The following is a 41,497-nucleotide window of genomic DNA, read 5'->3' on the forward strand; positions in this document are numbered from 1 at the left end:
GGCCGCGGGCACCGAACTGCCGCCCGGCAAGGTGCCCGTCACCCGCGGCGATCTGGTGAATTACGCGGGCGTCTCGGGCGATCCGAACCCGATCCACTTCAGCGATGCCGCCGCCCAGCTGGTCGGCCTGCCGACCGTGGTCGCGCACGGCATGCTCACCATGGGCCTGACCGCCAGCTACCTGGTGAACTGGCTCGGCGATCCGGCCGCGCTGAGCAAGTTCAGCGTGCGCTTCTCCGGCTTCGTCCCGGTGGAGCCGACCGCCCCGACCTTCGTCGATTTCACCGGCAAGGTGAAGTCGGTGGACGCCGAAACCGGTTCCGCCACCATCGTTCTCGGCGCGACCTCGGAGGGCAAGAAGCTCTTCGGCCGCGCGGTGGCCGAGGTCCGGCTCTCCTGACGCACTGAAACCGCTTGGGCGGCATCGCGATCCGATCGCGGTGCCGCCTTTCGCGTCAGTTCAGGGTGGCGTGCATCAGGTAGACGTTGTAGTCGCTCCAGGTCGACATGGTGAAGTAGAGCTCGTTGCCGGTCGACCAAGGGTGGATGAAACCGCCGTAGAGTTCCGGGAATTGCATCGCGCTCACCGTCGCCGCGCCCGGGGACCAGACGCCCTGCGGTGAATCCGATTCACGCACAACGAGAGCCGCCTTCGCGGTGTCCAGGTAGCTCATCTGCCAGATCTTGCGCACGGCGTCGTAGCGCACGGACAACTCCGCCACCGGAGCGTCGACAATCGGTGTGGCGGAGGTGTATCCGCCGACCGGGGTCCATTCACCATCGCGCCAGTACTGGTACGCGGTGGTGTTGAGCACCTGATCCTTCGGCACCCGCGCCAGGCCCACCGAGGCCAGGCGGGTGTTGGGCGTGCCGAACATGTAAACGTAGTCGCCCGCCGGGACCATGGCCGAGACCTGGAAGTTGGAGACGCCGAAGATGTTGTCCCACTTGGCGTGTGCGTCCTTGGTCCAGGTGCGGCCGTGATCGTCGGAGTAGGCGATGCCGCCGTAGTTGGTGTACCAGGTGCCCGGGATGCTGTTCCAGGTGCGAATGGACATGTAGCTCATGTACTGCCGGTCACCGAGCGCGAAACCGGAGGTCGGGATGGTGGTGATCTCGATATTGTCGAGCTTCTTGCTGGACAGCAGTTCGGTGGCGTGACAGCGCGAGTCGGTGACCATGCTGTCGAAGGTGACGCCGTCCGCGAGGTTCTTGTCGGTGCTGAAGGCGAGCAGATTGCTGCGCCAGTCCTCGCCCATACCGCCGGGCGGATGGAAGTCGTGGCCGACGGTGTCACCGAAGGCGATGGCGATCTCGCCGGGTGCGCTCTCCCACATGATGCCCAGGTCGGTGCCCTGCACCTGCCAGCGCTTATCGGTGCGGTTGATGGAATTGGCCCCGGTCAGCTTGGCGACCTCGCGGACGTCGGTGACCTGCGGCATGGCCCGGGCGGGCGTCAGCGGCGCGGCTTCGACGCCGGGGTGCGCGGGTTCTGGACCGGGCGGCACGGCGGGCGGATTCGGGTTGGGGAAGGCGAAATTGAACGGCTGCGGATGCAGGATGAGGCGCGGAATGCCCAGCTGCTCATTGAGACTCGGCGGCGGGGCGGGCAGATCGGTGAGATCCGGGCAGGGGTTGACGCACGGATCGCCGGGCAGCTCCATATCGATCCGCTTGGTGTTCTCCACCGGCGGTCCGGGGTCGACGGTGACGACCGGATAGGTGATCGGCACCTCGATGGTTTTCGGCACCAGCGATTCGTGGACCGGGGCGGGATCGGTGTGACAGGGTCCGATGCCCGGAATCCCTTCCACCGCACCGTGTTCCGCGGGGGCCGCCAGGGCGGTCGCGGGGTGCGCGCCGACCAGCGCGCCGGCCCCGAACACCATTGCTCCCACCGCGGCGAGCAGCCGTTCGGCCATGCACCAACCTCTCGCCATTCGGGCTCATCGGACACATCCGGCAGGAGACCCTACCCGCGGCGGGCGGCGAACAGCGGGCACTCGCCCAAGATCAACCGAAATCGATATCCGGCGTGCCGCGGCCCGGATCTCCGCGAACCGAAACCAACTGGGCAGCAGGGTAATACAGTGGAGAGGTGTACGTGCAGGACGTGACCCTGACCGGGACCATCAGCGCCGAACTGGCCGAGGAGCTGGCCTACCTCACCAGCAGGCATACCTCGCACATCATCCTGACCTGCAAGGAACACCGGCTCTTCGTCGGCCTGCTACCCATGTGCCTGGACGATCTACAGCTACGCGCGGGCGATATCGTCACCGTCACGGTGAGCGGCGGCTACAAACCACCCGACACCGAGGACCGGCAGGCGCTGCGCGAGGCGGTGGAACTGCTGGCCAAGGCCGGAGCCTGACCTCGAGCCAGGCTCAGCGCACCGCCTGGAACACGAACACCGTCGCCCCGATCCGGATGGCGTCACCGTCGGCGAGCACCGCGGCGCTCTCGATGGCCTGCTCGTTGATGTAGACCCCGTTCGCCGATCCGAGGTCCTTGATCAGCAGTCCGGCCCGGCTGGGCGTGATCTGCGCGTGGTACCGGCTGGCCTTGGGATCGTCGAGCACCAGATCGTTATCGGTCATGCGGCCGATCTTCATTCCGCCCACCGCGATCGGAATCATCCGGCCCTCGGCGGTCAGCAATTGCCCGGCCCGCACCGCGCGCGGCATTTCGGTGACGGTCTCGGTCATGGCCTTGGCCATCCGCTCGACCTCGGCGATCTGCCCGGTCTGCAATGGTTCCTGGCGCAGCACCTGCTGTTCCAGCGCGATGATCGCCGGTCCCGGATCGATGCCGAGTTCATCGGACAGCACCCCGCGCACCCGGCGGCACGCCTCGAGCGCGTCGGCCTGCCGCCCGGACAGGTACAGCGCCGTGATCAGCTGCGCCCACAGCGGTTCGCGCAGCGGATGCGCGTTGGTCATCGCGACCAGTTCACCGACCACGGCGGACGCACGCCCGCAGGCGATTTCGGCGTCCACGCGTGCGGAGGCGACCAGCAGTCGCTCCTCATCCATTGCGGTGGCGAAACTTTCGGCGAACGACAGCCCGGACAGATCGTCCAGGGCGCGACCGGTCCACTGCGCCAGCGCATCCGCGTACAGCCGCGCCGCGCGCTCATGATCGCCCTGGTTCGCGGCCTCGGTGCCCGAACGCCGAATGCTCTCGAACCGTCCGAGATCGCAATGCTCATCGGAGATTTCGAGCCGGTACCCGGACGATTCGGTGCGCAGCACCGTGCCCGGATCGACGCCCGCGTTGCGCAGCGTCTTGCGAATATTGGAGACGAACACCTGCAGGCTGGCCTGATAGGAGTCCGGCGGCTCGTCATTCCAGACGATGTCCGCCAGCGCCTGCGACGACACCGCACGCCGCCGGTTCACCGTCAACGCGGCCAGCAGTGCACGTGGCTTGGGGCCGCCGACCAGCACTGGACGGCCGCCGACCAGCACTTGCACAGGCCCGAGGACCCGCACATCGAGAGTCATTGCGCTGCACCTCGTATAGAAAAGCGAACCGCCGCGGCAGCACCTGGCCACCACGGCGGGCTCTGCTCACTGGGCCGGAGTTTTCCGGCCTCGGAGCTACCTTACTTGGCGCTGATGGAGCGACCAGCCGACTTCAGGTCGTTGCACGCCTCTTGCACGCGCGCGGCCATGGAGGTTTCGGCCTTCTTCAGGTAGCTGCGCGGGTCGTACACCTTCTTGTTGCCGACCTCGCCGTCGATCTTCAGCACGCCGTCGTAGTTGGCGAACATATGACCGGCGACCGGGCGGGTGAACGCGTACTGGGTGTCGGTGTCGACGTTCATCTTCACCACGCCGTAGCGCAGCGAATCCTCGATCTCGGACTTGAGCGAACCGGAACCGCCGTGGAAGACGAAGTCGAACGGCTGCGCGTCCGCGCCCAGGCCCAGCTTGGCGGCCGCGACGCGCTGGCCCTCGGCGAGCACCTCGGGCTTGAGCACGACATTGCCCGGCTTGTACACACCGTGCACATTGCCGAAGGTGGCGGCGAGCAGGTACTTGCCGTTCTCGCCCGCGCCGAGCGCGTCGATGGTCTTCTGGAAGTCCTCGGGGGAGGTGTAGAGCTTGTCGTTGATCTCCGCCTCGACACCGTCCTCTTCACCGCCGACGACGCCGATCTCGACCTCGAGAATGATGTTCGCGGCATGGCACTGCTTGAGCAGTTCCTTGGCGATCTCCAGGTTCTCGTCGATCGGAATCGCGGAGCCGTCCCACATGTGCGACTGGAACAGCGGGTTCAGACCCGACTTCACACGCTCCGCCGAAATCGCGATCAGCGGGCGAACGAACCCGTCCAGCTTGTCTTTCGGGCAGTGGTCGGTGTGCAGCGCGATGGTGATGTCGTACTGGGCGGCCACCACGTGCGCGAATTCGGCGAGCGCGACCGAGCCGGTCACCATGCTCTTCACGCCCAGGCCCGAGCCGAATTCGGCTCCGCCGGTGGAGAACTGGATGATGCCGTCACTGCCCGCGTCGGCGAAGCCCTTGATCGCGGCGTTGATCGTCTCGGACGACGTGCAATTGATCGCGGGGAACGCGAAGGAGTTCTCCTTGGCCCGAGCAATCATCTCGGCGTAGATCTCCGGAGTCGCGATGGGCACAATGACCTCCGTAGTGGTGTGCTGTGTACAACAAATTCTGTCAGGCGACACCCTAAGGCAGTGTGGTTTCGACACAGTCGGTGGCCTCGGACCGAACATCCTGAGCGGACGCTGTGAGACATTCTGTGATGGACCGCATTCACCGGTAGGGTGGTGCCCGTGACCTTGCTGGCCGTGTCCGATGCCGTGACGACCAACGTCGCGCTCCCCGCGATTCTCGATCCCATGCATCTCCTTACGGAGACCTGGCTGAAGAACGCGGTGCTCCCGGCGATCTTGGTGATCGTCTTCATCGAGACGGGCCTGCTGTTCCCGATTCTCCCGGGCGATTCGCTGCTGTTCACTGGCGGTCTGCTGAGCGCCCAGGCGAATCCGCCGGTCTCCATCTGGGTGCTGCTGCCCGCGGTCGTGCTGATCGCGTTCCTCGGCGACCAGTCCGGATATTGGATAGGCCGGGCCATCGGGCCCGCGCTGTTCCAGAAGGAGGACAGCCGCTTCTTCAAGAAGAAGTACGTCACCGAGACGCACGAATTCTTCGAGAAGCACGGTCCCAAGACCATCATCCTGGCTCGCTTCGTCCCCATCGTGCGCACCTTCATGCCGGTGCTGGCGGGCGTATCGAAGATGGACTACCGCAAGTTCGTCACCTTCGACATCGTCGGCGCGATCCTGTGGGGCGGCGGCGTCACCGTGCTCGGCTACTTCCTCGGCAATGTCGAATTCATTCGTAAGAATGTCGAGGCGATCTTCCTGCTCATCGTGTTCGTCTCGATCCTGCCGGGCATCGTCACCGTGGTGAAGAACGTCCGCAATCGCGGCGCCGAGGCGGAGCTGGCCGCCACGTCGAACGAGCCGAACCGCTAGAGCCATCGGTGTCGACCACCCCGCTAACCCACGCTCTGAGCGCCTTCGGGCCGCTCGAGACAGCTGGGCCGGTGCTCGTGTGGACCGTCGTCCTCACGTTTGTCTTCCTGGAATGCGCGCTGATCATCGGGCTGTTCCTGCCCGGTGATTCGATGCTCATCACCGCCGGTGTCGTGCTGGCCTCGCAGGCCACCGGTGAGATGCACGTGTGGGCGCTGGCGGTCGGCACCATGATCTCGGCCATCGCCGGTAATCAGGTCGGCTATGTGATCGGGCAGCGCACCGGGCATCACCTGGTGGCGCGCAAGAACGGCAAATACATCAACACCCGGAATCTGGCCCGGGTGGCCGAGCTACTACACCGCCACGGATTCCTGGCGGTGCTGGTGGCACGCTGGATTCCGTGGGTGCGCACGCTGTGCCCGCTGGTCGCGGGTGCGGCCGGAATGGACCATCGCAAGTACACGATCGCCTCGACGGTGGGCGCCATCATCTGGGCCCCGGTGTTGCTGCTGGTCGGTTATTACGCGGGCAGTTTCCTGGAGAACGTGTCCTGGCTGATGCCCGCGGTGATCGGCACGCTGGTGGTCGGGCTGATCCTGGGCACGATCGTGGGCGTGCGCCAGTACCGTGCGGAAATGTCGCGGCCCGCAGAGGATTTCGAACTCGACGCGGAGTGCGAGACGGTCCCGATGCATGTCATCGGCCGCAACGACTGAGACCTCAGAGTCCCGCGGCGGTGACCGTGTGCGCGGCCTCCATGAGTTTCCAGCCCGAAAGCTGTACGGACAGATCACGTTCCGGAGTGCGCGAAGCCGAGACCGAACCGCCCTCGAAGCGGCCCGCACCCGAAACGCCGGGTAGTCGCGCGGGTAATCGCCAATCCGGGCCGAAGAGCGGTTCGCCCTCCACTTCCAGACGGTTCTCCCAGGCCGCGGTGGCCGATTTGCGGACGATCGCGGCCGCGGTGCGGCGCGCGTTCACCTGTTCGGTCTCATCGCCGGGCAGCATGACCGCGGCCAGCGCCAGATAGCGGATGAGAATGCCGTTGAACAGCCCGCCGTCGCCGCCACCACCGCCGATGACGATGCCGCCGCCGACCATATGTTCCTCGATGGCGGCGATCAGGCGGACCGCGCGATCCACGTGCCGGGGTTCGCCGGTGTGCACGGCCAGTTCGGTTTCCAGGCCGAGCACCACGCCCTGGCAGTAGCTGTAGGTGGGGCGTTCGACCTCACCGGAGGGCAGGTGGATGCCGTCGAAGATGAGCCCGGAGTCCTTGTCGCGCAGGTTGTCGTCGAGCCAGTCGGAGATTTCCTGGGCGCGCGGGTAGCGGCCGAGCCGGGCCATCGCGATGCCGACCGGACCGTTCGCGGGGGCATTGAAGAAATCCGAACCCTTACGCCAGGGCACCGCGCCGAACTGCGGTTCGAATCCGGTGTACAGCTCATTGCTCAACTGCAGCAGCGCGCCGCGCACCTCCTCGACGCCCTGGGTGCGCTCGGCCCGCTCCAAAGAGATTGTCAGCCAGGCCATATCGTCGTAGTAGTTATTGGTCCACCCGCTGATATTGCGTAACCGCATGGCGTGCGCGATCGACCAGATCCGCTTCTGCCGCACCGGCGTCGGCGCGCGATTGGCGGCATCCACCGCACAGTCGATCAGATGCGCCTGCCACCAGTAATGCCAGTTCGCGAACCCGCGTTCCCGCTTGGTCGCGGGCCAGCCGACCACGCCCAGGGCCGTACCCGGCATACCCCACAGCGTCCGCAGGTGCCGAGACACGATCGCGGACTCCGCCAGATCGGCGCGCTCCGCCCAGAGCGCGGCCGTCGGCTCGATATTGCGCCCGGTCCGCGAAGTCATAGGACATATCGTGCCAGGGCCACACCCCACCCCGTGGCTGATTTGTTACCAACCTTGTCCAATTGCCGTGGCGGTAGTCACTTCCACGCCGTTCGCAGGTCGGCGTGTTGCCGAACCCAGGCGTGCATCGCGATACCGGCTGCGACCCCCGCATTGATACTGCGGGTGGAACCGAATTGCGCGATCGAAACGGTCAGCAGGGCGGCGTCTTTGGCGGCCTCGGTGACACCCGGGCCCTCCTGGCCGAAGAGCAGCAGGCAATCGCGGGGCAGGTCGGCGGTTTCCAGCGGAACCGAACCCGGGACGTTGTCCACGGCCACCACCGTCAGGTCATGGGCGATCGCGAATTTCAGCAGTTCGGCGGTATCGGCGTGATGGTGAATGTGCTGATAGCGGTCGGTGACCATGGCCCCGCGCCGATTCCAGCGTTTGCGCCCGACAATGTGCACGGCCGCCGCGCCGAAGGCGTTCGCGGTGCGCACCACCGTGCCGATATTCGCGTCGTGCCCGAAGTTCTCGATGGCCACGTGGAAGGAATGCCTGCGGCTGTCGATATCGGCGACGATCGCCTCGCGGGTCCAATAGCGGTACGCGTCCACCACATTGCGGCGGTCGCCGTGTGCGAGCAGTTCCGGGTCCAGGCGCGGATCGTCCGGGGGTTCGGTGCCGTATTCGTCCCGCCACGGGCCGACGCCGTGCGGATGCTCACCCCATTCGGTGGGACCGGCCGGATCGCCCTCGGGGCCGTCGGCTTCGGGGGCGAGTGGATCGTCGGTACTGGCGGAACTCACTCGCGCCATCGTAATGGCAGGTCAGCACTGCCCTGCCCGCGCTGTCCGGAGGTCGCGCCTAATTCGTCGTACTGCCGACGACGCCGATCACGATGCTCAGGACCACGATCAGGACGACGAACACCAGCAGACCCGTGGCGATGATGCCGCAGATGTATCCGGCGTTCACCATGCCGCGACCGCCGATGGTGCCCCGGGAGGCGTCGATCTCATCGCGGACGCGACGGCCCATGACCCAGGCGACGGGTCCGATGACCTGGCACAGCACCAAGCTGAGAATGCCGAGCACCAGCACGGTGACGGCCTGCGGATGGTCCGGCGGCGGTGCGCCGTAATAGCCGGGCGGGGGCTGATACCCCGGCGGCGGCGGTTGATAGCTCATGCACATGATGCTAGGTCTTCGTGCTGGCCACACCCCGGATTTACGGGCCTGCTCCCTCGTTCCGAATCGGCCGCCCGGCCACGATGAGAGGTATGAACGAGACGGCCGCACTCCCCACTATCGTGCTCGGCATGCCCGACCCGGAACCCGCACCGCCACCCGCGAGCCCGGGCGACATGCTGCGCGCCTTTCTGCTGGCCCCGTTCCAGGCGCGGGCGTGGAAGGAATTCGCGTACCTGATCATCGCCTTCGTACTCGGATGTATCGCGGCCGCATACCTTTTCGTCGGCTTCGCCGGCGGCGTGTATTCGATCATCGTATTGATCGGGATTCCCGTGCTGGCCTGCGTGATTCTCGGCGGCCGGGTCTGGGGCCGGATCTATCGCGTGCTGAACGCGGTGCTGTTGAACAATCCGATGCCGGAACCGCAGCCGTTCACCTACCGGCCGGGGGTGCTGGGCTGGTTCCGCAGCGCCTACACCGATCGGACCTCGTGGCGCGCACTGCTTTTCCTTCTCATCCAGTGCCTGTTCGGCATGGTGCTGGGGTACGGGCTGCTGGTCGTGGTGGCGGTGGTCGGGTTCACCGCTCTCTCCCCCATTCCGTGGGCCCTGCTCAATCCCACCAATGTGGATGAGAACGGCGTCGAGCATCACTCGATGATCCAGTTCAACGAGTACTTCCTCGATACCTGGCCGCGCGTACTCGGTTTCGCCGCACTGGGTGTGCTCGGCTGTTTCCTGCTGCCGTGGCTGTTCCGATTCGTCTGCTGGCTGCACGGCTTGTTCGCGCTCTGGCTGCTCGCACCGACGGCCGGGGATCGCCGGGTGCTCGAATTGCAGGAGAGCCGCCGGGCCGCCGTGGACGATTCCACCGCCACGCTGCGCCGCCTGGAGCGGGATCTGCACGATGGCACCCAGGCACGCCTGGTCAGTATCGCCATGATGCTGGGCCGCGCCGAGGAACGCCTCGCGAGCGGCGGCGACGCCACCGAACTCATCGCGCAGGCCCGCACCGGATCCAAGGAAGCCCTGACCGAACTGCGCGAACTCGTGCGCGGTATCCATCCGCCCGCTTTGGATCTGGGTCTGGAAGCGGCGCTGGAGACCTTGGCCGCGCGCTGCGCCATTCCGGTGGAACTGCGGGTGCTGCTGCCGATCCGGCCGAGTCCTGCGATCGAGGCCATCGCCTATTTCTCGGTCGCGGAAATGCTCACGAATGTGGTGAAACACGCTGGCGCGAACCGTATCTGGGTGGCGGTGCTGCCGCAGGGCGCGGACGCGCTTGCGGTGAGCGTGCGGGACAACGGACAGGGCGGTGCGTTGCAACCGGTGGAGCGCCCGGGTGAAACCGCTGTGGCGGGCGGGCTTTCGGGGTTGGCGGCGCGTGCCCGCTCGGTCGACGGGTCGCTGCTGGTGGACAGTCCGGTCGGCGGACCCACGGTGGTCACCATGGTGTTGCCGGTGGCGGGACCGTAGTGCCCGTCGAAAACCGGCCGCCCCGTACGACAATCGAGAGGACAGCATGAGCACCCCCGATCGACTGCGCGTGGTGATCGCCGAGGACAACGCGATCCTGCGGGACGGGCTGACCGCGCTGCTCACCGATCGCGGTCACGAGGTGGTGGCCACGGTCGGCGAGGCGGACGGCCTGTCCGCCGCGGTGGCCGAGCACCGGCCCGATGTGGCGGTGGTGGATGTGCGCATGCCGCCCAGCTTCACCGATGAGGGCCTGCTGGCGGCGCTGGCATTGCGCCGCAGTCATCCCGAGACGGGGGTGCTGGTGTTCTCGCAGTGGATCGAAACCCGTTATGCCACCGAACTTCTCGCCTCCGGCGCGGGTGGCGTCGGCTATCTGCTCAAGGATCGGGTTGCCGATATCGGCGATTTCGTCGACGCGTTGCAGCGGGTCGCGACCGGCGGCACCGCCCTCGATCCGGAAGTGGTGAGTCAGCTCATGGGTGCGGCCCGGCAACAGGATTCGCTCGCCCGGCTCACCCCGCGCGAGCGCGAGGTGCTGGAGTTGATGGCGCAGGGGCTGTCGAATTCGGCGCTGGCGCAGGCGCTCACGGTGACCGAGCGAGCGGTGGAGAAACATATCGGCAATATCTTCACCAAGCTGGAGTTGCCGCCGTCGGATCTGCATCATCGGCGGGTGCTGGCGGTGCTGCGGCTCAAGGGTTAGCCGGCGGTGTTGAAACGTCGCTGTACGGTTGCCGAGCGTGGAACACTGGTTCCATGGTTCGGTCGAGTTCCGCGGAGACGGTGAAAGTCGTTGTGTCCTGGCCCGATCACCTATTGACGCTGGCGGAGTGGTCGGCGCTACCCAATGAGCGCGGTTCCTGCCGCGAACTGGTGGACGGGGTGCTGCTGGTGGCGCCGCAGCCGCCGCGGCATCAACTCGCGGTGTGGCGCTTGGCCGCTCAGCTGGAACCGGCGCTGCCGCGGCGGGTGGCGGCGCTGGCGCGGGTGGAATTGGTGATCGAGGAGACCCATCCGCCGACGGTGCGGGTGCCGGATGTGCTGGTGGTGGGCGGCGCGGCCGGGGCGGCGCACGCGACCCGGGTGTATCCCCCGGATGTGTTGGCGGCCATCGAGATCGTATCGCCCGGATCGCGGCGCACCGATCGGATCATGAAGTTCACCGAGTACGCCGAGGCCGGTATCGAGCACTACTGGTTGCTGGAGACCGACGGGTCGGTGCGGTTGACCACCTTCGGCTTGCGCGACGGGCGCTACGAGACGACCGGCACCTACACCGGGCAGGTAACCCTCGAACTGGACGGCATGGTGCTGCCCCTCGATCTCGACGCGCTCACCGCGCTGCGCACCACCGCCTGAGTCCGCACAACAGCCTGACCTCGCCCGATCCCCCACCCATACGGAATATTCGGACTATCCTGGAGTTCCGCAAGCCGTGGTTGGAGGGTCTCGATGGACCACGCGCGTATTTCTCGCACCGTACTCGGCGTCACCGTCGCGTACCTCGTCACGCTCTGCGTCTGGCTGGCCTGGCTGGTGCCGCTCACCCCGCCCGGCACGCTGCCGCTCCAGATCATCGTGCTGGTCGGCATGTTCGGCACCTTCCTCGGCATCGGAATGCTGCTGGCACAGCGCCCCTCGCACAGCGACCGCCAACTCCGGCGACACGGCCTGGAGGGCTGGGCCACCATCGAGGGCGTGCACCGGCTCATGCGCACCGACCACTGCACCGAGATCACCGAACTCGATCTGGAACTGGTGGTGCCCGGATCCGAGACCTATCGCGGCAGCATCGTCTTCGACGTGGAACCGGTCATCCGCCCGAGAATCACTGTGGGCGGCATACTTTCGATTCGCGTCGACCCGCGTAACCGCGACCGGATAGTGGTCTGCCTGTAGCAGCCGCGCGGGCCGGGGCAATCCGTCGCCGCAGGCAGCCGCCCGATTTGCCCGGGATGACCCGTAGCATCACTGGTCATGACCACCGCTATACCCGCTGTACCGCCCGACCGCCGAGAAGCGCCGCTGCTGCTCGATACCGAGCCGCCGCGCACGCTGAGCTTCAGCGACCAGGCGGCCTTCTGGCTGAATCTCGGCGTCAGCCTGATCGGGTTCAGCGGTGCGGCCTATGTCCTTTTCCCCACCGGACATCCGCCGCTGCCGATCGCGGGCGCGTTGCTGGCCACGCTGGTCGGCACCGTCGCGGGTATCGCGATGGTCGCCGGGGCCGGGGCCGTCGGGACACGCACGGGCGCGCCCGCCATGGCGGTGCTGCGCGGACTCTTCGGCACCAGGCTCTCCTATCTGCCCACCGCCGCCAATATCGTGCAGTGCATCGGCTGGGGCGTGTACGAACTCACCGTCATCACCCTCGGCGTCTCCGCGCTCACCCATGACCGGGTGCCGCACGCGCTGGTGATCATCGCGGCGGGCGTGCTGTCCACCACCATGGCGATCTGGCCGCTGCGGGTGCTGCACATCCTGCGCAAGTACGTCTCGGTCGCGGTGGGCATCGCGCTCATCTACTTCACGATTCAGCTACTGCGGCAACCGGTTCCGGAGCTCCCGGACACCAGTTGGAGCGGATTCTTCCCGGCCGTGGATACCACCCTCGCGGTATCGGTGTCGTTCGTGCCGCTGGCGGCCGACTACACCCGGCATTCGCGCTCGGCGCGCGGTGCGGCGGGCGCGGCGACGCTCGGCTATTCCATCGGGCAGTTCTGGTGCTATCTGCTCGGCATCCTCGCGATACTCCAGGCGGGCGGCGATGTCGACCACATCTTCGACACCCTGCTGGGCGTGACGGCGGGCTGGGCGTTCTTCGCGGTGCTGGTGCTGCGTGAATCCGATCAGTCGTTCGCGAACATCTACTCCACCGCCATGTCCATCCAGAACCTGCTGCCGCGCGTGGATCGCCGACTGCTGGCCTTGGGCGTCGGTGTGATCGTCACGGTGCTGGCGCTGCCCGTGCACGATTTCAGCGGCTACGCGAACTTCCTCTATCTGATCGGTTCGGTATTCGTGCCGTTGAGCGCGGTGCTGATCGTCAATTTCTTCTTCGGCAGCGGCAGGGACGGCTGGAACCTCACCCAGAACGCGCCCACCCGGCCACTCATGCTGCTGCCGTGGATCATCGGCTTCGTGGTGTACCAGCTGTGCAATCCGGGCTCGCTCACCTGGTGGGTGAACCTCTGGACCAAGGTGCAGGACGCCATCGGCTTCCACCCCGGCTGGTGGTCCTCGGCCTCCCTGTTCTCCTGGCTCGCAGCTGCTTTCGTCACCGCCATCCTGGTGGCCGTCCAGCGCCGGAGGTCCTGACCCGATGACCCGGGACCGCGTCTTCGGCATGGGTCAGGAACAGCTGGTCGCCCCCGACTGGCCGCCCCTGACCCCGCCGGAGATCGCGGCCCTGCTCGGCCCCGACGCCGTCATCGAATGGCGCAGTCCCCGGCCGCTTTCCGCGACCGCCCGGGTCCGCACCGCCGACGGCACACCGGTGATCGTCAAACGCCTCCCCCGCACCCTGCGCGATGCGACGGCCCTCGCGGAGGAGCACGCGTTCATGGATCACCTGCGCGACAGGGGAATTCCCATTCCTGCCATCGCGCTCACCCGAGAAATCGGCGAATTCGCCTACGAGGTACAGGAACTCGGCATCGGCGAGGATCTCTACCGCGGCGCGTTCTCCTGGTCCCCCTACCTCTCCACCGACCAGGCCCGCACCTCCGGCCGCATGCTGGCCCGATTGCATCTCGCCGCAAGGGATTACGACGCCCCATCCCGTCCACCCCGCCCTCTACTGGCGAGCTTCTCGATCTTCTCCGCACCCGACCCGATCGCCGCCATCGAGGCCCGCGCCGCCGTTCGACCGGCCCTGGCGGCCTTCCTCGCCACGCGAGACTGGCGCACCGAGGTGCAACGCCTGCACCTGCCCTTCCACACCCGCCTGCACCGCCTGCTCCCCCACCTGGACCCCCAGTGGACACACAATGACTGGCACGGCACCAACCTGCTCTGGCAGTCCACCGGACCCGGAGTCGAATCCCCTTCCACGGTCATAGATTTCGGCCTCTGCGACCGCACCGTCGCCATCCACGACCTGGCCGTAGCCATCGAACGCTGCGCCGTCGACTGGATCTCCCTGCGCGACGGCGGACCGGCCCACATCCAATTCGAGCAGGTCGAAGCCCTGCTTAACGGTTACCGATCGATCCGCCCGCTCGGTCCCACCGAGACTGCGGCCCTTCCCGAACTGCTACCGCTGGTGCACGCCGAATACGAGCTGTCCGAGATCGACTACTTCCTCGGCGTGATACCCGGCGGCAACCCCGAGAACGCCGAAATCGCCTACCGCCATTACTTTCTCGGCCACACCGCATGGTGGGCAGCCGAAGGCCGCGCCCTACTGTCCCGGCTCCCCTGACCTCGTACGGTCGGTCAGGGGCGGTGGGCGCGGGGGTCTGCCAGCAGGTACTGGGCGGCGGCGTAGGTGGTGAGGATGACGCCCTCGGTGATGCGCTGGGAGCGGGGAGTGCGGGCGAAGATCTTGCGCAGCACGATGAGTCCGTCGGAGACCGTGAAGAGCAGGGCTCCCACGCCGAGGCGGGTACGCGGGTCGGAACCCGGGATATTCAGGCCCGCAATGGCTTTCGCGCCGGGGGCGATGCCCGGATCGGAGGCCAGGGTGGCGGCTGTGCCGAGGGTCGCGCCGTAGGCGGTGAGGGGCAGGGCCACCGCCGGGGCCTTGGCCCGCATCAGGGCTGCCGCGCCCAGCCAGGCCACCAGTCGCTGGGCGGCGATCTGAGGTTGCGGGCGGCCGCCGCGCCGCCACCAAAGGCGGGAGTAGCCCGTCTGCATGAGGGCGAAAGATGAAGCGCCCGCGATCAATCGGCGATCGTCGTCCGGGTCGATGAGCAGGATATCGCCGACCGTGGCGGCCGCCAGGGAGCCGAGCAGCACTGTGCGGTCGGCGGATTCGAGGCCGTCGTCATTGGTGGCGATATCGGCGGCGAGCAGCGGCATGAGCAAAGGCTTTGCGGCCCACTGCAATGTGTGGCGGCCGGTGACAGCGCCGAACACTGTCACGACCGCCGCGCCGACGAAGGCGGCGCGGAACGGCCGGGGCATCAGAAGGAGGGCTCGGCGGGGACCGGGGGCAGCACCGCGACCTGGCCGGCGTAGGACAGGCCCGCGCCGAAGCCGAGCAGCAGCGCGAGCTGACCGCCCTTGGCCTTACCGGTCACCAGCATTTCCTCGATGGCCAGCGGGATCGAGGCGGCGGAGGTGTTGCCGGTGTTCTCGATGTCATTGGCCATGGGGAGATCGTCGGCGAGGCCGAGGTTCTTCTTCATGAGCTCGTTGATGCGGGCGTTGGCCTGATGCGGCACGAACACCTCGATGTCTTCCTTGGCCACACCGGAGAGTTCGATGGCGCTGGAGAGCGCGCGCGGCAGCGTGACCGCGGCCCAGCGGAAAACCTTGGGGCCCTCCATATGCAGCGACATCCGGCCGACGGGCTCGACCGCGGGATCGGTGCCCTGCAGCTCCTGCGCGCGGTTCATGAAGGCCAGGAAGTCGATGTCCTGGGCGATGGCTTCGGCGTTCTCGCCGTCGCTGCCCCACACCGTCGGCGAGATGCCGTTCTCCTCGGCGGGTCCGATGACGACCGCGCCCGCACCGTCGCCGAAGATCATGGCGGTGCCGCGATCGGTCGGATCCAGACCGACGGTCATGGTCTCCGCGCCGATGACCAGGATGTATTCGGCGGAGCCGGAACGAATCATGTCGGTGGCGACGCCCAGGCCGTAGCAGAAGCCGCCGCAGCCGGATACCAGATCGAACGCCGGGATGCCGTTCATGCCGAGGTCCGCGGCAATGGTGGGCGCACCGTGCGGGGTGAGCTTGAGCCAGCTGGAGGTGCACAGCACCAGCGCGCCGATCTTTGAGCGATCGATGCCGGTGTTCTTCAGCGCGCGTTCGCCCGCCGCCACCGACATCGATCGGATCGTCTCGTCGCCGCTGATCCACCGCCGGTTGTGGATACCGGTGCGGTCGAAGATCCACTCGGGGGTGGAGTCGAGCGTTTCGCACACCTCGGCGTTACTGACGATGCGCTCGGGCCGGTAAGCACCGATGCCGAGCATCGCAACATTCTGGGGACCCTTGTTGATTGCAATGCTCACCACAGGTGACTCACACGACCCTTCACAACAGCAGTTCGACAACGTTGTCGGACATAAGACCAACAACAGGCTAACTCAGGGCGACAGTTCAGCCCAGCGCCAGATCCTTCAGCCCGAGAATCGAGCGGTACTCCAAACCTTCGGCCGCGATGATGTTGTCGGCGCCGGTTTCGCGATCCACCACGGTGGCCACGCCGACCACGATGGCTCCGGCGTCACGCAATGCTCGCACGGCGGTGACCGGCGAGTTTCCGGTCGTGGTGGTGTCCTCCACCACCAGAACGCGCTTGCCGACGATGTCCGGGCCCTCGATCTGCCGCTGCATGCCGTGCGTCTTGGCGGCCTTGCGGACCACGAAGGCGTTGATGGGACGGCCGGGCGCGTGCATGACCGCGGCCGCGACCGGGTCCGCGCCCATGGTGAGCCCGCCGACGGATTCGAAATCCCAGTCCGCCACGAGTTCCCGCAGCAGTTTGCCGATGAGCGGCGCCGCCTCGTGCTGCAGGGTGGCCCGGCGCAGGTCCACGTAGTAGTCGGCTTCCTTGCCCGAGGACAGGGTGACCTTGCCGTGTACGACGGCGAGTTCACGTACCAGTTCGGCCAGTCTGTCCCGGTCGGTCGTCGTTACCTGCATTGCTGTGTCTATGTCCTTCCGCGTGCGTTGAAAAAGGCCCGATTCAGGCGGGTCACCAGGGACCGCGGGATCAGTCCGGCGACCGCGGCGATCGCTTTGTACTGCATGCCGGGCACACTGATCACCCGGTTCTTCTCCAGATCCGCCAGTGAGCAGGCGACCACCTGATCCACATCCAGCCAGAGCGGCCGGGGAAACGATTCGGTCGGCAGACCGGCACGTTCATGGAATTCGGTGTGGACCAATCCCGGGCATAGAGCCTGCACCCGGACGCCGGTCCCGGCCAGCCCGCTCGCCAGCCCTTGCGAGAAGGATACGACGTACGCCTTGGAGGCCGAATAGGTCGAGCCCCTCCCGGGTATCAGCCCGGCCATGCTGGCGACATTCACCACGGTTCCGTTGGCGGCGTGCAGCATGGGCGGCACGGCCGCGCGGGTGAGTTCGACCACCGCGGTGACGTTCACATCGAGTTGCGATCGCAGTGTCTCCGGCGTGGCTTCCCAGAACTCACCGGAGAGCCCGAATCCCGCGTTGTTGACCAGGAATTCGACGCCTTCGGCCAGCCGGGCGGCCACCCGGTCCCGGTCGGCGGCCACGGCCAGATCGGCGGGCAGTACCTGCGCCCGCGCCCCGAAACGCACCTCGCAGTCGTGCGCCAGCGCGGCGAGCCGCTGCTCATCGCGCGCCACCAGCACCAGGTCGTAGCCGAGCGCGGCCAGCCGGGTGGCGTACGCCTTACCGATTCCGGAGGTCGGCCCGGTGATCAAGGCCACCGGCCGATGCGCACCGGGCAGGCGCGCAGCGCTCATCGGCAGCTCGGCGCCCTGGGACAGCTCGGGAGAACCCTCGGTCATCGGCAACCCATCATTCGCACGACTGGTGAACGGTCGGCGATGACCGGGACAGCGCAATCATTCTGGCCCCTCGCACGCGGCACCGAGGGCAGTACCCGTGCAATTGGCCGCGTCTCGACGGTTTCGGCGGATCGAACCGATCGACCGCCGCGCGTCACCTCGGCGTCGGACCCTGATACGGGCGGAAGCCGGGGTGGAAGGGGCCGCCGGGCGGGGCACTGCGGCCCTGGTCCTTGCGCCAGCCTTCTTCGGGTTCCTCGTCGCGGCGGGGCTCGGGTTCGTCTTCGGGCCAGTCGTCCTCGGCGGCGGGGCGGCGCGGGGCGTCCTCGTCGTCGGCCCAGTCGTCGCCCTCTTCGGCGGGAGGCCAGTTGCGGCGCGGGCGATTTCGCGGATCCGGCACGACTTTCAGTGCGGGACGCCAGTTTTCGGGTTCGCCCTCACCTTCGCCACCGGCGATGTCACCGAGCAGGGGGCTGAGTTCGTCGTCATCGGCCTCGATTTCGGCCGCGCCGGGCGGGCGGGTGCGTCCCCGGCCGCGCTCGTAATCGCCGTCCTCGTCGTAGCCGTCGTAGTTCTCGTCCTCCGGAACCGGGTGCGAGCGACCGGGTTCGGGCAGTTCATCGCGGCCGCGTTCGGAGTTGATCACCGGCGGCAGCACGTGCAGCAGCCCGGACAGGCGCAGCACGGCGTCGATCGCCATCTCCCAATCCTTGGCGACCGAACTCACGTGCAGCATGCCGAGGGTCCAGTTGCCCTCACTCCACAGCTGTTGCACGGTATCGGGCAGCGATTCGATGAACGCCACCATGCGCTGATCCACCGCATGCCGGGCGATGTCCGGATTGGTCGCGAAGACCACCCGATCACCAATGGCGCCAAGCATTTCCAGATCGTGGTCCTTGGGCGGGGCGGCGGTCTTCATGCGCAGATCGATATCGATGTCCGAACCGATCTGCCGGCGCACCGCGACCAGGGTGGCGGCGTCCTCCAGATCGAAGAGTACGAACTTCTCGCCCTTGCGATTTCCGGACACCACATCCACCGCGGACAGGTACCCGAGCTTGGCCAGCGCGCCGCGCCGCCAGGTGGAGGCCAGCGCCGGTTCCACCGAAACATAGGTGTACCCCTGGGATTTCGCCCAGACCTGGCGCACATGCCCGGTGCGCTGCCGTTGCAGCCGATCGAAATAGAGCAGCACGATCGCACCCACCAGCGCGATCGCCGCCAACCCGAACCATATAGCCGTCATCGCCGCCTACCCTATCCAGCCGGGCGGGGGTATGCCCGGTATGCCTGCACTCATCGGGTTCCGCCGGGCAATGACGTGCTGATGATGAGCTTGGCCTGGATCGCTCCGTCGGCGGCCTTATCGCCCTGCACCATCACCATTTCACCCACCGGTATATCCGCCACCTTCGTACTTCCGAGCGAAATGACCTGCGTCCGTTCGTCGGTGTGCACGGTCACCGTAGTGCCGGACAGTGTTGTCATGGTGAGGGTGGTGCCGTCATTGCTCGCGATGGTGCCCATATTCGCGCCGAGTGAGTCGATATCGCCGAGGCCCGGAATCTGCGGAATGCCGCTGGGCAGCGGCTGCGACGAGGTGTTCCCGGGCAGGTTCGGCATGGGAAAACCGCTGGTGCGGGTGGTGGTGGAGGCCGCGGTATCGGATGAATCCTTGTTCGCGAGAAGCGCTCCCAGCAGTACCCCGGCGATGGCGACGAGTACGAAGGCGGCGATGCCCACACCTATCCACAGGCCGGTTTTGCGCGGCGGCTGCGGCGGGGCGGGCTGCTGCGGGAATCCCGCGGGCTGATAGCCGCCGGGCCCACCCGGATACCCTCCGGTCTGCCCGTAGCTGAGTCCGCCTTCGCCGGGCGGCATCTGGCCGTATCCGGCCGCGCCGCTCGGGGTGTAACCCGCCGGGTTCGGGGTGTAGCCCGGTGGATAGGTGGCGGTGGGTGGGGCGTAGCCCGCGCCGCTGTCGTAGCCGCCCCAGCTGGCGTCGTACGGCGGCAGCACCCGGGTGGCTTCCGGTCCCTGCTGCTGCCCGAAGTATTCGGTGGGCGAGATGTGCTCGCCGCCGCCGTGGTTGTCCGCGACTTCCGAGGAGTGCCCGACCTGTTCGGCGGGGTGCTCGACCTTTTGGGTCGGCTCCTCCCCCGGGCCAGGTTCAGGCCGCCGCGACCATGGATCGCTCGGAGTTGTCATGGCCTCCAGCCTAAGCTGCCGGACTCCTGCGGGGCTTGAACTCGACCGAGCGGTTCCGAATCGGCCATCTACCGGCAAATGAAAATGCCGCACTTTCCACAGCGAAAAGTGCGGCATTCCCGTTTTTCCGGACTAGCGGCCGACGATCAGACTGTCGCCGTCCGGGGTGACGTTGACCTTCACGGTGTCCCCGTCCTGCACCTCACCGGCCAACAGCTCCTTGGCGAGAGTGTCGCCGATGGACTGCTGGATCAGCCTGCGCAGCGGACGCGCACCGTAAGCCGGATCGTAGCCACGCACCGCGAGCCAGAACCGCGCCGAATCCGAGACGTCCAGCTTCAGGCGACGCTGGGCGAGCCGCTTCTGCAACTGGTTCAGCTGGATGTCGACGATCGACTCCAACTGCTCCTCATCGAGCGGATGGAACATGACCACATCGTCGAGCCGGTTCAGGAACTCGGGCTTGAAGGCCACCCGCACCGCGTTCATGACCATCTCGTTCGATCCGCCCGCACCCAGATTCGAGGTGAGAATCAGGATGGTGTTGCGGAAGTCGACGGTGCGGCCCTGACTGTCGGTGAGCCGGCCCTCGTCGAGCACCTGCAACAGGATGTCGAACACATCCGGATGCGCCTTCTCGATCTCGTCGAAGAGCACCACGGAGTACGGCCGCCTGCGCACCGCTTCGGTGAGCTGACCGCCCTGGTCGTATCCGACGTAGCCCGGGGGCGCACCGACCAGGCGAGCCACCGAATGCTTCTCGCTGTACTCGCTCATATCGATGCGGATCATGGCGCGCTCATCGTCGAACAGGAAGTCCGCCAACGCCTTCGCGAGTTCGGTCTTACCGACGCCGGTGGGTCCGACGAACATGAAGGAACCGGTCGGCCGATTCGGATCGGCCACGCCCGCGCGAGCCCGGCGCACCGCATCGGAAACCGCCTGTACCGCGGCCTTTTGACCGATGACGCGATTGCCCAGCTCATCCTCCATGCGGAGCAGTTTCTGGGTCTCGCCCTCCATCATGCGGCCGACGGGGACACCGGTCCACGCCGAGACCACCTCGGCGATATCGTCCGGGCCGACCTCCTCCTTGAGCATGACGTCACCATCGGACGCGCCCTTGGCCTTGGCCTCGGCTTCGGCGAATTCCTTCTCCAGCTTGGGGATTCGCCCGTACCGGAGTTCGGCGGCCTTACCGAGATCGCCATCGCGTTCGGCGCGCTCGGATTCCCCGCGCAGCGCTTCGAGCTGTTCCTTGAGCGCGCTCACCGAATCGATGGCCTGCTTCTCGTTCTGCCAGCGGGTCATCAATTGATTGAGCTTCTCGCGGTCGTCGGCGAGTTCGGAGCGCAGTTTCTCCAGGCGTTGCTTGGAGGCGTCGTCGGTCTCCTTGGCGAGCGCGACCTCTTCGATCTCGAGGCGGCGCACGGCGCGTTCCACCTGGTCGATTTCGACTGGGCGGGAATCGATTTCCATGCGCAGCCGGGACGAGGCCTCATCGACCAGGTCGATGGCCTTGTCCGGCAGGAACCGCGAGGTGATGTACCGATCGGACAGGGTCGCCGCGGCCACCAGCGCGGAGTCGGTGATGCGCACGTGGTGGTGCACCTCGTACCGCTCCTTGAGCCCGCGCAGGATGCCGACGGTGTCCGCCACCGAGGGCTCGCCGACCAGCACCTGCTGGAATCGGCGCTCCAGGGCCGGATCCTTCTCGATGTGCTGGCGGTATTCGTCCAGGGTGGTCGCGCCGACCAGGCGCAGTTCACCGCGCGCCAGCATGGGCTTGATCATGTTCCCGGCGTCCATGGCGGATTCGCCGGTCGCGCCCGCGCCGACGATGGTGTGCAGTTCGTCGATGAACGTGATGATCTGTCCCGCACTGGATTTGATCTCCTCCAGCACGGCCTTGAGCCGCTCCTCGAATTCACCGCGGTACTTGGCTCCGGCGACCATCGCGCCCAGATCGAGCGAGACGAGTTTCTTGCCGCGCAACGATTCCGGGACATCGCCCGCGATGATGCGCTGGGCCAGCCCCTCGACGATGGCGGTCTTACCGACGCCGGGCTCACCGATGAGCACCGGATTGTTCTTGGTGCGCCGGGACAGCACCTGCACCACGCGCCGAATCTCGGTGTCGCGCCCGATGACCGGGTCCAGTTTGCCGTCGCGGGCGGCGGCGGTCAGATCGGTGGAGTACTTCTCCAGCGCCTGATAGCTGCCCTCGGGATCGGCATTGGTGACGCGGGTGTTGCCGCGCACGGCGGTGAACGCCTCACGCAGCGCGTCCGCGGTCGCGCCGTATTTGAGCAGCAGTTGCGAGACGTCCGAATCCCCGGCGGCCAGGCCGACCATGAGGTGTTCGGTGGAGACGTATTCGTCGCCCATCTCGGTGGCCAGCCGCTGCGAGGCGGTGATGGCGGCCAGCGCCTCGCGCCCGAGCTGCGGTTGGGTGGTGGCGCCGCTGGCGCGCGGCAGCCGGTCGACAATGTCCTGCGCCTCGCGCCGGACCGTGGCCGGATCTACGGCGACGGCCTTCAACAGGGGTGCGGCGATGCCGTCGGTTTGATCCAGCAACGCCACCAGCAAGTGCGCCGGACGGATTTCCGGGTTGCCCGCGGCGGAGGCCGCCTGCAATGCGGCGGTCAGGGCCGCCTGGGTCTTGGTGGTGGGATTGAACGAGTCCACGTTCACCTTCCTACTAGTCGCTTACTCGAACCAACGCGACAGGAGTTGAGTCTGTTCCGCTCAAGTCTGACGAATTTCCGGTGCGACCACCAGTGCCGAAGGTCCCCGTAAGGCTACTCGCCACGAACAAAACCGAATGGCCTGAATCACACCGGTTCCAGGGTGTCCCTGCCTACGATGAACCGGGTTCGTTGACGCATCACCCGCTCATCCCAAGCTCGGACATCCGGACGAATGGAGCAGCAATGCGCGCGATCGTGGTTCGAGAATTCGGCGGCCGCCCCGAGGCCGCCGATATGCCCGTCCCCGAGGCCGGACCGGGTGAACTCAAGATCGAAATCGAGGCCGCGGGCGTCAACCCCTTCGACCAGCGCATCATCGACGGCTTCCTGGACGGCAAACTGCCGCACGACTTTCCGCTCATCCCCGGCGTGGACGGCGCGGGCCGGGTGGTCGGCATCGGCGCCGATGTCACCGATGTCGAGATAGGCGAACGCGTGGTCGGCAAATGGCTCAACCCGCCGCTCGGGCACGGCACCTTCGCCGAATACATCGTGGTGCCCTCGACCTCGATCATCGCCCGGATACCGGACGAGGTGACCTCCATCCAGGCCGCCGCCCTGCCCACCGCGGGCATCACCGCGCTCGATCTCATTCACGCCGCGAAGGTGGCGGCCGGGCAGAGCGTGCTGATCGTCGGCGCGTCCGGCGGCGTCGGCTCCTATCTGGTGCAGCTCGCGGCGCTGGCGGGAGCGCACGTCATCGCGACCGCGCGGCCCGACGACACCGATCGGATGATCCGGCTGGGTGCGACCGAGGTGGTCAACTACGGGCGGATCACCGTCACCGACTCGCCGACCCATGCCGAGGGCGCGCCGCTCTCGATCGCGGATTCGGTGCGGATCACAGTGCCCGCCGGAGTCGACGTGCTCTTCGATCTGGTGAGCCCGCCACCGCTGTTCGCCGACAATGCGAGCGTGGTCAAGTCCGGCGGTGCGGCGTACACCACCGTCTGGTCCGCCGACGAGGAAGCGCTCAAAGCGCGCGGCATCACCGGCGGGAACTTCGAATCCAGCGGCGGCGCACCGGAATTGCGGGAACTGCTGCGCGATGTCGGCAATGGCGATCTGGTGGTCCCGATCGACAACACCCCGCCCCTGGACGCGGCCCCGGAAGTTATCGGCGCCTCCGGAGCACGTGGCAAGACGGTGTTGGTTATCTGAACCCCCGGTGCGTCGCCGCCGTCCAACTACCGGCAAATTCACAACCCTCGGCTATATCCGTGCGACCACGGTTTTTTCAGGGATACTTGACGCGGAGGACCGCCTGGAACCAGGCGCGTCCGGGGTAGTAGCAAGGAAAGGAAAGCTCGACGTCGTGGATGCGCGTTCAGCAGCGCTGGTCCGCGCAAACTTCCGGACAGTCGTCGAGGCCCCGCACGGGCCCGAACGACTGATCAGCGCGTTCTACGGTCACCTATTCGCGGAGATCCCCGCCCTGCGGGAACTCTTCCCCTCCGCCATGGATATGCAGCCCAAGCGGCTGGTGACGGCCGTGCAGTTCGTGCTCGACAATCTGGAGGATTGGGACCGGGCGCAGCGATTCCTGGAGCAGCTCGCGCGCGATCACCGCAAGTACGGTGTGGAGGCGGCGCACTACGACATTGCCGGTCGTGCGCTGCTCGCCGCGTTCCGCTCCTATAACGGGGTCGGAAATTGGAGCAGGCAGCTGGAGTCCGGATGGCGCGATATCACCATCCTGATTTCGGCGTCCATGGCCATCGGCGCGAATTCCGATACGTCACAACCGTATTGGGAGGCGACCGTGGTCGGGCACCGGCGGGTGGTCGACGATCTGGCCATCGTGCGGCTGCAATCCGATACGCCGATCCCCTATCAGGCGGGACAGTATGTGCCGGTGGCGATTCCGCAGCGGCCCAAGATGTGGCGGTATCTCTCGCCCGCGATTCCCGCCAATCAATACGGCGAGATCGAATTCCACGTCCGCAAGGTGCGCACCGGGTGGGTGAGCCCGGCCATCATCAATGAGACCAAGGTCGGCGACCGCTGGATGATCGCGTCCCCGCTGGGCGGGCTGCACGTGGACCTGCGCAGCCGCCGCGATGTGCTGATGATCAGCTCCGGCACCGGTATCGCCCCGATCCGGGCGCAGCTGATCGAGATGGGGCGGCGCGGTATCAATCCGCGCGTGCACCTGTTCATGGGCGGGCGCTACCCCTGCGATCTGTACGACGTGGAGAACATGTGGCAGCTCTCGCAGAGCAATCCGTGGCTCACGGTGATCCCGGTGTGCGAGAACGAGACCAACCCGTGGTGGCATCCGTACCCGCCCGCGGATCCGCCGTTCGGCATGCACCGGCGGCTGATCGGTAACCTGGGCGCGGTGGTGGCCAGTTTCGGCGCGTGGGCGGATCGGCAGATCCAGATCGCCGGGTCGGCGCGCATGATCGCGGACACCAAACGGGCACTGTTGGCTGTGGGCACGCCCGAGTCGGCGATCAACTCCGACCCGGTGTGAACCCGCGTCCCGGCCGCACGCGCGCCGGGATGATGGTTTTGCGGTCTGTGTGAGAGATAGTGCGGTGCAAGGTTTTTCGATGAGCAGGAGTGTGCGGTGACCCTCGACCCCGATCAGACCGGCCCGATTCGGATCGACGGCCCGACCGAGTGGCCCGCCACCGTGGTCGGCGCGCACCGCCTGCGCGAGGATCTCACGGTGGTCCGGCTGATCGGCGAGTTCGTGCCGTTCGCGCCGGGCCAGTCGGTGGAGGTGCGCACCCCGCAGCATCCGAATATGGTGCGCCGCCTGTATCCCGCGCTGCCGCCGTCGCTGGACGGCAAGCTGGAGTTCCACATTCGCACCGTGCCCGGCGGCTGGTGCAGCGGTTCCATGGTGGCCGACACCCGCACCGGCGACGAGTGGAAGATCCGCAATCCGGCGGGCTGGCTGGCGGTGGCCGACAATGCCACCGACCTGATCATGATCGCCGACGGGGTGGGCCTGGCCCCGTTCCGCGCGCTGCTGCTGGATATCTCACGCCGCGAGCAGCCCCCGCGCACCCACCTTTTCGTCGGCGGCCGCTTCCCGCGCGATCTCTACGCCGCCGATATGCTGGCCCTGCTCGCGAACGAATTGCCCTGGCTGACAATCATTCCCGTGGTGCTGGACGAGCAGGATCCGGACTGGATCGACGACTGGTACGAATCCTGCCGCGTCGATATCGGCTTCCAGCCCGAGGAGCTGATGCCCGGCACCCTCGCCGAGGTGGTCCACCGCTTCGGCCCGCTGGACCTGCAGCAGATCCTGGTCTGCGGCGGCGCGGCCATGGTGCAGTCCACGGTGGAAATGCTCATCGCCACCGGCACCCCGCGCGAACTCATTCGCTACGAAGGGTTCTGAGAGTTAGGTGGTGCCCCGCACCGCTGCCGAGCGACAGGCAGCGGCGCGGGGGTCTTTTCGGGAGGGGTCAGAAGAGCGGATCGTGGCGGATGTTCTTGGTGGAGGTCCCCGCGGCCATCAGCCGGAACTTGGTGGTCTGCACCATCGACGGCGACCCGACGATCTGCACATCGCGATCGTCCCAGGCGCCGAAACTCGCGACCACCTTGCCGATTTGGCCGACGACGCGCGGTTGCAGGCCCGGATGTTCCTTGGGCTCACTGGAATTGGAGAGCTGCCACCACGGATCCTCATCACTCTCGGTGACCGGGGTGACGGTGAGCCATTTGTTGGACTGCGCGAGCTGTCCGAGGATTTCCAGATCGTAGAGGTCGCACGGGTAGTGACCGCCGACGAACAGATCGACCTTGGGGTTGGAGCGGCGCTGGGTCATGGCCATGAGTTGTGCTCGCAGCGGGGCGATTCCGGTGCCGCAGCCGATCATGAGCATCTTGCGCCGGGTATTGCGGGGCACGCCGAGACCGCCGAGCGGTGAGCCGATCAGCCATTTCTCGCCGACCTTGGTGTGCCCGACCATGGCCGGGCTGACCCAGCCGCCGGTGACGCCGCGAATGTGGAATTCGATCTCGCCGCTGGGATTCGCGGGAATCGCCGGGGAGAGATAGCGCCACATGCGAGGGCGCGAGGGGATCTGCACGCTCATGTACTGACCGGCCGCGTATTGGATGGGCTGATCCAGTTTGAGCCGCACGATCGCGAGATTGCGCAGTACCTCACGGTGTTCGATGACGGTGCCGGTCCAGACCGGTGGTGTGGTCTCCCGGTCCGCGGCCTCCATCATGGTGGAGGCGATGACCGTGAGCCCCTCGTCCCAGGCCCGGCCGATCTCATCGGTCCACAGCTCGGTGCCCGCGTACGACTCCAGCGCGGCCTTGAGTGATTTCCCCACTGCCGCATAGTGTTCGCCGACCACACCGTATTTGCGGTGATCGCGGCCGAGCTGCGCCAGGAAGGGCAGTAGCTTATCGGGTTCCTCCAGGCGGTCCACCACATAGGCGATGGCCTTCACCAGCCGATCGCGCTGGGCGTCCAGCGCTGCCGGGAAGAAGTCTCGAACCTGGGGGTACTCCGTGAAGAGGATGGCGTAGAACGATCGAGCGAGTTTTTCGGGGCCACCATCCTCCGCAGCTACCGCCTTGAACGTCGTTCTTATCAATGCGACGGTCCGCGAATCCATTTGTGTCACAACCCCATTTCGCACTCGAACACAAGCCAGGGCCGGTGAGTGCAGTGCTGCGGGACACTCGACAGCAGCCGTTGCTGAGCAACTATAGGCGAGGTTTGCCAGCAACGGAATGAGTCGTTTCAACAACATGCCTGTAATTCCCCGAAAACGATCCTGCTGCAACCAAACCTGCACGAAAACAGACTGTTCAACTGGGAAACGCCGGTGGACACCGGCTTTCGGCTACCGATCTTGGGGGATTCGTTTTGCAATCTTCAGTAAGGGAGCGATCCTGCCGCAACCATGACAGGCGATGAATTCCCATGCCACAGCTGGACAAAACATACATTTAGCAAACAATACAACCGAGCGGTCTGTATTAATTTCACGGCCCGCCACCGCAATAGAAAAGCAGCGCCCCGACATTCGGAGCGCTGCTTCCCGTTTCCCGCTGGCTATCGCGTGCGGCGTTGCCCGGCTACTGCGTTCGCCGATGCCGCGGCTGCCACACCACCAGCGCCGTACTGCGCTGCGGCGGAGTCAGATCCGGGCGGTACCCCGCACGGAGCCGATCCACCTCACCGCTCAGTTCCGCGACGCGCTGCTGGAGTTCCTCGACCTGATTGGTGAGTTCGATGATCCGTTTGATGCCCGCGAGATTCACGCCCTCGTCCTGGGACAGGCGCTGTACCTCGCGGAGCAGCTGCACATCCCGATCGGAGTAGCGCCGCCCGCCGCCCGAAGTACGTTGCGGCGAAACCAAACCCAGTCGGTCATAGGTGCGCAGCGTCTGGGCGTGCATGCCCGCCAGCTGCGCCGCCACCGAGATCAGGAAGTACTGTGCCTCGGCGGCTTTCTTCGGATCGGAACTCATCACGCACCTGCCCAGCCTGCACGCGGATCGAATCCACTGGTCTTCTCCGCCTCCGCATAGCGCCGGAGCGCTTCGGCGGCATTGTCGTCCAGCTTCTGCGGGATGGCGACCTTGACGGTGACGAGCAGATCGCCCGCCCCGCCGTCGCGCTTGGGCACACCCCGCCCGCGTACGCGCAGGGTGCGGCCGTCGGCGGTGCCCGGGGGCACCTTGACGCCGACGCGTCCCTCCAGTGTCGGCACGGAAACCGTTGTACCCAAAACCAGTTCGCTGTAACTGACCGGCAGCACCAGGGTCAGATCGTCGGCATTGCGGCCGAAGACCTTGTCCTGGCTGACGTGCACGGTGACGAACAGATCGCCGGGCGGTGCGCCCCGCAGACCCGCCTCACCCTGACCCGCCAGCCGAATCCGCTGCCCATCGCGCACCCCCGGGGGAATGCGCACGGTGATGGTGCGGGTCCGATTCTGGATACCGGTGCCGTGGCAGTCGACGCACGGATCATCGATGATCGATCCGGTGCCCCGGCAGTCCTCGCACGGTTCGCTGAATCCGAACGCGCCCTGATTGCGGCTGACCACACCGGCGCCATTGCAGTGCGGGCACACGCGCGGGCTGGTGCCCGGCTTGGCGCCGCTGCCGTGGCAGGTGGTGCAGGCGGCCGGACTGGTCATGCGCAGCGGAACCGTCACGCCCTGGGCGGCCTCGCGGAAGCCCAGTGTCGTCTCGGTTTCCACATCGCTGCCGCGCCGCGGCCGCGACGAGGTGCGGGTGCCGCCCCGGTTGAACAGTCCGCCGAGCAGATCGCCCAGTCCGCCGTCACCGGCGCCGGCCTGCTGCCCGCCGAAGATGTCACCCAGGTTGAATTCCTGCGAGAACCCGCCGCCGGGCTGACCGTAACCGGCGCCCGGAGTGAAGCCGCCGCGGCCGAAACCGCCGCCCGCGAAGAGCTTTCGCGCTTCGTCGTACTCCTTGCGCTTCTCCGGATCGGACAGCACGGCGTGCGCCTCGCTGACCAGCTTGAACCGCTCCTCGGCCTTGGCGTCACCCGGGTTCTTGTCCGGATGCAGGTCGCGGGCGAGTTTGCGGTACGCCTTCTTGATCTCGTCCTGGCTGGCGCCGGAGGCGATACCCAGCTCCTTGTAGAAGTCCTTCTCGAGCCACTCCCGGTTCACCGGGCATCTCCTCCTCTCGAATTCCTCGGCGCCGCGGTCCCATTCGGGACCACCGGCTTCGCGGTCTCGCGAGAGACCGCCCGAACGGCCCCGGCCGGGGCCATCGGTGTGTTACTCGGTACCAGCGGCATCGGGGCCGGCGTTCGTCGTATCCGATGCGGCCGGGCCGTTCAGATCCTCGGGCGCGTCGGTGACCCCGACCATCGCGTGCCGCAGCACCCGATCGCCGAAGCGGTAACCCTTGCGCATGACCATGCCGATCACCGGCTCATGGCCGGAGCCCTCATGCTGGACGGCTTCGTGCAGGGTCGGGTCGAAAGGATCGCCCGCCGCGCCGAATTCCTCCAGGCCCTGCTTCTGCAGGGCGGTGGCGAGCTTGTCGGCGACCGCCTTGAGCGGTCCCTCCAGATCGCCGTGTGCACGCGCGCGGTCCAGATCGTCCAGCACACCGAGCAATTCGCTGACGACCGTGGCCTTGGCATTGTCGATGGTGGCCTTGCGGTCCCGTTCGACACGGCGACGGTAGTTGGCGTATTCGGCGGTGAGCCGCTGCAGATCCGAGGTGCGCTCGGCGAGTTCGGCGCTGATGGCGTCGGCGAGGGAATCCTCGCTCAGCACGTCGGCGGCCGAAGCCGCGGCGAAATCCTCCGCCGCGACATCGCCTACCTCACCCGTGACCGGTTCCTGTTCCGGGTTCGGGTTCGTCACTTCTTCTCCGGCTCCTCGACGACCTCGGCGTCGACGACGGTGTCATCGGCATCGGGCGCGGCCTGACCGTTGCCCGAGGCGGCCTGATCCGCGGCGCTCGCATCGTAGATGGCCTGGCCCAGCGCCTGCGACTCGGTCGCGAGCTTCTCCACCGCGGTCTTGATGACCGCGATATCGGTGCCCTTGAGCGCCTCGTTCGCCTCGGCGATCGCGGCCTCGACCTTTTCCTTGATGTCGCCGGGGACCTTGTCCTCGTTGTCCTTGATGAACTTCTCGGTCTGGTGCACGAGAGATTCGGCCTGGTTGCGGGTCTCGGCCTCTTCGCGACGGGCCTTGTCCTCCGAGGCGTGCGCCTCGGCGTCCTTGACCATGCGATCGATCTCCTCCTTGGACAGGCCGGAGCCGTCCTGGATCTTGATCGTGTTCTCCTTGCCGGTGCCCTTGTCCTTCGCGGTCACGTGCACGATGCCGTTGGCGTCGATGTCGAAGGTGACCTCGATCTGCGGCACGCCGCGCGGGGCCGGCGGGATGCCGGTCAGCTCGAAGGAGCCGAGCAGCTTGTTGTGCGAAGCGATTTCGCGCTCACCCTGGAAGACCTGGATCTGCACGGACGGCTGGTTGTCGTCGGCCGTGGTGAAGGTCTCGGACCGCTTGGTGGGGATGGTGGTGTTGCGCTCGATGAGCTTGGTCATCACGCCGCCCTTGGTCTCGATACCCAGCGACAGCGGGGTGACATCGAGCAGCAGGACGTCCTTGACCTCACCCTTGAGCACACCGGCCTGCAGGGCGGCGCCGACGGCGACGACCTCGTCCGGGTTCACGCCCTTGTTGGGCTCGCGGCCACCGGTCAGCTCCTTGACCAGTTCCGAGACGGCGGGCATACGGGTCGAACCACCAACGAGGACAACGTGATCGATGTCGCCGACGGCGATGCCCGCGTCCTTGATGACGGACTGGAAGGGCTTGCGGGTGCGGTCCAGCAGATCGGAGGTGATCTTCTGGAACTCGGCGCGGGTGAGCTGCTCATCGAGGAAGAGCGGGTTCTTGTCCGCATCGACGGTGATGTAGGGCAGGTTGATCGAGGTCGACTGCGAGGACGACAGTTCGATCTTGGCCTTCTCCGCGGCCTCGCGCAGACGCTGCAGGGCCATCTTGTCCTTGGTCAGGTCGATGCCCGAGGACGCCTTGAACTTGTCGACCAGCCAGGTCACGACGCGCTCGTCCCAGTCGTCGCCACCGAGGTGGTTGTCACCGGAGGTCGCGCGGACCTCGACGACGCCCTCGCCGATCTCCAGCAGCGAGACGTCGAAGGTGCCGCCACCGAGGTCGAAGACCAGGATGGTCTGTTCCTTGTCGCCCTTGTCCAGGCCGTACGCCAGCGCGGCCGCGGTGGGCTCGTTGACGATGCGGAGCACGTTCAGGCCCGCGATCTGCCCGGCCTCCTTGGTGGCCTGGCGCTGCGCGTCCTCGAAGTAGGCGGGGACGGTGATGACCGCGTCGGTGATCTCCTCACCGAGGTACGCCTCGGCGTCGCGCTTCAGCTTCATGAGCGTGCGCGCGGAAATCTCCTGCGGGGTGTACTTCTTGCCGTCGATCTCGACGGACCAGTCCTCGCCCATGTGGCGCTTGACGGACCGAATCGTGCGATCGACGTTGGTGACGGCCTGGTTCTTCGCGGGCTGACCCACGAGTACCTCGCCGTTCTTCGCGAAAGCGACGATGGACGGGGTGGTGCGCGAACCCTCCGAGTTGGCGACGACTACCGGCTCACCGCCTTCGAGAACGGCGATGACCGAGTTGGTGGTCCCGAGGTCGATACCGACCGCACGAGCCATGGTGATTCCTCCTGGTTGACGTACCTATGTGTCTTAGCGGCGAGATCCCTGCCCGTCCGGCGGGCAGGAATCTTCAGCAACACTGAGCGTGGTCGGCTCAATCCTGCACCCGATATCCGATCGGTGCAAGTTGAACTTGAGTCCGTCGCGCTCAACCTTGTCTGAACAGCACCAACTGGTGACTCACGACATCTATTCCCGGGGGAGCGGAGAAATCTCCCGAAAGTGAGGTTACTTCGCGACGTTCACCATGAGCGGCTCGCCCTGCATCGAAACCACCAGGTAGCCGGTGCGCGAACCCTGCGTCGTATAGATGGAGATGGCCGGATCCTCACCGGTCCTGCGCTCGATGCTGATGTGCGAAACCGGAACGCCGGGCAATCCGGCCGAGGCGGCTCCGCCCGCGATCAGACCGGCCAGTTTCGGCAGATCGATGGTGGACAGATCCAGCGACTGGACACTGGAGCTGCGGGCGGTGTCACTGCTGCCGCGGAAGCTGCCGTCGTAGTTGTAGTAGTCCTCACGGCCTTCCTTCGTCGACGGGCGCTGGATCGACACCCGGTCGGGGAAGATCGTCACCTGGTCGACGGTGGTGTCGCCGAAGTGATCCCGGTATGCCGCAACGAAACTCGCGAAACCCGCACCGGTGGTGGCGTCCGGCATATCCGGTTTGGAGACGGTATTGCGGGCGATGCAGCCGCCGAGTGCGCCCACCACGGTCGCGACGCAGAGCGCGGCTATGGCGATCTTCCAGCGCCGCAGGTCATCTCGGCGTTGCGGCCGAAGCAGTGCGGTGCCAACGAGATTCGCCGGAATCTGGAGATCGTCGATGAGCTTGTCGAGATCTCCGAAGGTGCGCGCCTCCATCGCGGCAGCGGTGCGCCGCGCGTGTTCGGCCTCGGTCAATTCGCCTTCGGCCTTGGCATTGTCCAGTAGCGCGCAGGCGTCGACTCGGTCGGCGTCGCGGACGCGCATGCTCTGGTTCCGGTAGTCGGCCATATCCGTCCTATCCCTTGAACGGTGACGTGCGGGTGACCACACCCGCCGGGGTGGCATCGAGGAAGCCGCCCTCAGTGGCCTTGTTGCTCACGTAGATTCGGACGATCGGGGCCGGAACCCCGCGCGGGGAGGACGTCGAATCGGGATCGAAGCTGATATGGCTGATCGTCCCCTGCGCGACATTCAGGTCGGTGAGCGCCCGCGCGGCCAGTGCGCCGATGGCCGTCGTATCGACGCCACCCAGGTCGAAGACCGGGGCGTCGGATTTGCGGGTGGTCGGCGTCGAGCGTTGCTTGAATCCGCCCTGATAGTAGTACTCCGCCTGGCGATTCGACTGCCCCGGCACCATGCGCTTCAAGATCGCGTAGTCGGGATACAGGGTCAGCTCATCGACGGACAGATCGCCGAACTTGGCTTTGTACAGTGCGAAGAACGCCGCGATCCCTTCTCCCGTATGGAGATTCGGGATCTTGACCACGACGGGCTCCACCACCCCGAGGTTCACCCCGGGCGGCGCGGCCGGAATCGGCGCGGGCCGATTGACCGCCGCGAATCCCGCGATGAACAGCGCCGCGCAGGCCGCGAGCACGCCCACCCCGAACAGCTTTCCGCGATACGACCGCGGCGGCTGCGCCACACCGGGAGCGTTCGCGGACCGTTGCAGATCGGAGGTGAGATCGGCCAGTTCCCCCAGAGTCCTTGCCTCCCCGGCCAGTTCGGTCAGGGCGCGATCGTCCGCCTCGTTCAGCTGCCCGTCGGCGAGTCCGGCGTCGAGCAAAAGACAAGTTGCCGCACGATCGCTGTCCCGCGCCCGAGTACGGGTGGGATACCGGCTCGTCTCGACCGGTTTGGTCGGCGGCGCGGTCACCCCCGCCGCCCCCTTGGTGGGTTGCAGATCCCCCGTCAGCCGCGCGAGCTGCTCCAGCGTCTGCGCCGCCTGCGCCCGCTGCGACCGCTGCTCATACTCGTCCGCCCCCAGCTGCCCTTCCTCATAGGCGGCATCGAGCCGGGCCCGGGCATTCACCCGGTCGATATCACGCGCCCGCAATCGCCCGGCGCTGGCGGAACCCGACGCATCGGACGATCTCGCACTCACACGCGGATCGTATCCGCCCGGGCAGCGGATAGGGCGGCAACCTGGACACGCGCTATGTCCGAAATACCCGGTTTTCGCAGGTTGGCGGGCAAGATCTAGACGTTTGGACCGCTGCGACCGGAGGAGGCCCGATGGATGTGCGTTTCGGCATTTCGATCCCGCCCACCGCGGCGGCTCTGGAAGACGTGCTCGATATGACCAAGGCGGCCGAGGATGAGGGGCTGGATCTGGTCGGTATCCAGGATCATCCGTACGCGCCGGAATTCGGCGATACCTTCGCCGTCGTCGGGGCCTGTCTGAGCGCGACCGGGCGGATCACCGTCTATCCCGGGGTGGCGAATATGCCGCTGCGGCGACCGTCCATGATCGCGAAACAGGCCGCCACTTTCGACCTGCTCAGTGGCGGGCGCTTCGAATTGGGCGTCGGCGCGGGGGCTTTCGAGGACGGCATCGTCGCCATGGGCGGTCCGGCGCTGAAGGGCCGTGCGGCGCTGCGCGCCCTCGAAGAAGGTATCGAGATCATTCGCGCGGAATGGCGGCCCGGCCGCCTGGTCGCCGTCCAAGGTGACGAATACACCGTCCAGGGCATCGCGGGCGGTCCCGCCCCGGCGCACGATATCGGCGTCTGGATCGGCGCGATGGGCCCGCACGCCCTCGACCTGATCGGCCGCACCGGCGACGGATGGGTTGCGCCCCTGCCCAATTGGCTCCCCTGGGAACACTGGCACGCCGCCCAGGACCGCATCGACACCGCCGCCCGCGCCGCACACCGCGACCCGGCCGCCATCACCCGCATGGCCGCCCTCCCCGGCGTCATCAGCGACCGCTCCCTCAACCCTCGCCCCCGCGGTAGGGACCCCATCCAAGGCTCCGCCCGCGAATGGGCGGAAATCATTGCGGCCCTGCACAAGAACGCCCGCTTCGACACCTTCATCTACTGGCCCCCGGGCTTCGACGTAGATCAAATCCACCGCTTCGCCCGCCAGGTCGTCCCCGCCGCCCGAGAGCTGCTCGAGTCAGCCACCTGAACCTCCCGGTCAGTTCAGGAGGGGGAAGCGACCCGAATCGATCAGTCCGGCGATGGCGTCGATCTTCGCCTGTGGCGCGGCGTAATCCGGGTGTGCGCCGAGGATGGCGGCGGCATCGCGGAGGGTGGACATCTGCTGGGCGGCGGCTGCCACGCCGCGGCCGCCGGGGGTGACCTGGTGTCCGGCGAATGCGGGGCGGTGGGGATCTATGCGGCCGAGTTCGAGAGCCTTGTCGACACGACGTGAACACCGGCAGGGTGCTTGGGGATTGGCCAGGCCGCAGGTGTCGGTGAGGAAATTTCCGATGCGTTTCTTGGCTCGCTCCAGGCGCTTTCGATAGGCGGCGGGGGTGGAGTCGGTGATCCAGGCCGCCTCGGCGGAGGACAGCGCGAAGATATCGGAGAGCACGAAGGCGACGCGTTCGTCGCGCGCGAGACATTGCAGCATGGCCTGGGTGCAGTTCAGCCGCACCTCGTGGGTGAGCAATTCGCCCTCGGGCCCGCGGTAATCCGCTTCGGCCAGGCCGTCTCTCAGGTCCTCGCCGAACGCGTCCAGGCTGACCTGCCGCTCCTCCTGGGATGTCTTGCGCTTGAGATTCAGCAGGTAATTCACACCGATCCGATACGCCCACGTCAGCAACTTCGCCTCACCCCGCCAGGTGCCGAGGTGCCCGACCACGCGCAACAGAATCTCCTGGGTGGCGTCCTCGGCGTCGGCGGGCCGCCACACCATGCGCAGCGCCAGCCGGTAGATCGGATCCTGAAGCAGCAGCACCACTTCGCCGATAGCGGTCCGATCCCCGGCGACGGCCCGCGCGACCAGTGCGAGCTCATCCGCATCCGGCCCCTGCCGGACAGCACTCTCGTCGGTCTCCATGACCGCCAGCCTGGAACGGACGGCGGTGCGGCGCAAGCGTCGCGGGCGGGGATCACGGGGCGTGTCGAGTGCGCGCCCCGTGATCAGCCCTGCCACGGCGGATTCAGGCTACCGCCGGGGTGGTGGTGAGGGCGTGCCGCCGAATCCAGTCGGCGACGGCCGTGCCGATGGCGTCGGGCTGGTCCTCGGGGCAGTGGTGTCCGGCGGGGCCGATATTCGCCACCTCGGCGGCGGCGAATGTGGTTGCGGCCCAGTCGATCATCTCGGGTGAGCCGAGGCCGACGCCGTCCTGAACGGCCATGACGAGTTTGGGCACTTCAGGTGTGTCCGCCATCCAGCGGTCGTAGTTCTCGATGGCGGCGACCACGTCGGCGGGCTCGCCGTCGAGCGGAAACTCGCGCGGCCACACCAGCATCGGCTTGCGCGAGGCCGGGGTCGGGTACGGCGCGCGGTAGGCGTCCAGGGCCTCGAGGGTCAGCGAGCGGGTGGAGGCGGGCAGGTTGAATTCGATGAACATATTGCGTTCCAGGACCATCTCCTCGCCCTCGGGCGAACGGAAGCGCCGGAACAGTTCCGCGCCCGCGGGCGGCATCTCCGACCAGAGCATGGGCCGCAGGAAGGTCTCGACCACGGCGATACCGCGCACCCGGCCGGGATGCCTTGCCGCCCAGTCCATTCCGAGCGCGCCGCCCCAGTCGTGACCGACGATGACGACCTGATCCAGCGCGAGCGCGTCGAACCAGGCGTCGAGGTAGCGGGCGTGATCGGCGAACCGATAGTCGCTGTCCGGCTTACCGGAAGCGCCCATACCGATGAGATCCGGTGCCAGCGCCCGATTTTCGCCGCTGACATGCGGAATCACATTGCGCCAGATGTAGTTCGAGGTGGGATTGCCGTGCAGGAACACCACGGGGATGGCCCCGCTGCCGGTGTCGCTGTAGTTGATGAACGAGTCGAGCACGTCGACGGTGGCCATGAGGTTGTCCTTCCAAGTGTTTTTCGCCTTCACCTGGTTGGACACGCACGGCCGCCGCCTGTGACTACCGAGCCGAGTGATCCACCTCACAGGCCGCGGCGGTACCGGGCGCGGCGGTGAGACCGGGGTGGATACCCGGGGTCAGCCCGTTGCCGACGGCCGCGCGCTGCAACAGCTTCACCATGACCGCCCGTTCGTCATCGTCGAGCGCCGACAGGATTTCCGCGTCCAGTCCCCGCGCCAGCGCGGTGGCTTCGGTGAGCAGTTCCCGGGCCGCCGGAAGCAGGTGCACCGCGTGCGCGCGCCGATCGGCGGGATGCCTGCGGCGTTCGACCAGCCCGCGTTTCTCCAGGTCGTCGACGAGTCCGACCATCACATTGCGGTGAATCCCGAGCGCCTCGCACAGCTGCTGCTGCGATCGCCCGTCATTGGCCTCGAGAATCCGCAGCGTGCCGAACTGCGGAGGTTTGATGCCGAGCGGGGTCAGTAGTTCGGCGAAGCGGTACGCGGAGTGGGAGCCCAACTGCCCCAGCAGGAATGCGGGGGAATCGAACAGCCGCGGGTACTGGGTTCCGGCGTCATCGCTCACCTCGCCAGACTACAGCAATGCACAAAATATGAATGCCCTCTTGATTGATAATCACTTCATGTGCATAGTTTGAAGGGTCGCACCACCCACCAATCGAAGAGAGCTCGCCGTGGCTTCCGACACCCCCACCCTGGAAAATCCCCCAAGTACCCTCGACCCGCGCCGCTGGATCGCCTTCGCCGTCATCCTGGCCGCCGGGTTCATGGACCTGCTCGATGTGACGATCGTGAACGTCGCCGTCCCGAGCATTCAGAAAGACCTCGAGGCCGAGTACTCGCAGATCGAATGGATCATCGCCGCCTACGTGCTGTCCTTCGCCGCGGTGCTCATCACCGGCGGCAGGCTCGGCGATATCTACGGCCGCAAACGCCTGTTCCTCATCGGCATGACCGGTTTCACCCTGGCCTCGGCCGCCTGCGGGCTGGCCTCGGACCCCACCCTGCTCATCGGCTCGCGCTTCGTACAGGGCGCGATGGCCGGGCTCATGGTGCCGCAGATTCTGGCCATCATTCGCGTCACCTTCCCGAAGCATGAGCGCGCCAAGGCGATTGCCATCTACAGCGGTGTCGGCGGTTCCGCGTCGGCGGTCGGGCTGTCGCTGGGCGGGCTACTGGTGCAGTGGAATCTGTTCGATCTGGGTTGGCGGCCGATCTTCCTGGTGAATATCCCGGTCGGCATCGCGGCGTTGATCGCGGCGAGCATCGTCATGCGGGATTCACGGTCCGCGCACGCGCCGCGCCTGGATATCGCCGGCATGATCCTGGCCATCGGCGCGGTGGTGCTGCTGGTCTACCCGCTCACCGAGGGCCGCCAGAAGGATTGGCCTGCTTGGACATTCATCATGATCGGGGCGGCCGCCGTGACCTTCGCGGCCTTCGTGGTCTACGAACGGCGGCGGGCGCGCACGGTCGGCTCACCGCTGATCGACCTCGATCTGTTCCGGTCCCGCCCGTTCACCGTGGGCCTGTCCAGCTGGCTGCTGTTCTGGATCGGCATGGGCGGCTTCTTCCTCATCTGGACCCTGTTCATGCAGGCCGGACTGGGCTGGTCGCCGATGCGGGCCGGGCTCACCTCGGTGTTCTTCGCGGTCGGCGCGGGTATCGGCGCGGGCACCTCGGTGAGTGTGCTGGCCCCGAAGTTCGGGCGCTGGGTGCTGCTGGCGGGCGGGCTGATCACCGCGGGCGGTTTCGGCCTGTACGGCTGGCTGGCCACGCACTACGGCAGTGATTTCGCGTCCTGGCAGATGGTGCTGCCGCTCATCGTGACCGGCACCGGTTTCGGCATCGTGGTCGCGCCGACCATCGACATGCTGCTCGGCCAGATTCCGGAGCGGGAGGCGGGCGCGGCCTCCGGACTGCTCAATACCGGTCAGCAGCTGGGTTTGGCGCTGGGTGTGGCGCTGGTCGGCATTATCTTCTTCGGGCAGCTGGATCATGATTCGGCGCGCGGGGTGGATGCGGTGACCGCGCAGACCCGCACCGAATTGAGCACCGCCGGATTGCCCGGACCCGCGCAGGAGCAGATTCTCGCGAGTTTCCGTGCCTGCGTGCAGGATCGGTCGGCGGCCGTGGATCCGTCCGCGGTGCCGGACAGCTGCCGCGGTACCGGCGGTGACGCGCGCATCGCGACCACGCTCGCCGATGCGGGCGCGGAGGCCAACGCGGTCAACTTCGCGCACACCTTCCGGTACACGCTGGCCTGGGGCATCGGATTGATGGCGCTGGTCTGCCTCGGTTTCGCGGCACTGCCCAGGGACGTGAAACTGGAACAGCACGAGCTCGTCGACCTGGACGACGAGCTGGTCGGAGTCTGATTCCGCCCTCGATAAGGCCCGCGATACGGCCCGCGAATCCGGTGGAAACGCCGGATTCGCGGGCCGTTCCCTTTCCGCCGCCGCCCGCGACGGGAAGAATTCAGCACTGACAACGTCTTTCGACAGGAGTGCACCATGCGGGCGGTCACGGTAACCAAGGGCGAATTCCGAGTCGAGGAGCTACCGGAACCCATTCCGGGACCGGGGCAGCTGGTGATCGACGTACTGCGCTGCGGGATCTGCGGATCCGATCTGCACGCGCGCACGCACTGCGACGAGCTCGCCGATATGGCGGCCGCCACCGGCTACCAGCACTTCATGCGCTCGGATCAGAAGGTGGTGCTCGGGCACGAATTCTCCGGTGAGGTGGTCGATTACGGGGCGGGCACCCGCAGGCGCTGGAAGCCGGGGACGCCGGTGGTGGCGCTGCCCATCCTGCGCGGCGGGCGGGTGCCGCATCTGACCGGACTGTCCGCGTCCGCGCCGGGCGGGTACGCGGAGCAGACGGTGGTGCAGGAATCCATGACCTTCGCCATCCCCAATGGGCTGTCCGCCGAGCACGCGGCACTGACCGAGCCGATGGCGGTGGGATGGCACGCGGTGCGCAAGGGGCGCGTCGGCAAGGGGCAGACGGCGTTCGTAATCGGTTGCGGACCCATCGGTTTGGCCGTCATCACCATGCTGAAGGCGTCCGGCGTGCGGCTGGTGATCGCCAGCGACTTCTCCCCGCGCCGCCGCGAGCTCGCCGCCGCCTGCGGTGCGGATGTGGTGGTGGATCCGGGCGTGGATTCGCCGTGGACGGCGTCGCCGAAGAAGGCCCGCATCACCGGGGCGTCCGACATCCTGAACCTCGGCTTCGACGCGATGGAAAAGCTGCGCCGTATCCCGAATATCCCGTGGTGGTACGTGTTCCGGGCCGCGCACAGTCTCAATCAGGGTCCGGCCGGGCCGGTCATCTTCGAATGCGTCGGCGTACCCGGCATTCTCGATCAATTGCTGACGGCGGCCCCGCCCATGTCGCGCATCGTGGTGGTCGGTGTCTGTATGGAATCGGACCGCATCCACCCCGCCACCGCCATCAACAAGGAGATCGAACTCCGCTTCGTGCTCGGCTACGACCCGGGCGAATTCCGCGACACCCTGCACATGATCGCCGACGGCAAGGTCGATCCGACGCCCCTGATCACCGGTACGGTCGGCCTGGATGGCGTGGACGCGGCGTACACCACCCTCGCTTCCCCGGACCACCACGCGAAGATCCTCATCGATCCGCGCAGCACCGCGACCACTCCCTGAGGCGAGCCGCGCCCTGCCATTCCGGCGTGGTGCGGCATCCCGCGCTATGCGTTGCGGGGCAGGGTGATTCGAGCGAATGGCGTCGTCGGAGGCTCGTGCAGGATGTCCAGCAGGCCCTCGGCGCTGCGGGCGGCGGTGAGGCAGGCGTTCGCCATGAATTGATCGGCCAGTGGGTGGCGGGCTCGGGTCCGCCACTTCTGGACGGCGGCCAGCGCCCGATCCCGCTGGGTGTTGACGTCGGTGTGCGACGGCAGGCCGAGGCGGCGGTGCGCGGCGACGCCCGCGCCGCCGATCAGGCGATGCAGTTCGGCGAGATCGGCCGGGGCGAACGGGAGTTCCTCGGCGCGCAGATGACCGAGCAGGCGGAGCTCGGTGAATCCATGCACATCCGCTAACAAGGTCCGCACCCGCGGCAATAGCGCATCGGCCTCGGTGCCCGGGTTGGCGACCAGGATTCGAGCCAGTGCCGTGAGCGCCGAATGCGCCTTCAATTCCTCCGCGCGCTGGGCGAATTGCACATCCAGCACGGTGCGCAGTTCATCGAGTCCACTGCGCTGAGTGAGTTCGGCGGCAAGCGTTGCCGAGTCGCGCACACCGAGCCGAATCAGCGTGACGGCCAAGCGGATTCCGAACAGGCCGAAACGCGCCGCGAGATGTGCGCGCAGTTCGGGCGGCAGCGGTAGCGGCAGATCGGGCCGCGCGAACCGATCCGCCGACAGCAGTGCGGCGGCGAGCGTATCGGTCGGCACCCCGGCCAAGGCCTCGAACGCCTGATATTCGCGCTGCCGCAGCGTGGCGGCCGCGAACGCCAGCAGCCCGGCCACCGGAATCACCGACTGGCACAACCCCGTTCGCTCCAACTCGGTCGCGAATCGCGACGCCACATCCCGCGCCGAATTCAACGCGTCGATGCGCCCCGCCCCGATCTCATCCGCCCGCGACACCACCCCGATCACCCCGAGCGGAGCGCTGGTCCCACCCCCGGCCGT

Annotated in this window: 39 protein-coding genes and 1 pseudogene (1 of these 40 only partly in view); 16 read left to right on the forward strand and 24 right to left on the reverse strand. The window is 66.9% G+C overall.

Annotated features, from left to right (window positions below):
* Window positions 1-400, forward strand: partial view of a fused (3R)-hydroxyacyl-ACP dehydratase subunits HadA/HadB gene (locus ACFC4D_RS43020; RefSeq protein ID WP_364636192.1) — the final stretch only. The gene continues 647 nt to the left of window position 1, outside the view; the window shows 400 of its 1,047 coding nt (coding positions 648-1,047); its start codon lies beyond the left edge, outside the window; it ends in the stop codon at window positions 398-400.
* 55 nt (window positions 401-455) lie between these two features.
* On the opposite strand, the gene ACFC4D_RS43025 is transcribed toward ACFC4D_RS43020, so the two are convergent.
* Window positions 456-1,922 (reverse strand): DUF4185 domain-containing protein, encoded by a 1,467-nt coding sequence (locus ACFC4D_RS43025; RefSeq protein WP_375960973.1) that lies wholly within the window; start codon window positions 1,920-1,922, stop codon window positions 456-458.
* Window positions 1,923-2,098: 176 nt separating this feature from the next.
* Between ACFC4D_RS43025 and ACFC4D_RS43030 the strand changes: the two genes are divergently transcribed.
* Window positions 2,099-2,374 carry a hypothetical protein gene (locus tag ACFC4D_RS43030; protein ID WP_364636198.1) on the forward strand — a complete coding sequence of 92 codons (276 nt, stop codon included), beginning with the start codon at window positions 2,099-2,101 and terminating at the stop codon, window positions 2,372-2,374.
* Window positions 2,375-2,387: 13 nt separating this feature from the next.
* On the opposite strand, the gene ACFC4D_RS43035 is transcribed toward ACFC4D_RS43030, so the two are convergent.
* Both ACFC4D_RS43035 and fbaA read right to left on the reverse strand, forming a co-directional pair.
* Window positions 2,388-3,506 carry a BTAD domain-containing putative transcriptional regulator gene (locus ACFC4D_RS43035; protein WP_364636201.1) on the reverse strand — a complete coding sequence of 373 codons (1,119 nt, stop codon included), beginning with the start codon at window positions 3,504-3,506 and terminating at the stop codon, window positions 2,388-2,390.
* A gap of 101 nt (window positions 3,507-3,607) precedes the next feature.
* Window positions 3,608-4,645, reverse strand: a complete 1,038-nt coding sequence (gene fbaA / locus ACFC4D_RS43040) for a class II fructose-bisphosphate aldolase (RefSeq protein WP_375960976.1) — start codon at window positions 4,643-4,645, stop codon at window positions 3,608-3,610.
* Between the two features lie 174 nt (window positions 4,646-4,819).
* On the opposite strand from fbaA, the gene ACFC4D_RS43045 reads away from it, so the two are divergent.
* Together ACFC4D_RS43045 and ACFC4D_RS43050 are read left to right on the forward strand one after the other, a co-directional pair.
* On the forward strand, window positions 4,820-5,509 hold the full coding sequence (locus tag ACFC4D_RS43045) for a DedA family protein (protein ID WP_375963731.1): 690 nt from the start codon (window positions 4,820-4,822) through the stop codon (window positions 5,507-5,509).
* Between the two features lie 8 nt (window positions 5,510-5,517).
* Window positions 5,518-6,228, forward strand: coding sequence for a DedA family protein (locus tag ACFC4D_RS43050; RefSeq protein WP_375960978.1), 711 nt, complete (start codon window positions 5,518-5,520; stop codon window positions 6,226-6,228).
* 4 nt (window positions 6,229-6,232) lie between these two features.
* Here the strand turns inward: ACFC4D_RS43050 and ACFC4D_RS43055 are convergent, their stop codons facing one another.
* From ACFC4D_RS43055 to ACFC4D_RS43065, 3 genes are all read right to left on the reverse strand, one after another.
* Window positions 6,233-7,375, reverse strand: coding sequence for a glycoside hydrolase family 76 protein (locus ACFC4D_RS43055; RefSeq protein WP_376072253.1), 1,143 nt, complete (start codon window positions 7,373-7,375; stop codon window positions 6,233-6,235).
* Between the two features lie 77 nt (window positions 7,376-7,452).
* Window positions 7,453-8,175: a TrmH family RNA methyltransferase gene (locus ACFC4D_RS43060; protein ID WP_375960982.1), complete on the reverse strand. Its 723-nt coding sequence runs from the start codon at window positions 8,173-8,175 to the stop codon at window positions 7,453-7,455.
* Between the two features lie 49 nt (window positions 8,176-8,224).
* Window positions 8,225-8,548 carry a DUF4190 domain-containing protein gene (locus ACFC4D_RS43065; RefSeq protein ID WP_364636216.1) on the reverse strand — a complete coding sequence of 108 codons (324 nt, stop codon included), beginning with the start codon at window positions 8,546-8,548 and terminating at the stop codon, window positions 8,225-8,227.
* Window positions 8,549-8,640: 92 nt separating this feature from the next.
* Here ACFC4D_RS43065 and ACFC4D_RS43070 point away from each other — a divergent pair, with 92 nt between their 5' ends.
* From ACFC4D_RS43070 to ACFC4D_RS43095, 6 genes are all read left to right on the forward strand, one after another.
* A complete protein-coding gene (locus ACFC4D_RS43070; RefSeq protein ID WP_376072256.1) occupies window positions 8,641-10,026 on the forward strand; it encodes a sensor histidine kinase in 1,386 nt (461 codons plus the stop codon).
* A gap of 64 nt (window positions 10,027-10,090) precedes the next feature.
* On the forward strand, window positions 10,091-10,732 hold the full coding sequence (locus tag ACFC4D_RS43075) for a response regulator (RefSeq protein WP_375963734.1): 642 nt from the start codon (window positions 10,091-10,093) through the stop codon (window positions 10,730-10,732).
* A 53-nt stretch (window positions 10,733-10,785) separates the two neighbouring features.
* Window positions 10,786-11,388: a Uma2 family endonuclease gene (locus ACFC4D_RS43080; RefSeq protein ID WP_376072258.1), complete on the forward strand. Its 603-nt coding sequence runs from the start codon at window positions 10,786-10,788 to the stop codon at window positions 11,386-11,388.
* Between the two features lie 93 nt (window positions 11,389-11,481).
* Complete coding sequence (locus tag ACFC4D_RS43085) at window positions 11,482-11,928, forward strand: hypothetical protein (protein ID WP_375960988.1); 447 nt, start codon at window positions 11,482-11,484, stop codon at window positions 11,926-11,928.
* Between the two features lie 78 nt (window positions 11,929-12,006).
* Complete coding sequence (locus tag ACFC4D_RS43090) at window positions 12,007-13,347, forward strand: purine-cytosine permease family protein (protein WP_376072261.1); 1,341 nt, start codon at window positions 12,007-12,009, stop codon at window positions 13,345-13,347.
* 4 nt (window positions 13,348-13,351) lie between these two features.
* A complete protein-coding gene (locus ACFC4D_RS43095) occupies window positions 13,352-14,452 on the forward strand; it encodes a phosphotransferase enzyme family protein (RefSeq protein WP_376072264.1) in 1,101 nt (366 codons plus the stop codon).
* 14 nt (window positions 14,453-14,466) lie between these two features.
* Here the strand turns inward: ACFC4D_RS43095 and ACFC4D_RS43100 are convergent, their stop codons facing one another.
* From ACFC4D_RS43100 to clpB, 7 genes are all read right to left on the reverse strand, one after another.
* Window positions 14,467-15,156: a lysoplasmalogenase family protein gene (locus ACFC4D_RS43100; RefSeq protein ID WP_376072267.1), complete on the reverse strand. Its 690-nt coding sequence runs from the start codon at window positions 15,154-15,156 to the stop codon at window positions 14,467-14,469.
* A complete protein-coding gene (locus tag ACFC4D_RS43105) occupies window positions 15,156-16,214 on the reverse strand; it encodes a beta-ketoacyl-ACP synthase III (RefSeq protein ID WP_375960996.1) in 1,059 nt (352 codons plus the stop codon). The genes ACFC4D_RS43100 and ACFC4D_RS43105 overlap by 1 nt, the downstream gene beginning before the upstream one ends.
* Window positions 16,215-16,299: 85 nt before the next feature.
* On the reverse strand, window positions 16,300-16,845 hold the full coding sequence (gene pyrE / locus ACFC4D_RS43110) for an orotate phosphoribosyltransferase (protein WP_364636241.1): 546 nt from the start codon (window positions 16,843-16,845) through the stop codon (window positions 16,300-16,302).
* 8 nt (window positions 16,846-16,853) lie between these two features.
* The gene (locus tag ACFC4D_RS43115; RefSeq protein WP_376072311.1) at window positions 16,854-17,654 is read right to left on the reverse strand and encodes an SDR family NAD(P)-dependent oxidoreductase; all 801 of its coding nucleotides are present in this window, start codon (window positions 17,652-17,654) and stop codon (window positions 16,854-16,856) included.
* A gap of 199 nt (window positions 17,655-17,853) precedes the next feature.
* A complete protein-coding gene (locus ACFC4D_RS43120; protein ID WP_375960999.1) occupies window positions 17,854-18,948 on the reverse strand; it encodes a hypothetical protein in 1,095 nt (364 codons plus the stop codon).
* Between the two features lie 50 nt (window positions 18,949-18,998).
* Window positions 18,999-19,910: a DUF5666 domain-containing protein gene (locus tag ACFC4D_RS43125; protein WP_375961000.1), complete on the reverse strand. Its 912-nt coding sequence runs from the start codon at window positions 19,908-19,910 to the stop codon at window positions 18,999-19,001.
* Window positions 19,911-20,042: 132 nt separating this feature from the next.
* Window positions 20,043-22,598, reverse strand: coding sequence for an ATP-dependent chaperone ClpB (gene clpB / locus ACFC4D_RS43130; RefSeq protein ID WP_375961002.1), 2,556 nt, complete (start codon window positions 22,596-22,598; stop codon window positions 20,043-20,045).
* A gap of 245 nt (window positions 22,599-22,843) precedes the next feature.
* Between clpB and ACFC4D_RS43135 the strand changes: the two genes are divergently transcribed.
* The 3 genes from ACFC4D_RS43135 (at window position 22,844) to ACFC4D_RS43145 (ending at window position 26,018) form a co-directional block, all read left to right on the forward strand.
* Window positions 22,844-23,821, forward strand: a complete 978-nt coding sequence (locus ACFC4D_RS43135; RefSeq protein WP_376072269.1) for an NADP-dependent oxidoreductase — start codon at window positions 22,844-22,846, stop codon at window positions 23,819-23,821.
* A gap of 154 nt (window positions 23,822-23,975) precedes the next feature.
* Window positions 23,976-25,136 carry an FAD-binding oxidoreductase gene (locus tag ACFC4D_RS43140; protein ID WP_375961006.1) on the forward strand — a complete coding sequence of 387 codons (1,161 nt, stop codon included), beginning with the start codon at window positions 23,976-23,978 and terminating at the stop codon, window positions 25,134-25,136.
* A 96-nt stretch (window positions 25,137-25,232) separates the two neighbouring features.
* The gene (locus ACFC4D_RS43145; protein ID WP_376072272.1) at window positions 25,233-26,018 is read left to right on the forward strand and encodes an FAD-binding oxidoreductase; all 786 of its coding nucleotides are present in this window, start codon (window positions 25,233-25,235) and stop codon (window positions 26,016-26,018) included.
* A gap of 67 nt (window positions 26,019-26,085) precedes the next feature.
* Here the strand turns inward: ACFC4D_RS43145 and ACFC4D_RS43150 are convergent, their stop codons facing one another.
* The 7 genes from ACFC4D_RS43150 to ACFC4D_RS43180 all read right to left on the reverse strand — a co-directional run bounded on the left by ACFC4D_RS43150 (window position 26,086) and on the right by ACFC4D_RS43180 (window position 33,930).
* The gene (locus ACFC4D_RS43150; RefSeq protein ID WP_375961010.1) at window positions 26,086-27,255 is read right to left on the reverse strand and encodes a globin domain-containing protein; all 1,170 of its coding nucleotides are present in this window, start codon (window positions 27,253-27,255) and stop codon (window positions 26,086-26,088) included.
* Between the two features lie 466 nt (window positions 27,256-27,721).
* Window positions 27,722-28,117 (reverse strand): heat shock protein transcriptional repressor HspR, encoded by a 396-nt coding sequence (locus ACFC4D_RS43155; RefSeq protein WP_364636264.1) that lies wholly within the window; start codon window positions 28,115-28,117, stop codon window positions 27,722-27,724.
* Entirely contained in the window at window positions 28,117-29,292 is a 1,176-nt protein-coding gene (gene dnaJ / locus ACFC4D_RS43160) for a molecular chaperone DnaJ (protein WP_375961013.1), read from the reverse strand. The genes ACFC4D_RS43155 and dnaJ overlap by 1 nt, the downstream gene beginning before the upstream one ends.
* Window positions 29,293-29,403: 111 nt before the next feature.
* Complete coding sequence (grpE, locus tag ACFC4D_RS43165) at window positions 29,404-30,000, reverse strand: nucleotide exchange factor GrpE (protein WP_364636270.1); 597 nt, start codon at window positions 29,998-30,000, stop codon at window positions 29,404-29,406.
* Entirely contained in the window at window positions 29,997-31,835 is a 1,839-nt protein-coding gene (dnaK, locus tag ACFC4D_RS43170) for a molecular chaperone DnaK (protein ID WP_375961015.1), read from the reverse strand. Before dnaK ends, grpE begins: the two co-directional genes overlap by 4 nt.
* A gap of 231 nt (window positions 31,836-32,066) precedes the next feature.
* A complete protein-coding gene (locus tag ACFC4D_RS43175; RefSeq protein ID WP_376072274.1) occupies window positions 32,067-32,834 on the reverse strand; it encodes a DUF1707 domain-containing protein in 768 nt (255 codons plus the stop codon).
* A 7-nt stretch (window positions 32,835-32,841) separates the two neighbouring features.
* Window positions 32,842-33,930, reverse strand: a complete 1,089-nt coding sequence (locus ACFC4D_RS43180) for a DUF1707 domain-containing protein (RefSeq protein WP_376072277.1) — start codon at window positions 33,928-33,930, stop codon at window positions 32,842-32,844.
* 131 nt (window positions 33,931-34,061) lie between these two features.
* Between ACFC4D_RS43180 and ACFC4D_RS43185 the strand changes: the two genes are divergently transcribed.
* Window positions 34,062-34,958, forward strand: coding sequence for an LLM class flavin-dependent oxidoreductase (locus tag ACFC4D_RS43185; RefSeq protein WP_376072279.1), 897 nt, complete (start codon window positions 34,062-34,064; stop codon window positions 34,956-34,958).
* 9 nt (window positions 34,959-34,967) lie between these two features.
* On the opposite strand, the gene ACFC4D_RS43190 is transcribed toward ACFC4D_RS43185, so the two are convergent.
* The 3 genes from ACFC4D_RS43190 to ACFC4D_RS43200 all read right to left on the reverse strand — a co-directional run bounded on the left by ACFC4D_RS43190 (window position 34,968) and on the right by ACFC4D_RS43200 (window position 37,399).
* Window positions 34,968-35,834, reverse strand: a complete 867-nt coding sequence (locus ACFC4D_RS43190; RefSeq protein WP_376072282.1) for an RNA polymerase sigma factor — start codon at window positions 35,832-35,834, stop codon at window positions 34,968-34,970.
* Window positions 35,835-35,937: 103 nt separating this feature from the next.
* Window positions 35,938-36,810, reverse strand: a complete 873-nt coding sequence (locus tag ACFC4D_RS43195; RefSeq protein WP_376072285.1) for a haloalkane dehalogenase — start codon at window positions 36,808-36,810, stop codon at window positions 35,938-35,940.
* Between the two features lie 64 nt (window positions 36,811-36,874).
* Window positions 36,875-37,399, reverse strand: coding sequence for a MarR family winged helix-turn-helix transcriptional regulator (locus ACFC4D_RS43200; RefSeq protein WP_375961027.1), 525 nt, complete (start codon window positions 37,397-37,399; stop codon window positions 36,875-36,877).
* A gap of 109 nt (window positions 37,400-37,508) precedes the next feature.
* Between ACFC4D_RS43200 and ACFC4D_RS43205 the strand changes: the two genes are divergently transcribed.
* Both ACFC4D_RS43205 and ACFC4D_RS43210 read left to right on the forward strand, forming a co-directional pair.
* Complete coding sequence (locus tag ACFC4D_RS43205; protein ID WP_376072288.1) at window positions 37,509-39,212, forward strand: MFS transporter; 1,704 nt, start codon at window positions 37,509-37,511, stop codon at window positions 39,210-39,212.
* Window positions 39,213-39,347: 135 nt separating this feature from the next.
* A complete protein-coding gene (locus ACFC4D_RS43210) occupies window positions 39,348-40,508 on the forward strand; it encodes a zinc-binding dehydrogenase (RefSeq protein WP_364636297.1) in 1,161 nt (386 codons plus the stop codon).
* Between the two features lie 44 nt (window positions 40,509-40,552).
* Here the strand turns inward: ACFC4D_RS43210 and ACFC4D_RS43215 are convergent.
* Window positions 40,553-41,497, reverse strand: a pseudogene (locus ACFC4D_RS43215) (Isoniazid-inducible protein iniC); the annotation flags it as partial.

Origin of the sequence: Nocardia sp. NPDC056000 (genome assembly GCF_042269265.1) — a bacterium.
In the GTDB taxonomy this organism is placed as follows: domain Bacteria; phylum Actinomycetota; class Actinomycetes; order Mycobacteriales; family Mycobacteriaceae; genus Nocardia.

Excerpts from the sequence above, each read along its gene's own strand:
- ACFC4D_RS43025 (WP_375960973.1), bottom strand. The coding sequence starts at position 1,922 with ATGGCCGAACGGCTGCTCGCCGCGGTGGGAGCAATGGTGTTCGGGGCC.
- ACFC4D_RS43035 (WP_364636201.1), bottom strand. The coding sequence starts at position 3,506 with ATGACTCTCGATGTGCGGGTCCTCGGGCCTGTGCAAGTGCTGGTCGGC.
- ACFC4D_RS43055 (WP_376072253.1), bottom strand. The coding sequence starts at position 7,375 with ATGACTTCGCGGACCGGGCGCAATATCGAGCCGACGGCCGCGCTCTGG.
- ACFC4D_RS43060 (WP_375960982.1), bottom strand. The coding sequence starts at position 8,175 with ATGGCGCGAGTGAGTTCCGCCAGTACCGACGATCCACTCGCCCCCGAA.
- ACFC4D_RS43065 (WP_364636216.1), bottom strand. The coding sequence starts at position 8,548 with ATGAGCTATCAACCGCCGCCGCCGGGGTATCAGCCCCCGCCCGGCTAT.
- ACFC4D_RS43070 (WP_376072256.1), top strand. The coding sequence starts at position 8,641 with ATGAACGAGACGGCCGCACTCCCCACTATCGTGCTCGGCATGCCCGAC.
- ACFC4D_RS43080 (WP_376072258.1), top strand. The coding sequence starts at position 10,786 with ATGGTTCGGTCGAGTTCCGCGGAGACGGTGAAAGTCGTTGTGTCCTGG.
- ACFC4D_RS43085 (WP_375960988.1), top strand. The coding sequence starts at position 11,482 with ATGGACCACGCGCGTATTTCTCGCACCGTACTCGGCGTCACCGTCGCG.
- ACFC4D_RS43090 (WP_376072261.1), top strand. The coding sequence starts at position 12,007 with ATGACCACCGCTATACCCGCTGTACCGCCCGACCGCCGAGAAGCGCCG.
- ACFC4D_RS43095 (WP_376072264.1), top strand. The coding sequence starts at position 13,352 with ATGACCCGGGACCGCGTCTTCGGCATGGGTCAGGAACAGCTGGTCGCC.
- ACFC4D_RS43100 (WP_376072267.1), bottom strand. The coding sequence starts at position 15,156 with ATGCCCCGGCCGTTCCGCGCCGCCTTCGTCGGCGCGGCGGTCGTGACA.
- pyrE (WP_364636241.1), bottom strand. The coding sequence starts at position 16,845 with ATGCAGGTAACGACGACCGACCGGGACAGACTGGCCGAACTGGTACGT.
- ACFC4D_RS43115 (WP_376072311.1), bottom strand. The coding sequence starts at position 17,654 with ATGAGCGCTGCGCGCCTGCCCGGTGCGCATCGGCCGGTGGCCTTGATC.
- ACFC4D_RS43120 (WP_375960999.1), bottom strand. The coding sequence starts at position 18,948 with ATGACGGCTATATGGTTCGGGTTGGCGGCGATCGCGCTGGTGGGTGCG.
- ACFC4D_RS43125 (WP_375961000.1), bottom strand. The coding sequence starts at position 19,910 with ATGACAACTCCGAGCGATCCATGGTCGCGGCGGCCTGAACCTGGCCCG.
- ACFC4D_RS43135 (WP_376072269.1), top strand. The coding sequence starts at position 22,844 with ATGCGCGCGATCGTGGTTCGAGAATTCGGCGGCCGCCCCGAGGCCGCC.
- ACFC4D_RS43150 (WP_375961010.1), bottom strand. The coding sequence starts at position 27,255 with ATGGATTCGCGGACCGTCGCATTGATAAGAACGACGTTCAAGGCGGTA.
- ACFC4D_RS43155 (WP_364636264.1), bottom strand. The coding sequence starts at position 28,117 with ATGAGTTCCGATCCGAAGAAAGCCGCCGAGGCACAGTACTTCCTGATC.
- dnaK (WP_375961015.1), bottom strand. The coding sequence starts at position 31,835 with ATGGCTCGTGCGGTCGGTATCGACCTCGGGACCACCAACTCGGTCATC.
- ACFC4D_RS43175 (WP_376072274.1), bottom strand. The coding sequence starts at position 32,834 with ATGGCCGACTACCGGAACCAGAGCATGCGCGTCCGCGACGCCGACCGA.
- ACFC4D_RS43185 (WP_376072279.1), top strand. The coding sequence starts at position 34,062 with ATGGATGTGCGTTTCGGCATTTCGATCCCGCCCACCGCGGCGGCTCTG.
- ACFC4D_RS43190 (WP_376072282.1), bottom strand. The coding sequence starts at position 35,834 with ATGGAGACCGACGAGAGTGCTGTCCGGCAGGGGCCGGATGCGGATGAG.
- ACFC4D_RS43195 (WP_376072285.1), bottom strand. The coding sequence starts at position 36,810 with ATGGCCACCGTCGACGTGCTCGACTCGTTCATCAACTACAGCGACACC.
- ACFC4D_RS43210 (WP_364636297.1), top strand. The coding sequence starts at position 39,348 with ATGCGGGCGGTCACGGTAACCAAGGGCGAATTCCGAGTCGAGGAGCTA.